The organism is Nocardioides maradonensis, assembly GCF_054777115.1.
Genome location: NZ_BAAHAZ010000001.1, coordinates 114,241 through 171,335, shown reverse-complemented (window position 1 = coordinate 171,335; position 57,095 = coordinate 114,241). Strand labels below are relative to the sequence as shown.

Sequence of the window (57,095 nt, the reverse complement as noted above, 5' to 3'; positions counted from 1 at the left end):
CCGGCCCGTCGAACGCACGCTCGTGCCCGAGCAGGACGTTGTCGCCGAAGGTGCCGGACAGCACGCGCGGGACCTGCGCGACGTGGGCGACCTGGCTGGGACGCAGGAACACCTCGGGGTCGGCGACGTCCTCGCCGTTCCACCGCAGCGCGCCGCGGTGGTCGATCAGGCCGGACAGCGAGGACAGCAGGCTCGACTTCCCGGAGCCGACCTGGCCGACGAGGAGCACCAGCTCGCCCCGCTCGACGGCGAGGTCGAGCGCCCCTGCGCCGAGCGTGCCGTCGTGGTGGACGGCGGAGTAGCCGGCGAGCTCCAGTCGTTGCAGCGGGACGCGCCGGGGCGCGATCGGGTCGGGCGCGGCTCCGGTGACGAGGTCGACGCCGGCGGGCAGCGCCATCAGGTCGACGCCGCCCGCGAAGCCGGAGGTCGCCTGCTGCCACGCACGCACGCCCGGCGCCTCGGTCACGACCGCGCCGGCGACGCGCCCGAACCAGTCGAATCCGTTCACGGCGGTCGCGACGAGCAGGGCGGTCGCGAGCCCCCAGACGCCGCGCAGGTACAGCGCCCAGGCGGCGACGACACCGACCTGCACCATCACGATGGGGACGCCGTCCAGCACCGCCTGCACGCGGTGCTCGAACACGGCGGCGTCGACGCGGCCGCTGTCGACGCGGCGGAGGTGAGCGTGCACCTGCGGGGTGCGGCCCGCGAGCTTGACGGTCCGGGCGGACTCGACCGCCGACACCACCGCGCGGCCGAAGCGGGCGCGGGCGGCCGAGGAGCGCGCCGCCGACCGGCCCGCGATCGGCCGGCCGATGGAGGACGCCACGGCGCTGCTCGTCATCACCACCAGGAGCACCGCCCCGGCCAGCCAGGTGCCGCCCGCGACCATGGTGATCGCGGCGATCAGGAGGCCGTTGACGAAGTCGACCCAGCGGTCGGCGTACCGCGCGTAGCGGTCGGCGTCCATCGACCGTGCGACCACCTCACCCGGTGGCGTGCGCGGCAGCCGGTGGCCACGGACCTGCCCCAGCAGCACGTTCATGCGCACCCGGAGCATGACCTCGATCCACCAGCGCGGGTAGCGTCGGAAGGCGTCGGCCAGCAGCACCGGGGCGAACAGTAGCGACGCGACCAGGAGCGCGACCAGGGCGGCGGTCGACTGGCCCGCCTCGAGCCGCTCGACGACCTTGCCCCAGACGAAGCCGGTGAGGGCGCCCAAGGGCGCGAAGATCGTGCCGCCCAGGAACAGCACGACCGACCAGGCGCCCCACCAGGGCCGGACCCAGAGCGCGTGCCAGGTGCCGCGGGCGAGCGAGGGACCGGTGCCGACCTCGGGTCGCTCGGGAGGCGCGCCGGTACGCCGCCGGCCACCCACGCCGCCGTCGAGGAGGGCGACCGGGTCGGCGCCGTCGATCCCGTCCACGTCGGCGAAGCCGGCCGTGTCGCTCGCGGCCAGCAGCCGGCGGAACGGGCCGTCGGCGAGCGCGAGCTCGTCACGGGGACCGTGCTGGACGACGCGGCCGTGGTCGAGCACGGCGACGGCCTCCGCGCGCTCGATGGTGCTCAGCCGGTGGGCCACCAGGATGCCGGTGCGGCCGCTGAGCAACCGGTCGGCGGCCGCGACCACGCGCGCCTCGGTGACCGGGTCCATCCGCGCGGTCGCCTCGTCCAGCACGACCAGCTGGACGTGCCGGACCAGCAGCCGGGCGAACGCCACCAGCTGCTCCTCCCCCGCCGACAGCGTGGTGCCACCCGGCCCGAGCAGGGTGTCGAGGCCCGCCGGCAGGCCGGCGACCCAGTCGGTGAGGCCGAGCTCGTCGACGGCGGCCTCGACCTCGTCGCGCGGGACCGGCGCGAAGAGCGTGATGTTGTCGGCCAGCGTGCCGGCGAGGATCTCGGTGCGCTGCGTGACGACGCCGACCCGGCGCCGCAGCTCGTGCAGGTCCAGGGTGGTGACGTCGGCGCCACCCAGGAAGACCGTGCCCGGGCTCGGCTCGGAGGCACGGGACAGCAGGGAGGCGAGCGTCGACTTGCCGGAGCCGGTCCGGCCGACGAGGGCGAGCGTGTGCCCGGCCTCGACGTACAGGTTGACGTCGCGGAGCGCCAGCCTGCCCTCCTCGTAGCCGAAGTCGAGGTGGCGGATCCGCAGGTCGAGCGCGCCGGCCGGCACCGCCTCACCCCCGACCGGCTCGGCCTCGACCGCGAGCAGCTGGCGCAGCCGCAGGACGGCGCCCAGCCCCGCCTGGATGTCGGGCAGCTGGTGGGCGAGGTTGTTGATCTGGCCGACGAAGATCGAGGTGACCAGGAAGAGGGTCACCAGCCGCGCGACGCCGAGGTGGTCGCCGCTGACGAGCAGCACGCCGGAGATCGCGATGATCGCCAGCAGCCCGTTGAGCAGCATCCCGACCACGATCGCCAGGCGCGCCTCGAGCCGGAGCACCCGCAGGAACTTCGCGTGCACGTCGGCGGACAGCTCCGCGAGGCGTCGTACGACGAAGGGCTGGCCCAGGCTCGTGCGCAGGTCGTCGCGCCCGGCGACGCCCTCCTCGAGGGCGGCGGCGTGGTCGGTCCAGGCCGCCTCCTCCACGACCTTGCGACGCGCGATCTCGGCCAGCGCCGGGCGCATCACCGTGGCCGTGACCACGCCGACGACCGGGAACAGCAGGAACGCCGGCCACCAGGTGAACCCGGCGACCAGCCACATCGGGACGACCGCGAAGCCGGTGCGCATCGCCATCCAGAACTGCTGGCGCAGCAGCGTGCCGACCTCGTGGGTGTCGTCGTCGACCCGGTCGAGCACCTCCCCCACGGCCTGCTCGGTCAGGTGCGCGAGCGGCTGCTGCAGGGCGGCGCTGAGCAGGTCGCCGCGCAGCCTCCCCTCGGCGCGGTCGACCACGCCCGCCCACACCACGCGGCCGGTCGTGTCGATCGTCGCGGCGCCCACGACGCACCCGGCGAGGAGGGCGAGGAGGGCGCCGGTGGGATGCGACGCGATCCGGCCGGCCACCACCGTCCCGAGCGCCTGGCCCACGGCGGCGAGCGCGACGGCCACGACGGCGAACCCCGCGGCCGGGCGGCGCAGCCGGCGCCAGTCGACCCGCCGGCTCGGGTCGGGGACGACGGCATCGGCGGCCGGGGCTGCCCGGGTCAACGTCGTCGTCACTCCGACGAGAGTAGTTGCCGTCGCCGACAACTTCCTCCGGATTATCTGCGGCCGGATGTCACAGGTGCTTGAGGGCCTCGCGCCTGCTCAACGGGCTGAGCTCATGGCCCGCCACGAACGCGCGGACCCAGTCGGGATGGTGGCGGGCGGCGTCGCGCAGCGCCCAGCCGATCGCCTTGCGGAGGAAGAACTCCCGATCGGTGAGGTTCGGCTCGATGGTCGCGGCGAGCACCTCGCGGTCGAGCCGGTCGCGACGGCCGAGCTGGCCGATGATGGCCAGGCGGCGCACCCAGAAGTCGTCGTCGACCGCCCATCGGCGTACCAGCACGGCGGTGGCGACGGGGTGCGCGTCGTGCAGGGCGGCGACGCGGTGCGCGAGCCCGTCGACGTGGTCCCACCAGGCGCCGGTGCGGGCCATGTGCTCGAGCTGGGGCACCAGGGTCCAGTCGCCGCGGAGCGCGCGCTGGGCGAGCAGCTCGCTCGCGGCGTACCTCTCCTCGCGGTGGGTGGCCTCGTCCCACAGCTCCAGGCTCGCGGCCGCGAGAGCGGGCCCGTCCCTCGCCGTGCCCGCGTCACGAACCTGGGCGTTCACGATCCGCCGCACCCCCGGCACCCGTACGCCGAGGAAGGGCATCTCCGACTTCATGTACGCCTGCTGGGCCGGGGCCAGCGATGGGTCCGCCGCGGCCCGGAGCGCCGCCCGGACGAGCTCGACGAGTTCGGTCACCCGCGGAACCTATCCGCCCGAGGCTCCGGTCGTGGAGCCCCGCACGGTCCAGCACGTGATCGTTCGCATGACCGCGATCGACGGGCGAGCTCGAGGCGAGCGACGGCGCATCGGTCTTCAACGCGATCTACCTCCGCGTCACGGGCGACGCCGCGTGGGCCACCGTGTGGCTGCTCCGGGAGATCCGCGGCAGCTCGTTCCTCACCGGCTTGCAGCACGACGCGCTGGCCCGCGCGGTCGGGCTGGGGTCGCGGCTCCTGCTCACACCGGCCTGGTGACGCCGACGGCCCCCGCTCGGTGAGCGGGGGCCGTCGTAGGTGCGAGGCGGCCTCGGTCTCGATACGACCCGCTGCAGCCTCGCAAGCTCGGCAGCAGGGTCACTCGACCTGCCCTCGCCACGCGGTGCGTTCGTCCCTCACGCACCGCTGCTCGGTCAGAACGCGGCGAGGGCCTCGTTCAGGGTGGCGCTCGGCCGCATCACGGCCGAGGTCTTCTCCGCGTCCGGGTAGTAGTAGCCGCCGATGTCGGCGGGCTTGCCCTGGACCGCGATCAGCTCCTCGGCGATCTTCGCCTCGTTGGCGCGCAGCGTCTCGGCCAGCGGCTTGAAGGTGGCCGCGAGGTCGGAGTCGTCGGTCTGGTTCGCCAGCTCCTCCGCCCAGTAGAGCGCGAGGTAGAAGTGCGAGCCGCGGTTGTCGGTCGTGCCGAGCTTGCGACCCGGCGACCGGTCCTCGTTGAGGAAGGTGCCGGTGGCGCGGTCCAGCGCGGCGGCGAGCACGGTCGCGGCCGGGGCACCGGCCTGCTCGGCGTACTTCTCCAGCGAGGGGACGAGGGCGAAGAACTCACCGAGGGAGTCCCAGCGCAGGTAGTTCTCCTCGACCAGCTGCTGCACGTGCTTGGGTGCCGAGCCGCCCGCACCGGTCTCGAACAGACCGCCGCCGGCGATCAGCGGGACGACGGAGAGCATCTTGGCCGACGTACCGAGCTCGAGGATCGGGAAGAGGTCGGTGTTGTAGTCGCGCAGCACGTTGCCGGTGACCGAGATGGTGTCCTCGCCCTTGCGCATCCGCTCCAGCGAGTACGCGCAGGCGAGCGCCGGCGCCAGGACCTGGATGTCCAGGCCCTCGGTGTCGTGCTCGGGCAGGTAGGCGTTGACCTTCTTGATGATCTCGGCATCGTGCGCGCGGGTCTCGTCGAGCCAGAAGATCGCCGGGGTCTCCGAGGCGCGGGCGCGGGTCACGGCCAGCTTCACCCAGTCGCGGACCGGGATGTCCTTGGTCTGGCACGCGCGCCAGATGTCGCCGGCCTCGACGTCGTGCTCGAGGAGCACGTCGCCGTTGGAGGCCAGGACCCGGACCGTGCCGGCCTCGGCGATCTCGAAGGTCTTGTTGTGCGAGCCGTACTCCTCCGCGGCCTGCGCCATGAGACCGACGTTCGGGACGGTGCCGATGGTGGCCGGGTCGAGCGGACCGTTCTTCTTCACGTCGTCGATGACGGCCTGGTAGACGCCGGCGTACGACGAGTCCGGGATGACCGCGAGGGTGTCGTCCTCGCCGCCGTCGGCGCCCCACAGCCGACCACCGTTGCGGACCAGCGCCGGCATCGAGGCGTCGACGATGACGTCGGACGGCACGTGCAGGTTCGTGATGCCCTTGTCGGAGTTCGTGTAGGACAGCCGCGGGCCGGCGGCGAGGGCGGCGTCGAAGGCCGCCTTGATCTCGTCGCCGTTGGGCAGCGCGGAGAGGCCGGCGAGGATCGAGCCCAGGCCGTCGTTGGCGGAGAGGCCGGCGGCGGCCAGGTCGGCGCCGTACCGGGCGAAGACGTCCTTGAAGTAGGCACGCACCACGTGGCCGAAGATGATCGGGTCGGAGACCTTCATCATCGTCGCCTTGAGGTGGACCGAGAACAGCACGTCCTCGGCCTTCGCCTTCGCGAGCGCGTTGGCGAGGAAGGCGTCCAGGTTGGCCGCCGACATCTTGGTCGCGTCGACGATCTCGCCGGCCAGCACCGGCAGGCTCTCGAGCAGGGTGACGGTCCCGCCGTTCTCGGTCTCGAGGACGATCGAGAGGGTGTCGTCGGCGGCCAGGGTCACGGACTTCTCGTTGGACTTGAAGTCGTGCTCGCCCATGGTGGCGACGTTGGTCTTCGAGCCGTCGGAGAACGGCTTGTTGGTGTGCGGGTGCGTCTTGGCGTAGTTCTTGACGCTGAGCGGCGCACGGCGGTCGGAGTTGCCCTCGCGCAGCACCGGGTTGACCGCGGAGCCCTTCACCTTGTCGTACTTCGCCGCGATCGCCTTCTCCTCCTCGGTGGCCGGGGCCTCCGGGTAGTCGGGGACGGCGTAGCCCTTCTCCTGCAGCTCCTTGATCGCGGCCTTGAGCTGCGGGATGGACGCGGAGATGTTGGGCAGCTTCACGATGTTGGCGTCCGGCGTCTTGGCCAGCTCGCCGAGCTCGGTCAGCGCGTCGTCGGCCAGCCCGAACTGCGCCAGGATGCGCGCCGCGACCGAGATGTCACGCGTCTCGAAGGCGACACCGGCCTTGGCGGCGTACGCCTCGACGATCGGGAGGAAGGAGTACGTCGCCAGCAGCGGCGCCTCGTCGGTGTGGGTGTAGATGATGCTCGGCATCTTCGGGCGTCTCCTAGGGATCGGTCGGCCTGCGGCGTACAGATAACTCTTGACGTCAAGATATCTCATCACCTGTGGGCGCGGGTGCGGAGTCAGCCTGTCACCCGCACAGGGGGCAGGCAACAGTCCCTGGATCTCCTAGGGTTGTCGCGTCCGGTTGGTTTCACGTGCCCTCTCGAGGAGAGAACCTTCACCATGACCGAAGTAGTGATCGACGCACCCGAACCGGGAACGTCCACCCTTGTCCAGAAGCTGCTCGCCGAGGCCATCGGCACCGCGATCCTCGTCTTCGTCGGCTGCGGCACCGCCGTCGCGACCGGCGGCGACGTCGCCCCGACCGGACTCGCGTTCGGCATCACCATCCTGATGCTGGCCTACAGCTTCGGGCGCATCTCCGGTGGCCACTTCAACCCGGCCGTCTCGGTCGGCGCCGCACTCGCCGGCCGGATCGCCTGGAAGGACACCGGCCTGTACGCCGCCGTCCAGGTCGTCGGCGGCCTCCTCGGCGGCCTCGTCCTGGCCCTCGTCGCGCTCAGCATCCACGCGGGCGGTGAGCACTGGAAGTTCGGCGACCCGCTCGGCAACAACGGGTACGGCGACCACTACGGCTCGCAGCTGCACATCGGTCTCGGTGGCGCGCTGCTGCTCGAGATCGTCCTCACCGGCATCTTCGTCCTCGTCATCCTGTCCGTCACCGACCGTCGCAACCCGACGATCGCGGCGCTCGCGCCGCTGGCCATCGGCCTGTCGCTCGCCGCGCTCCACTTCGTCGCCATCAACCTCGACGGCACCTCGGTCAACCCGGCCCGCTCGCTCGGCGTCGCCTTCTTCTCCGGCTCCGACGCGATCAAGGACGTCTGGCTGTTCATCGTGGCGCCGCTGATCGGCGCCGCCCTCGTGGGCGGCCTGTACCCGGTCCTCTTCGGCCGCGACGGCGACCCGGTGCCCGGTTCCGGTCTCAAGCTGGGTGGCGGGGGCGGCGCCGCCGACCAGGCCTTCGCCCAGCAGTGGGGTCAGCAGGCCGCCGCGCAGCAGCCGATCATCCAGGACGGCTGGCAGTGGGACCCCGCGTCCCAGCAGTGGATCCCGGCGCCGCAGCAGCCGCCGGCGCCTCCCGCTCCTCAGGCGTCCCAGGCGCCGCTCGGCGGCGAGGTCCAGGGTGGTTGGCAGCCCCCGCAGGACGGTGGCGAGCACACGCAGGTGCGACCGCCGCAGTGAGTCAGGCTCAGTGAGTCAGGGCCGGGCGGGGCTGGTGTACGACACCAGCCCCGCCTGGCCTTTTCTGACCATCCCGATGCCGGGCGAGAACGTCTCCACGTCCGCGGTGCTCCCGCGCACGACCTCGATCACCACCGCGTCGCGCGTGCTGCCGATGCGCGCCTGCCAGGCACGGTCCGTGTCGACCACGATGCCGTGCACGCGGACGGCACCGGTGTCCGCCATCCAGTAGCCGTCCCCACGCCGCGGTGCGGCCGGCATCGCGAGACCGGCCCCGACGTCGCCCCCGGCACGCCACTCCCCGGCCCGGCCGAACCACCACACGTTCCCGGCCCGGTCCTGCGCGTAGTAGTCGCGGACCGGCGCCGAGCCGGTCTCCGTGGTGGTGAGCATCGCGGTCGGCACCCCGGCCACGACCGGCCCCGCGGACGCGACCACCGTGGTCCGGAACGGGCTGCCGGCGACCCGGTAGACCCAGCGGGTGCCCGGCATCACGGGGAACCAGGGGTTGTCGACGGTCGTCACGAAGTCCTGCGGCGCGGGCGAGGCGGTCGGGACCTGCAGGCCGTCCACCCCCGTCGGTGGGTACGCCGGCGCACCGGTGCCGCAGCCGGTCAGGCCGAGCAGGAGGACGCCGGCAGCGGCGTGAGCGCGCATCGTCGTACTCCACCGCCTGGCCACGCGCCGATTGTCGCAGCGCCGCTGGGTGAGCAGGCACCTCCCGCTGCGGGTCGTCACGCTGCTACGTTCGCAGGGTTCCCTCAGATCACCCTCAGATGACCAGGAGTCAACACGTGAGCACCACCCCGCTCAAGGTCGCCGTGACCGGTGCCGCCGGCCAGATCGGCTACAGCCTGCTCTTCCGCATCGCCAGCGGCGCGCTCGGCGGCGACCGCCCGATCGAGCTGCGGCTGCTCGAGATCGAGCCGGCGCTCAAGGCCCTCGAGGGCGTGGTGATGGAGCTCGACGACTGCGCGTTCCCCGACCTGGCCGGCGTCGAGATCGGCTCGGACCCCACGAAGATCTTCGACGGCGTGAACCTGGCGCTGCTCGTCGGCGCCCGTCCGCGCGGCCCGGGCATGGAGCGCAGCGACCTGCTGTCCGCCAACGGCGCGATCTTCACCGCCCAGGGCAAGGCGCTCAACGAGGTCGCCGCCTCCGACGTCCGCGTCGGCGTCACCGGCAACCCCGCGAACACGAACGCGCTCATCGCGATGACCAACGCCCCCGACATCCCGCAGAACCGCTTCTCCGCGCTGACCCGCCTCGACCACAACCGGGCGATCTCGCAGCTCGCGGCGAAGACCGGCGTCTCGGTCAACGACATCAAGAAGATGACGATCTGGGGCAACCACTCGGCGACGCAGTACCCCGACATCTTCCACGCCGAGGTCGGCGGCAAGAACGCCGCCGAGGTCGTCGGTGACCAGGCCTGGATCGAGGACTACTTCATCCCCACCGTCGCCAAGCGCGGCGCCGCGATCATCGACGCGCGGGGCGCCTCCTCGGCCGCCTCCGCCGCGTCCGCCACCTGCAACGCCGCGCGCGACTGGCTGAACGGCACCCCCGAGGGCGACTGGGTGTCGATGGCCGTCGTCTCCGATGGCTCGTACGGCGTCCAGGAGGGCCTGATCTCCTCCTTCCCGGTCACCACCGCGGGCGGCGACTGGACCATCGTCCAGGGCCTCGAGATCGACGACTTCTCCCGCGGCCGGATCGACGCCAGCGTCGCCGAGCTCGCCGACGAGAAGGCGGCGGTCACCGAGCTCGGGCTCATCTGAGAGGCGGCAAGCAGATCCGTCGCGAAGGCCGGTCCCACCGCGGGGCCGGCCTTCGGCGTACCGGGAGGGCCGACTGATCCGTCCCGGAGGGACGACTCGACTCAGACGGGCTGGTCGGGGATGGTGATCGACAGGATGGTGAGGGCGACCGCCGCGCCGATCACCAGGGCCGCGTCGAGCCAGCGGTTGCGCACCGCGAGCATCCCGGCGTCGCGGTCACGCAGGACCAGGCGGAGCACACCGGCGGCGACGAGGGCACCCGAGAGCACGCGCAGACCGACCCGCCACGAGCCGCCGAAGCCGATGATGGCCAGGCCCGCGGCCGCGGTGAGGACGACGCCGATGTAGAAGGCGCCACCGATCGTGGACGGGTAGCGACGCGGCCCCTCCTCGGGGGCCTCCTCGGGCGCCTCGTCCTCGGTCATCTCCACCTGCTGCTGGTCGGTCACGCGGTGGCGGCAGCCTTCTCCGCCATCGACACCACGTTCGCCAGCAGCATCGCTCGGGTCATGGGGCCGACGCCACCCGGGTTCGGCGAGACCCAACCCGCGACCTCCCAGACGTCCGCCGCGACGTCGCCGGCGATCTTGCCGTCGACACGCGAGACACCCACGTCGAGCACGGCAGCGCCGGGCTTGACCATGTCGGCGGTGATGATGTCGGGGACGCCCGCGGCCGCGATGACGATGTCGGCGTTGCGCACGTGCGCGGCGAGGTCACGGGTACCGGTGTGGCACAGCGTCACCGTCGCGTTCTCGGAGCGCCGGGTGAGCAGCAGCCCCATCGGGCGGCCGACGGTCACGCCGCGGCCCACGACGCAGACCTCCGCGCCGTTGATCTCGACGCCGTGCCGCCGCAGCAGCTCGACGATGCCGTACGGCGTGCACGGCAGCGGCGCCTCGTTGCCCAGCACCAGCCAGCCCAGGTTCGTGGGGTGCAGGCCATCGGCGTCCTTCGCCGGGTCGATCAGGCCGAGGACCCGGTTCTCGTCGCGGCCCTTCGGCAGCGGCAGCTGGACGATGTAGCCGGTGCAGGCCGGGTCGGCGTTGAGCCGCGCGACAGCCGCCTCGATCTCCTCCTGGGTGGCCGTCTCCGGCAGGTCCTCGCGGATCGACGCGATGCCGACCTCGGCGCAGTCCTTGTGCTTGCCGTTGACGTACCAGGTCGAGCCCGGGTCGCTGCCGACGAGCACCGTGCCCAGCCCCGGCGTGATCCCCCGCTCCCCCAGCGCGGCGATGCGCGCCTTCAGCTCGTCCTTGATCGCGGCCGCGGTCGCGTTGCCGTCCAGCTTCTGCGCAGTCACATCAACATCCTTTCAGAAGGAGCGGCCAACTCGAGGCCACCCAAGTCTTGCCGCCAGACCAACGCGACCACCTACGGAGCTCGACCGCGCAGGCCGGAGGGCCGGCAGCGTGTCGCCGCCGAGGTCGAGGCCGGGCGCGCGGGCGAGGCGACGGAGGGAGCGAGGAACGAGCGACCGGAGGAACCGAGGGTGCAAGGCCGGCGAGACCGCGGAAGCGGCGACACGCTCGGCCCGGAGGCCAACTAGTGGAAGAAGTGGCGGGTGCCGGTGAAGTACATCGTCACGCCGGCAGCCTTGCACGCCTCGATGGTGAGCTCGTCACGGACCGAGCCGCCAGGCTGGACGATGGCCTTCACCTGGGCGTCGATGAGGATCTGCGGGCCGTCCTCGAACGGGAAGAAGGCGTCGGAGGCGGCGACGGAGCCCGCAGCCCGCTGCTCGCCCTCGGCCAGCGAGTTGGCGCGCTCGACGGCGAGCCTGCAGGAGTCGACGCGGTTGACCTGGCCCATGCCGATGCCGACCGAGCCACCGTCCTTGGCGAGCAGGATCGCGTTCGACTTGGCGGCCCGGCAGGCCTTCCACGCGAACGCGAGGTCGGCCAGGGTCGCCTCGTCGGCGGCCTCGCCCGTGGCGAGGGTCCAGGTCGACGGGTCGTCGCCCTCGGCGTCCACGTGGTCGACGGTCTGCATGAGCAGGCCGCCGGAGATCGGCCGGGTCTCGACCGGCGAGCCGCCGTCGGCGGGCGCCACGAGGATCCGGATGTTCTTCTTCTGGGCGAGGATCTCCACCGCGCCGTCCTCGTACGCCGGAGCGACGATCACCTCGGTGAAGACCTCGGCCACCTGCTTCGCCATCTCCACCGAGACGGGCCGGTTCGCGGCGATCACGCCACCGAACGCCGAGACGGGATCGCAGGCGTGCGCCTTGGCGTGCGCCTCGGCGATGTCGTCACCGACCGCGAGGCCGCACGGGTTGGCGTGCTTGATGATCGCGACGGCCGGCTCGGCGAAGTCGTTGGCGGCGCGGCGCGCGGCGTCGGTGTCGACGTAGTTGTTGTACGACATCTCCTTGCCGTGCAGCTGCTCGGCCTGCGCGAGGCCGGCCGGGCCGAAGCCGTTGAGGTAGAGCGCGGCCTTCTGGTGCGGGTTCTCGCCGTACCGCAGCACGGCGGCCTTGTCGTAGGTGCCGCCGATCCAGGCCGGGAAGCCCGTGCCCTCGGACGAGTCGGTGAGGACCGAGCCCATCCAGGAGGCCACCTGCACGTCGTACGTCGCCGTGTGCACGAACGCCTTCGCGGCCAGCGCCTTCCGCTCCTCGTAGCTGAAGCCGTCACCCTGCGCGGCCGACAGCGCGCGGGCGTAGTCGGCGCCGTCGGTGACGATCGCCACCGACGGGTGGTTCTTGGCGGCGGCGCGGACCATGGACGGACCGCCGATGTCGATCTTCTCGATGCAGTCGTCGACGCCCGCACCGGAGGCGACCGTGGCCGCGAACGGGTAGAGGTTGACGACCACGAGGTCGAACGGGGCCACGCCGAGCTCGTCGAGCTGCGCCACGTGGGACTCGAGACGACGGTCGGCCAGGATGCCGGCGTGCACGCGGGGGTGCAGCGTCTTGACGCGCCCGTCGAGGCACTCCGGGAAGCCGGTGAGGTCCTCGACCTTGGTCACAGGCAGGCCGAGCGACTCGATCAGCGCGGCGGAGCCGCCGGTCGAGACCAGCTCGACGCCGGCCTCCGCGAGACCCGTGACCAGGTCCTCCAGGCCCGTCTTGTCGAAGACGGACACGAGTGCGCGCTTGATCTTGATCCGGTCGGGCGTGGCGGACATCGAGGGGCTCCTCATCGGTCGGTGGTCACGATGAGGGCACCCAGGCGGTCGATGCCGATCTCTGCTCCCCGGTGGTCGCCCACCTTCGCCAGTCGCGTGCCCGATCCTACCGAGCGATCACCTGCCGAAGCGAACCCGACGACCCTCCACGACGAACCCCTCGCGCACCATCCGGCCCACGTTCTCCACCAGCATCGCGCGCTCCGCGACCTTGATCCGGTCGTGCAGCGAGTCGACGGTGTCGTCGTCCTCGACGGCCACGACGGTCTGGGCCACGATCTGCCCGGTGTCGACGCCGGGGTCGACGACGAACAGGGTCGCGCCGGTGACCTTGACGCCGTACTCCAGCGCGTCCGCCGGACCGTGCATCCCGGGGAAGCTCGGCGAGAGGGCCGGGTGGGTGTTGACCGTCCGGCCGCCGAAGGCGGCCAGGAACTTGGGGCCGACCAGCTTCATGAAGCCCGCGAGCACGACAAGGTCGGGCTCGAACGCGGCCACCTTGTCGGTCAGCGCGCGGTCCCAGTGCGCACGCGAGGTGTAGTCGCCCAGCTTCGCCGTGAACGTGGGTACGCCGGCACGATCGGCCCGCTCGAGGCCCTCGATCGCGTCCCGGTCGGCGCCGACGGCCACGACGCGCGCGCCGTACGCCGGGTCCTCGGCCGCGTCGAGCAGGGCCTGGAGGTTCGTGCCCCCACCGGACACCAGGACGACGATGCGCGCGCTCACAGGGGGGCAGCCTAGTGGGCGCCGGCGGAGCTGTAACACGCTGCCAGCCGCTGTAGTACGCCGAGATTCCGCCGTGCCAGGCAGCAACTCGATGCACCTACAGCGTCGGACAACGTGTTACAGCAGCGAAGGGGCGAGGCAGCGTCAGCGGTGGAACGGCCGCCGCGCCCAGAGCCCGGCCGCCTGCTCGGCGCCCCGGTCCTGCCACCACCACATGGCGACGGCCCCCAGCAGGGACGCGATGCCGAAGGCGGCCATCGCGCTGAGCAGCACGCCGAAGGTGTCCGGCCCCACGTCCCGCATCCGGCCGGGGCCGACGGCACCGCCCGCGAGCACGGTCGCCGGGCCGAGGGCCAGGCCGGCCAGCAGCCCGCCCGCGCAGCCGCGGATGGCGGCCTGGTCCCAGCTCGCGGCCCGGTGCTGACGGTGGACCCGCGCCGAGGCGACGAACGCGACGACGACCGGGGCCGCCATCAACCAGCGGACCCAGAGCGGGGTCGGCCCGGTGTCCGGGAGCGCGGCGAGCAGCGGGAAGAGCGGCAGCGGGCCGAGCGTGACCGAGGTCAGCGAGACGGCCGTGCCGCCACCGACCGAGAAACCGGGGCCGAGCAGGTAGCTGCTGGAGAAGAGCACGGCGTTGGGCAGCACCGCCACCGTGACAGCGAGCAGCACGACGAAGTCGCCGGCCCCGACGTGCAGCTGCGAGGTGATGTTGGCGGCCGTCGAGAAGTCGACGACGAACGCGATCGCGAGCAGCAGCGTGGCGAGCGCGAGCCACCAGGTCAGCAGGGTCCGGACCAACCGCCCCACCACCCGTACGCCGAGCGGCACCGCGCCGACCCACACGGCGGCCCGGCCGGAGCCGCGCGCGATGGCGGGCACACCGGCCACGCCGCACAGCACGATCGAGAAGCCGACCACCCGCGGCGTGGAGAGGGCGCTGCTGGGGGTGCTGCTGATCGCGCACACCAGCACCGCGGTGACGACGTACCCCACGGTGAAGAGGAGACCGACGAGCGGGACGGTGAGGTCGCGCGCGCCGTCGGCGATGCGTTGGGCGTCGGGGCCGTGCCCGGAGATCGACTCGCCGACGCGGTGCCCGACCCGCCAGATCGCCCATGCGACGAGCAGCGTGACGCCGAGCGGGATCGCAGTGATCCGGGCGCCCTCCGCGTCCACGCCGGAGCCGTGGGCCATCAGCCAGCCGAAGGCGCCGACGCGCAGCGCTCCCTTGGGCGTGCCGTCCCCGCCGGCGTCGGTCAGGAACCAGCCGACGACGCCGACCGCGAGCGCCACCAGCAAGGGCGCGAGCGCCGCGAGCGCTCCCCCCAGGACCGCCGTGGGCACCAGCGGGCGACGGGTCGCGAGGTCGGCCTGCAGGTCCGACTCGGAGCGGTCCTTGCGGGCCAGTGCGCGGGTGAGCGGCGAGGGCAGCGACGTCATGGCTCCTCCATGATGAATGCGCCCGTACGCCGATCCGTGCCGCCACGCCGACCCGGCGACGAGGCATCCGATGCCGTACCGTGGACCGGCCATGACCGACGCAGCGACGCCTCCCCCCAGCGGCACCGACAGCGGCACGCCCAGCGACCCGGACAGCACCCCCGACGCCCCGAGGAAGGGCCGGGTGCGCGCAGCACGGACGGCGTACGGCGAGCGGGTGCTGGCCTTCGACACCTTCTACCGCGACTCCCGCGACCGGCTCCTGGTCCAGACGCTGGCCCTGACCGGCGACCTGACCGCGGCCCGCAGCGCTGTCCGCGACGCGTACGTCGTGGCCTGGCACCACTGGCGCAAGATCGCCCGCCAGGAGCGTCCCGAGGACGTCGTGCGCAGCTACGCCTATCGGTTCGGGCTGCGTCGGCGCTCGGCCCGGCCGTGGGCGCGCCGCAAGGACGGCGACGACGACGTGCGTGCCACGCTCGAGGCACTCGCCGAGATCTCGCTGCCCCAGCGCAAGGCGGTGATCCTGACCCAGCTGGCGGGCGTGGACATGGAGCAGGCGGCGCGCGAGATCGGCGTACCGATCGAGACCGCGGAGCGCGAGCTCGCGGCGGGCGCGGCGCTGTTCGCGCACGACCGGCAGATCCCGACGACCGGTATCCACCAGGTCCTGGTCGACCTGGAGAGGCTCACCCGCACCGTCACGTGGCCGCGGATCACCATCATCCGCCGCGCCGGCGGCGCCCGTCGTCGCGCCCACACCCTGATCGGCGCGACCGCCGCGGTGGCCGTCTTCGCCGCGGCCGGCGCTGTCGTCACCGACGGCAGCGGCCTGCGACCGACGCTCGACCGCGAGGCCCGCAGGCTCGCCGCGTCGGGGAGCACCCACGGCACCGAGGTCGACCTCCCGGCGAGCAGCCTGCTGACCGCGGCGTCGGTGAGCAGGTCCCTCGGCAAGGGCTGGACCCTGGACAGCACCACCGACAACTCCACGGGGAACGGGCTCGTCCAGCCCTGCCAGAGCACCCGGTACGCCGATCCGCACGGCACCGCCGCCCTGGTCCGCCGCTTCCACACCGGCACCGGCGCCCGCACGGCGACGTACCTGCAGTCCGCGGAGGCCTCGACCTCGACCACCGCGTCCCAGCGCGCCTACTCCCGCGCGCTCGCCTGGTTCACCGCCTGCGAGCCGGCCAAGAACCAGGACATCGCGAAGCTGCCGCAGACCCACCTGGTCAGCACCGGTGTCGTGAAGGGTCTCGGCGACCAGTCGGCGGTCGTGGTGCTGAGCACGACCGCCCCCAGCGCGACGTACGTGGTGGGCGTCGCGCGCACCGGCCAGTTCACGACCATGACCTCGCTGCGCAGCACGGTGCCGCCCGCCCGCGCCGATCGCACCGGGCTGGCCACGCTGCTCGGCACCGCCGTCGACCAGCTCTGCACGCTGCCCGGCGGCGGCAGCTGCGCGCCCGCCCGGGCCAAGGTCACCGACGCGCCGGCCTTCCCGATCGGCAGCAGCTCGGCGTTCCTCTCCGAGATCGACCTGCCCGCGGTCGGCACCCACCACGGCCGCCTCGTCGGCACCACCCCGAAGAGGGTCACCGCCGGCCGCGAGGACACCAACGTCCTCGGCTGCGACGTGGTCCACCTCGTGAAGTCGTACGCCGGCACCCCGATCCACGCGAACCTCACCCGCAGCTTCGTGTTCGTCGCCAGCGACCTGCCCAAGCAGACCGGCCTCACCCAGGTCGTCGGCGCGCTTCCCGTCCCCCGGGCACGCGCCTTCACCACCCAGATGGCCCAGCAGCTCACGAAGTGCCCCGGCCGCAACAAGTCCATGGGCACCCACGTCGTCGAGCTCCAGCACCACCACGGTGCACGCACCGACCTGCACGCGTGGCGGATGAGCACCGAGCTGCCCGGGAACCGCAGCGTGGAGTACGACGTCGCCATCGTCCGCTCCGGCGGCGCGCTGTCGCAGGTCATCTACGTGTCGGCCAAGGGGGCCCGGATGCAGGACGCCGACTTCGTCGCCCTCGCCCAGCGGGCCCTCGAGCGGATCACCGAGCTTCCGGCGTACTGAGGTGCAACCCGACACCGCCCGCAGGCGTATCCCCCTCTGACACCAGGATCGGGGAGCCCGGAAGCCGCGCGGCAGCGTGGCGTCGCCGGGCGGAGGCCGAGCGCGGGCCGACCGCGAGCGAAGGGAGCGCCAGCGACCGGAGCGAGTGGGCGGACCAAGTGAGGCGAAGCCCGGACAGCGACGACACGCTCGCGCAGGAAGGGGGCGGAGTGGACGAGCAGGAATTCGACGAGCTCTACGCGACATCGTTCCGACGGCTGACCGCGCAGGTCTACGCGATGATCGGCGACGCCGACGAGGCCACCGAGTGCGTCCAGGAGGCGTTCGCCCGGGCCTGGGCCCATCGCCGCAAGCTGGCGCGGGCCGACCACCCCGAGGCGTGGGTGCGGACCACGGCGTACCGGCTCGCGGTGAGCCGCTGGCGACGACGCCGTACGGCGCAACGACCACCGGACCGGGCCCTCGGCTCCTCGGGCACCATCCCGGAGATCGACCCTTCGCACGTCGCCCTGGTCGCCGCGCTGCGGCAGCTGCCCGCGGAGCAGCGACAGGCCCTGGTGCTGCACCACATCGCCGACCTCCCCGTGCGGCAGGTCGCTGCCGAGGTCGGTGCCCCCGAAGGAACCATCAAGGCCCGGCTGAGCCGCGGCCGCACCGCCCTCGCCGCCCTGCTCAGCGATGAGGCCGGCGGCATCACGGGAGGAGTGACCCATGTCTGACCCGCTCGAGCAGCTCGACCGGTTCCGCTCCGAGGTCGAAGGAGCACCGATGCTGACCGCGGCCGAGATCCGGCGCCGCGGCGACCGGATCCGTCGTCGCGGCACCGCGCTGAAGGCCGGGGTGGCCGCGCTCGCGGTGGCCGCGCTCGTCGTACCCCTCGCGGCGCGTGCCGACCACGACGACAAGGGGTCGGGTGTCGCCAACGACCCCACCAAGCCCGTCCCGTCCGCCCTCAGCCAGGCGAACCTCGTCAAGGCCGACGACGTCGGCTACATGGCGGGGATGTCGTGGACCCAGACCTACTCGGGCGCGCCGGACGTCCAGGCCCCGTTCATGGTCTGCGCCGCGAAGCCGCTGCCCGACCTCGGCACCACCACCGCGGTGCAGCGCGACTTCACCGCCCACTCCGACGAGACCGGCGAGGGCTCGGACACCTACCTGAACGAGAGCATCGGCAGGTTCGCCTCCCCCGACGCGGCGGCGAGCGCGGCCGCGACGATCCGGGACTGGTACACGCACTGCTCGCCGACCGGCTCGACGTCGTACCGCACCGTGAAGGCGTGGCACGACGTCCCGACCGGGACCTCGGCGACCGCGAGCCAGATGATCGCGACGTACGGTCCGGCCGACGCGGTCCCGGGCAGCCAGTACGACGTCAGCAACCGCCCCGACCTGCACTGGTTCATCGATGCCAGCGTGATCGTCGACGGCGACCGGGTTGCCGTGCTGACCCAGACCACGCTGGTGCCGGACTACGACACCACGGCGATCACCCCGACGTCCGACGACGTGGCGATCGCGGCCCAGCGGCTGGTCGAGGGCAGCGCGCCGACGAGCCCGCCGACGACCACGGCCGGCAGCCCCGGATCCGCGCCCGGCTCCGGCAGCCCCGCCGCGGGCCACCCGACGACCACGATCCCGGCGGGCTTCCCGCTCGACAGCGGCTGGCAGGACGACCAGCCCGAAGGCCCCGACAGCCGGCTGGCCCCCAGCCGGACGCGTGCGGTCCCGGAGCTGAACGCGTGCGGGACGACGCTGCCCTGGCCGGCGTACGAGGACCGGCTGAGCGCCGCCTTCCACAACCCCGAGGACAGCCGGGACCACGTCCTGATGACGTACGCCGACGCGGACACCGCGGTGGCAGCGACGAAGGCGATGGTGGACCTGTTCCGCGCCTGCCCGACCGAGCCGGGCCAGCCCGACGGGTACGTCCTCCACACCCAGGTGAGCCGGACCGACACCAGCGGCGACTCGTGGCTGATCTCGAGCTACTACACCTTCCACGGAGCACCTGCCCTCGGGTTGATCGACATCGAGGTGGTCCGGGTCGGGCTGGGCGTGCTGGTCATCACCCACGGCAACGAGGGCGGCAAGGAGTCGATCCCGATGGACAGCAAGGGGATGGAGACGGAGGCGGCCGACTCCATCGCGGCGATGTGCGCCTTCACGGAGGCCGGCTGCTGACCCGGCGTACCCGCAGGAAGCCCGGCCTGTCCCGCAACCAGCGGGTCGGGCCGGGCGTCTGTTCGGGTATGAACAACCTGCCCGCCGTGCTCGCGGCCACCGCCCTCGCGACCGCCGCCCTCGCCGGCTGCGGCGAGCGTACGGCCGTCACCCCGGCCGCCGCCCACCCCTCCACCGCACCGCTGCTGTCCATCTTGGGGCCGACCGGCTACGGCGACGTCTCGATCGGGATGAGCTACGTCGACGCGCTCGCCACCGGTCAGGTGACCTCCCAGGCCGTCGACGGTGGTCACGTCCTGCACCTCACCGGCCATCCGGACGCCGGCCTGTGCCTGACCCCGGCCGACGGCGTGATGGCGATCTTCGCGGGCAAGGGCATGCACACCCCCGAGGGCCTGCGGGTCGGCAGCACGGCCGCCGACCTCGTGAAGGACTACCCGGAGGTCCGCTCGATCGGCCCGGACGGAGCCGTGGGCGATGCCGGCATCTTCCGCGCCGACGCGCACGGTGGAGCCTGGTACGAGATCGACGTGAACAGGCAGCGCGTGGTGACCACGATCATCCTGCGCCAGGACCACCAGACCTGCTTCGAGTGAGGAATACCCCCTAGGGGTATCGTGTTGCGGACCGGCGAACACCTCACCGAGGAGGGCCCGATGTCCGCGCACGAGCACCACCACGAGCACGACCACCACGAGCACGACCACCACGGCGGCGGGCTCAGCGCGATGGCGGCCGCCGCCACCCTGCACTGCCTGACCGGCTGCGCGATCGGCGAGGTCCTCGGCCTGGTCATCGGTACCGCCGCCGGCATCTCGAACAGCGGCACGGTCGCGCTCTCGATCGCCCTCGCCTTCGTCTTCGGCTACACGCTCTCGACGCTCCCCCTGCTGCGCAGCGGCCTGGCAGTGACCGCCGCCCTCGCCCTGGTGCTCGCCGCCGACACCCTCTCCATCACCACGATGGAGGTCGTCGACAACATCGTGATGACGCTCATCCCCGGCGCGATGAACGCCGGCCTGACCAACCCGACGTTCTGGATCGGCATGCCGGTCTCGCTGGTCGTGGCGTTCGTCGCGGCCTTCCCGGTCAACCGGTTCCTGCTGCAGCGGGGCAAGGGCCACGCGCTCACCCACGAGCACCACGGAGCGGCGGCGCCGGTCACCGGCGTACGACGCCTCCTGCCGGCGATCCCGCCGGTCGCGCTCGCGGTCACCATCGCCGCCTTCATCGCGGGCGGGCTCACGGTCTCGATCGCCGACAAGCTGTCCTGAGACGCGACGAAGGCCCGCCCCCGAACGGGGGCGGGCCTTCGTGATGCTGTGGTCAGAGACCCTTCATGATCTCGCGCATCAGCTCGGCGGTCTCGGAGGGCGTCTTGCCCACCTTCACGCCGACGGCCTCGAGGGCCTCCTTCTTCGCCTGGGCGGTGCCGGACGAGCCCGACACGATCGCGCCGGCGTGACCCATGGTCTTGCCCTCCGGCGCGGTGAAGCCGGCCACGTAGCCGACGACCGGCTTCGTGATGTGCTCCTTGATGTACGCCGCCGCGCGCTCCTCGGCGTCGCCACCGATCTCGCCGATCATCACGATCGCCTTGGTCTCCGGGTCGTCCTCGAAGGCCTGCAGGGCGTCGATGTGGGTGGTGCCGATGATCGGGTCGCCACCGATGCCGATGGCGGTGGTGAAGCCGAAGTCCCGCAGCTCGTACATCATCTGGTAGGTCAGCGTGCCCGACTTGGAGACGAGACCGATCGGGCCCTTGCCCGCGATGGTGTGCGGCGTGATGCCGGCCAGGGACTCCTCCGGCGAGATGATGCCGGGGCAGTTCGGGCCGATCATGCGGGTGCTCTTGCCCTGCAGGTACGACCACACCTCGGCCGTGTCCTGGACCGGCACGCCCTCGGTGATGACGACCATCAGCGGGATCTCGGCGTCGATGGCCTCGATGCAGGCGTCCTTCGTGAACGCCGGCGGCACGAAGAGGACGGACACGTTCGCGCCGGTCTCCTTCATCGCCTCCGCGACGGAGCCGAAGACGGGCAGCTCCTGGCCGCCGATCTCGGCGGTCGTGCCGGCCTTGCGGGCGTTGACGCCACCGACGATCTGGGCGCCGGCGTCGAGCATGAGGGCGGTGTGCTTGGAGCCCATGCCACCGGTCATGCCCTGGACGATGATCTTGCTGTCCTTGTTGAGGTAGATGCTCATGTTTCTCTGCTCTCTATCTCAGGCGTTCGCCAGCTCGGCGGCCTTGTCGGCCGCTCCGTCCATGGTGTCGACCTGAGTCACCAGCGGGTGGTTCAGCTCGTTGAGGATCGCGCGACCCTCCTCGACGTTGTTGCCGTCGAGACGGACGACGATCGGCTTGGTGGCGCCGTCGCCCAGGATCTCGAGCGCACCCTTGATGCCGTTGGCGACCTCGTCGCACGCGGTGATGCCACCGAAGACGTTGACGAAGACGCTCTTGACCTGCGGGTCGTTGAGGATCACGTCGAGGGAGTTGGCCATCACCTGGGCGTTGGCGCCACCGCCGATGTCCAGGAAGTTGGCCGGCTTCACGCCGCCGTGGTTCTCGCCGGCGTACGCGACGACGTCGAGGGTCGACATGACCAGACCCGCACCGTTGCCGCAGATGCCGACGGAGCCGTCGAGCTTGACGTAGTTGAGGCCGAAGTCCTTGGCCTTGGCCTCGAGCGGGTTCGCCTCCTCGCGGATCTCGAACTGCTCGTGGTCGGGGTGACGCACCTCGGAGGCGTTGTCGTCGAGCGACACCTTGCCGTCGAGGGCCTCCAGCTTGTCGCCCTCCAGGCGCGCCAGCGGGTTGACCTCGACCAGGGTCGCGTCCTCCTCGACGAAGACCTTGTAGAGGGCCTCGATCATCTCGACGGCCTGCTCGAAGACGGCCTCCGGGAAGGCGGCCTCGGTCGCGATCTCGCGCGCCTTGGCGGCGTCGACACCCTTGCCCGGGTCGATGGCGATCTTCTTGACGGCGTCGGGGTTGGTCTTCGCGACCTCCTCGATCTCGACACCACCCTCGACCGACGCGATGCACAGGTACTGCCGGTTGGCGCGGTCGAGCAGGAACGAGAAGTAGTACTCCTCCTGCGGCGGCGTCGCCGGCGTCACCAGGACGCGGTTGACCGTGAGGCCCTTGATCTCCATGCCCAGGATCGCGCTGGCCGCCTCGAAGGCGTCCTCCGGGGTCTTGGCGAGCTTGACGCCGCCGGCCTTGCCGCGACCGCCGGCCTTGACCTGCGCCTTGACGACGCAGAAGCCCATCTCTTCGGCGGCTGCCTTCGCGTCCTCGGCGGTCTCGACGACCTTGCCGAGCGTGGTGGCCACGCCGTGCTTGGCGAAGAGCTGCTTCGCCTGGTACTCCATCAGGTCCACTGATCAGTCCTCATCTTTGTGTGCGGGCGCGGCGAGGTTCGTGGCTCGCCGGGGTTCGACCCGCCGTGCAGGAGTCGGGTGCACCACCTCGAGGTAGGTCGATGTAGCACACGTCCTCGGGCACCCTAGACCTGCGCGGCGCGTACGACGAGGCCTACCCCTGGGTACGTGACCCGGGTTACACGAATTCCGAGGGTTCTCGTCCGCGCCCACCGCAGCGGCCTCTAGGATTCGGCTGGCGGCGGAGCCCCGGGTATCGTCGCTGCGGATCTTGAGAAGGAATGTTCACCTCGTGGCCACCTGGCCGAGGCTGAGCCAACCAGACGAAGCCGACCAGGAGCAAGCGACAAGATGGGCAACCACCGCGCCGAACCCGGCAAGCGCCGGGCCTCCGTCTCGGTCGACTCCACCGCTCCCTCCCAGCCGTACGTCGGCCGCCGCGTGGCGAACCGCCCGGTGGACGCCGACCCGACGACCGGCGAGATCCCCGTCGTCACCACCGGGCTGCTCGCCGACCCGGCGTTCGTGGAGCCGGTCGTCCGGCGTACCACCTCGACCGTGTCGCCGACGCCGACCGTCGAGATCCCCCTCCTGAGCAAGCACGAGCTGATGGCCGCCACCGGCGAGATCCCGACGGTGGGCAAGCGCCGCGCCGTCGCTCACGCCGGCAGCCGCAAGTCCCTGTTCAAGGGGCTCCCGTCCGCGCCGGTGCTGGTCGGCGCCGCGACCCTCGTCGTCGCGATCGGCGGTGCCGTCGGCACGGCCAACACCGGGCTGGCCAGCCAGCAGACCGCCGCGTTCGCCGCGCCCAACGCGCTGAGCGGCTCCTTCGGCTCCGGCACGCTCGGCGGCGACCGGATGCAGACCGTCAGCCGCGACTCCGACCGGCAGACCCTGCAGAGCGCCACGGGGACCGATCTGGTCAACGAGGCCGAACGGGCCTCCGCGCAGCGCAACTCGGCCCTCGGCGTGCTCGCGAAGGACGCCGAGAAGAAGGCCGCGCAGATCGCCGCCAACCGCTGGATCCTCCCGATCGACGCCGGCGTCTACCACCTGACCGCGCGGTTCGGGCAGTGCTCGGGCCTGTGGTCGTCGTGCCACACCGGCCTCGACTTCGCCTGCCCGACCGGCACCCCGATCCACGCGATCGCCGACGGCGTCATCAGCTCCGCCGCCTGGGACGGCTCCTACGGCAACAAGACCGTCGAGACCCTCGATGACGGCACCGAGATCTGGTACGCGCACCAGGTCGCCTTCAACGTCAAGCCCGGCGAGCACGTCACCCAGGGCCAGGTCATCGGGTACGTCGGCTCCACCGGCAACACCACCGGCCCGCACGTCCACATCGAGGTCCGCCCCGGTGGCGGCGACCCGGTCGACCCGGACCCGGCCTTCGTCGAGCACGGGATCAGCCCGGACGCGAACCAGTAGTCCTTCGGGGGCGTCCAGTCGCCCCTGCAGATTTCCCAAGGTATGTAGGGAAATCTGCAGTTCCCACGCCGTACAGAGCCAGGGAAGCGCAGAGATCGCTACATACCTTGGGAAATCTGCACCACCGGCGCCCGGCGTTACAGCTTCTCCACTGGCGCATACCTCAGCAGCAGGCGCTTGACGCCCTCGCTGCCGAAGTCGATCGAGGCGACGGACTTCTCTGCGGCGCCCTCCACGGCGACGACCGTGCCGAGGCCGAAGGAGTCGTGGGTGACCCGGTCCCCCGGCTCCAGGTTCGGGATGGGCCGGGACGGCTTGGCCTTCGCGGCCGCGTCGGCGCGGACCGCGGCGCTGGAGAAGTTGCGGCGGCCGGCGGCGGTGGGCGAGCCGAGTCGCTGACCGGCGTACTCCCGGTTCTCGTAGGCGTTGGTGGGGCGGGCCCAGCGCGCCTGGTCCGCCTCGGTACGCCGCCAGTCGACCAGGTCGACCGGTAGCTCGCCGAGGAACCGCGACGCGGGGTTGTGCGCGGGCGCGCCCCAGGCCGAGCGGACCACCGCGCGGGAGACGTAGAGGCGCTGACGGGCGCGGGTGATGCCGACGTACGCGAGCCGGCGCTCCTCCTCGAGCTCGGGGCGATCGCCGAGCGCGCGGGAGTGCGGGAAGACGCCGTCCTCCATGCCGGTGAGGAAGACGACGGGGAACTCCAGGCCCTTCGCGGTGTGCAGGGTCATCAGCGTGACCATGCCGGAGTCCGGTGGGGCGTCCTCGTCCCCGTCCTCGGGAGCGTCCGGGATCTGGTCGCTGTCGGCGACCAGGGCGACGCGCTCCAGGAAGTCGCTGAGGCCGGGCTCGACGAGCCCGGCGTCGACGTCGGCGGGGTCGGCCGAGGGTGCGGCGATCGGGTCCTCGGCGAACTCCCGCGCGACCGCGACGAGCTCGGCGAGGTTCTCGATCCGGCTCTCGTCCTGCGGGTCGTCGGACTCCTCGAGGCTGACCAGGTAGCCGGACTTGTCGAGCACCGACTCCAGGATCACGTCGGGTCGCTCCCCCGCCTCGACCAGCTGCATCAGCTCGGTCATCACGCGCACGAACTGCTCGATGTTCTTCTGGCTGCGGGTCGCGAGGCCCGGCGCCTGGTCGGCCCGCTGCAGTGCCTCCCAGAACGTGATCCGGTCGCGGTCGGCGAGCTGGGTGATGGCGAGGACAGCCCGGTCGCCGATGCCCCGCTTGGGGGTGTTGAGGATCCGGCGCATGCTGACCTGGTCGTCGGGGTTGACCAGCGCCCGCAGGTAGGCGAGGGCGTCGCGCACCTCGCGCCGCTCGTAGAAGCGCACGCCACCGACGACCTTGTACGGCATGCCGGTGCGCATGAAGATCTCCTCGAAGACCCGCGACTGCGCGTTGGTGCGGTAGAAGACGGCGACGTCGCCGGCCCGTAGGCCGTCGTCGCCGTCGGTCAGCTTGTCGATCTCGTTGGACACGAAGCGCGCCTCGTCGTGCTCGGTGTCGCCGACGTACCCGACGATCTTGGCGCCGTCGCCGGCGTCGGACCACAGCCGCTTCGCGCGCCGGCCCTCGTTGCGGTCGATGACCGCGTTGGCCGCGCTCAGGATCGTCTGGGTGGAGCGGTAGTTCTGCTCGAGCTTGATGGTCCGGGCGTCCGGGAAGTCCTTCTCGAAGTCGAGGATGTTGCGGATGTCGGCGCCGCGGAAGGCGTAGATGGACTGGTCGGCGTCACCGACGACCATCAGCTCCGCGGGCGGTACGGCGTCGGGGCCGTCGTGCTCCTCGAGGTCCTGGCCGCAGAGCTGGTGGATCAGGGAGTACTGCGCGTGGTTGGTGTCCTGGTACTCGTCGACGAGCAGGTGCCGGAACCGGCGCCGGTAGGTCTCGCGGATGCCGGGCTTGGTCTGGAACAGCCGGACAGTCTCCATGATGAGGTCGTCGAAGTCGAGGGCGTTGGCCTCGCGCAGCCGCCGCTGGTAGAGCTCGTAGGCCCTGGCGTAGGACTCCTCGAAGCCGTTGCGGGCGTCCTTGCGCACCTCGTCGACGTCACGCAGCTCGTTCTTGTAGCTGCTGATCTGGTGCAGCACGGGACCGGGCTGGAACTTGCGCGGGTCGAGCTCGAGGTCGCTGCAGACCAGGGCGATCAGCCGCTTCTGGTCCTGGGTGTCGTAGATCGAGAAGTTCGACCTCAGCCGCTCGTAGCCGAGGTGCTCGGCCTCCTTGCGCAGGATCCGGACGCAGGCGGAGTGGAAGGTCGAGACCCACATGATCTTGGCCCGGTTGCCCACCAGCTCGGCGACCCGCTCCTTCATCTCGGCCGCGGCCTTGTTGGTGAAGGTGATGGCCAGGATGCTGCCCGGGTGCGCCTTGCGCTCCTGGATCAGCCACGCGATCCGGCGGGTGAGGACGCGGGTCTTGCCGGAGCCTGCCCCGGCCACCACGAGCAGGGGGACGCCGGCGTGGGTGACCGCCTCGCGCTGCGGCTCGTTGAGGCCCGCGAGCAGCTCGTCGGCGGTCGGGCCGCGCCTCGTCGTACGCGCCTCCTCCGCGGCCGGCGCGGCGGTGAGGAGGTGCTCGAACCCGGGCAGCTGCGGCGATTCACTCATGCTGGGACCAGCCTACGGCGGACCACCCCCACCCCTCAGCGCCCGGTGGCCGTGAAGTGCTCGTAGTCCTTGAGCGAGTGCCAGTCCCCGCCCCACGACCAGCCGATCGCGGCGAAGGCGCGGACGGCCACGGAGCCGGGCTCGACCATGCCGGGGCGGACCCAGCCGCGGTCGAGGTACGCCGACGCCAGCTCGGGCAGCACGACGTCGCCGCGCTGGTACGGGTTGTCGAACGGGTCCAGGTCGATCGCCAGGCCGTAGGCGTGGGCGGACCAGACCGACAGCCCGCGGGACGCGCGGCAGACCATCGAGGCGGTGTTGTTGCCGTCGCCGGTCGGGTGGGCGGTGAGGTCGGCCGTCGTCGGCAGCCGCATCTCCTCGATGGGGAAGCCGGCGGCGTACAGGGCACGGAAGACGCCTACCACGCCACGAGCGACCCGCGCGTTGACGACCATCTCGCCGGTGTGGGCCCGTCCGTCGAAGCCGCGGAACGTCATCGTCAGGTAGCGCAGACCGGACAGCGGCACCGGGCACGCGGGCGTCCAGGTCTCCCCCATCCGTTGCCGGATCGCGGGCGTGATCGCGCCGATCGTGGCGTGGTAGCGACCGTCGGTGGGCGCCGGCAGCACGTCCACCGTCGGGTAGCGCCGGTCGCGCAGCGAGCGCGGGGTCGGCCGGACCACGCCGTACCCGTCGGGGCGCAGGGGCAGCGGGTGGGCGCCCCGCACCCAGGTCGAGTACGCCGGCCCGGCGGTCGCGGCCTTCGGGCGGGCCGCCACCTTCGGGCGGGCCGGGCGATGGTGCGGTCGCGAGACCGGAGCCGGCGTCGGCGTACCCCACACCCGGCGAGCACCAGCACCAGGCCCCCCAGCAGGAGCCGCCTCACAGCAGCTTGCGGTCCGACGCCCAGCGCGCGAGCTCGTGCCGCGACGACAGCTGCAGCTTGCGCAGCACCGAGGACATGTGGGTCTCGACGGTCTTGATGGAGATGAACAGCTCGCCGGCGACCTCGCGGTAGGAGTAGCCGCGGGCGATGAGCCGCATGACCTCCCGCTCGCGCTCGGTGAGCCGGTCGAGGTCCTCGTCGACCGCGGCCAGGTCGGGCGCGACGCCCGAGCCCGCGAACGCGTCGAGGACGAAGCCGGCCAGCCGCGGCGAGAAGACGGCGTCGCCGTCGGCGACCCGCGCGATCGCGTCGATCAGCTCGGGGCCGGTGATGGTCTTGGTGACGTAGCCGCGCGCACCGCCGCGGATCGTGCCGATCACGTCCTCGGCCGCGTCGGACACCGAGAGCGCGAGGAAGCGCGGCCCGTCCAGCCCGACCTTCCGCATCACCTCGACGCCACCGCCGCCGGGCAGGTGCACGTCCAGCAGCACGACGGCGGGAGACGAGGAGCCGATCACGGACACCGCCTCGTCGACGTCGGCGGCCTCCCCGACCACCTCGACGCGCCCCGCGCCTCCGGCCAGCTCGGCCGCCACGCCGCGCCGGAACATCGCGTGGTCGTCGACCACGACGACCCGGATCCCAGTCATCGCTCCCCCTCGTCACCCGAGAGCCGCAGCCGGACCTCGGTCCCTTCACCTGGCGTCGACCGCACCTCGCCGGTGCCGCCGTGCCGTTCCATCCGGTCCACGATGCTGCCACGCACGCCGCGCCGGTCGTCGGCGACCGCCCCGAGGTCGAAGCCGACCCCGCGGTCGCGCACGAACACCTCGGCCGATCCCGCGGCCAGCTCGGCGAAGACGTCGACCCGGCCGACGCCGGCGTGCTTCGCGGCGTTGGTCACCGCCTCGCGGGCCGCCTGCACGATCGCGCGCACCCACTCCTCCATCGGTACGTCGCCGACGGCGACCACGTCGACGTGCACGCCGTACGCGTCCTCGATCTCACCGGCCATCGCGCGCAGCGCTCCGGCGACCGTCGTGTCCGACACGTTCTCGGCCTCGAACAGCCAGGACCGCAGGTCGCGCTCCTGGGCGCGGGCCAGCCGGGCTGCGTCGCCCGGGTTCTTCTGGATCAGCGCCAGCGTCTGCAGGACCGAGTCGTGCAGGTGGGCCGCGACGTCGGCGCGCTCCTGGGTGCGGACCCGCTCGGACCGCTCGTCGGCGAGCTCGATCGCGAGCCGGCGGGCCCACGGTCCGACCACCAGAGCGAGCCCGCCGAGCCCGAGCAGCAGCGCGATGCTCACGTCGCGGATCACCGCCACCGAGCCGCCCCGCAGCACGAGCATCACCACGCCCGACGACAGCAGCAGGGCGAGGCCGGCGCCGAGCCGGGCCCACGACGCCCAGCCGCCGTCGCCCACCACGATCCGGACCAGGTCGACCCGGCCGGAGGCGTCGAGCCAACGCTCGCGCTGCGCCTCGTCGGCCTGCCGCCACAGCAGCGCGACGCCGACGAGGCCGATCGCAAGCGGCCACAGGAACCACCCCGAGCCGAAGAACGCCTGCGCCACGAAGATGGCGCCGATCGCCAGCGCACCGAGCACCACGACAGGCCCCACGTCGCCGAGCCGCTCGAGCCGTCCCGGACGGCGGCCGCCCCGACGGGCGCTCGCCAGGCCGGGAGCCTCGTCGTCGGGGCGGCGCCCGGGGAGCAGGAGCCAGCAGGCGGCGTACAGGGCGAGACCGGCACCGCCGAAGACGGTCGCGACGACGAAGAAGACCCGCACCCAGAGGACGGGTACGGCGAGGTGCGCGGCGATCCCGGACGCGACACCACCGGCGACCTGACCGTCCAGGTCGCGATAGGCGCGGCGTACGCCCTCGGGCGGGTGGGTCGTCGTCATGATGGATCCATCGTCACACAGCGCGAACCCCGCGGGCAGCGGGAAGGACCCTGACCCGACCCTGAGTCGGCACCCCGAGCACCGGGCCAGGATCAGGGCTCTCCCCGATAGCCTCCGAGCCCCACCAGACCCGAGGGTTGAGGCATGACCACTCCACCGAACGGCAGCACCACCGAGGAACCGCAGACCGCGGGCCCTCGGGTGACCGGCGAGCAGATGCGCGACCTCACCCGGTTGCGCCGCAGCTCCTCCGACCGCAAGATCGCGGGCGTCGCAGGCGGCATCGCCCGGCACTTCGACGTCGACCCGCTCCTCGTCCGCATCCTGCTCGTGGTGATGGTCTTCTTCGGCGGCGGCGGGCTGCTGTTCTACGTCGCGTGCTGGCTGCTCGTCCCCGAGGACACCTCCGACCGGGCCACCATCCCGCTCGACGACCGCAGCCGCGGCATCGCGCTGTGGATCGTCGCGGGCTGCTCCGCGCTCGCCGCGATCGGCAACTCGGTCGGTCAGTGGCACTTCCCGTGGCCGCTGGCGGTGATCGCCCTGGTCGTCCTCGGCATCGTGTCCCACTCGGGCAACCGCCGGTGGTCGTCGCCGCCTCCGCCGCAGACGTACGCCGCTCCGCCGGCCGAGCCCTCCGAGAGCGGTACGACGCCGCCACCCCCGCCCCCGTCGTACGCCGGCTACGGCGGCGCGCCCGGCTACGGCGGCGCCACCGGCTACGGCGGCGCGCCCGGCTACGGCGGCCCCGCGGCCTACGCCGACTACGTCACCCCGGTCCGACGTGACCCCCGCCGCCGCGGCCCGATCCTGTTCGGCTTCACGCTCGCGCTGGCCGCGCTCGGCATCGGCACGCTGATCACCCTGCAGCTCGCGGGAGCGGACGTCCCGCACTCGGCGTACCCCGCGGTGGTGGCCGGTGCGTGCGGCCTGATGCTGGTCGTCAGCGCATGGTTCGGCCGGGGTGGCGGCCTGATCCCGATCGGGCTGATCGCCCTGCTCGCGATGCTCGCGAGCTCGGTGGTCGGCGACTGGCACGGCGGGCGGATCGTCGACCGGCCGACGACCGCGGCGGCGGTCGACAGCAGCTACCGGCTCGGCGTCGGCGAGCTGCGGCTCGACCTCACCGACGTCCGCGACCTGCAGGGCCTGGACGGACGGACCATCGACCTCCAGGGCCGGGTCGGCCACCTCGTCGTGGTCGTCCCCTCCACCGGTCTGGACGTCACCACGAACGCCACCATCGACGGTGGGGGCGAGACCGTCCTGTTCGGCGCGCAGCACGACGGCACCAGCAGCGCCACGCACGACGGCGGCAACGGCGTACCCCGGGTCACGATCGATGCGGACCTGGTCTTCGGACAGATCGAGGTCAGGACGGAGGAGGCACGATGAGCGAGAACAGCGAGAACAGCGAGAACAGGGTCGACCCCACGGGCGAGCCGACCAAGGTCATCGAGACCACCGAGCCGGCCGAGCCGACCCCGCCGAGCCCGCCGACGCAGGCGGCCGCCCACGACACCCCCTGGCACCCGGTCCACATCCCGCACCTGGTGATGGGGCTGGCGTTCCTCGGGCTGGTGACGGTGTGGGCGCTCGTCGTACCGCTCAACGCGGTCGAGCTGCCCCACGCCCGCTGGCTGCTCCCCCTGCCGTGGCTGGTGGCGGGCGCAGCGGGCCTGGTGGCGACGGTCCTCAGCGGCCGGCGGCGCCGGATCAGTGGGACAGGCCGGTGACCCGGATGCCCGCGTGCACCTTGTACTTGCGGTTGATCGAGATGAGCACGGCGGTGAACGGCTCGAGCTGACGAGCCAGCCGCAGCTTGCCGCCGTCGATACCGGCCCGACCGGTCACGGCGGCGGCGAGCTCCATCGCCACCTCCTTGGCCTCGACGACGTCACCGACCACGATGACGTCCTCGTCGAGGAACTCCTCGTCGCCCCACAGGCCGACGGCGGAGACGTTGTGGAAGGCGCCCACCACGGTCGCCTCGGGGGCCAGCTCCTGGGCCGACTCGGCGGCCGATCCCTCGCCGCCGTTGATGACCTTGCCGTGGGCGCCGCGCTTGTCGAAGGCGAGCGGGTTCACGCACGAGATCACGGTCTTGCCGGCCAGGTCGAGGGACGCGACGAGCTCGTCGTGACCGTCGTAGGGGACGGCGAGGAGGACGACGTCGGCCGCCGCGACGGCCCCCGCGTTGTCGGCTCCCGTCACGGTGCCGGCGCCGGCGACGCCGGCGAGCTTCTCGGTGACCTCGGCCGCGACGGCCTCGCCCTTCTCGGCGGCGCGCGAGCCGAGGACCACGTCGTGACCGCCCCTCGCGAATCGGTAGCCCAAGCCCTTGCCCTGCGGCCCGGTGCCGCCGATGACCGCTACGCGGTAACCCATGTGTGCCTCCTCAGCATCGCTCTTGCTCAGATCGTACGGGTCCAAACGGTCTGCTGTCCCGTTGCGATCGTGACAGTAATACTGTCACGATGGGCCCATGAAGCTCTCCATGCCCCTGGTGTACGCCGGAAACCCCCGCGAGTCGGCCGACCAGGTCGTCGCCCTGGAGAAGGCCGGACTCGACACGATCTGGGTCGCCGAGCCGTACGGCTTCGATGCTCCCACCCTGATGGGGTACCTCGCCGCCAAGACCGAGACCGTCGAGATCGGCGCCGGCATCCTCAACATCTACTCCCGTACGCCGGGTGCGCTCCTGCAGACCGCCGCGGGCCTCGACAACGTCTCCGGCGGCCGTGCCATCCTCGGCCTCGGCGCCTCGGGCCCGCAGGTGATCGAGGGCTTCCACGGCCTGCCCTACGACCGGCCGCTGACGCGCACCCGCGAGCTGATCGAGGTGCTGCGCGCCGGCCTGCGCGGCGAGCGCCTCGACTTCCAGGGAAAGACCATCCAGGTCCCCCTCCCCGCCGGCGAGGGCCTCGGCCTCGGCAAGCCGCTGAAGCTGCTCAACCGGCCCGAGCGCGCCGACCTGCCGATCTGGGTCGCGGCGCTGGGCGACAAGAACGTCGCGATGACCGCCGAGGTCGCCGACGGCTGGCTGCCGTTCCTCTACTACCCGGAGAAGGCCGACGGCGTGTGGGGCGAGGCGCTCGCCCGCGGCGCCGCGAAGCGTTCGGCCGACCTCAGGCCGCTGGAGATCTGCGCGGGCGGGATGGTCGCCATCGGCGAGGGCCCGGAGACCAAGGCGCTGCTCGACTTCATGCGTCCGATCTACGCCCTGTACGTCGGCGGCATGGGTGCGCGCGACAAGAACTTCTACAACCAGCTCGCCTGCGAGTACGGCTTCGAGAAGGAGGCCAAGGAGATCCAGGACCTCTACCTGTCGGGGAAGAAGCAGGAGGCCGAGGCCGCCGTACCGCTGGAGTGGCTGGAGGCCGGCAACCTGGTCGGCCCGGCGTCGTACGTCAAGGAGCGGATCGCCGCCTTCGAGGAGTCCGGCGTCACGAACCTGTCGGTCTCCCCCGCCTCCGACGACCCGGCCGCGACGATCGCCCAGGTCAAGGAGTGGGTCTCGTGAGCTGAATTTCTCGGCTGATGTCGCAAACACCCCGGTTCGGACGTCGTAGGAGTACCGACCCGGGGTGTTGCGCATCTCAGGGTCGGCCTCGGGGTCAATCCCGAGGCCAATGTCCCCGCCGAGTGGAAGAGTCACCACCATGCATCGTCAGATCGCCGGAAAGCTCACCGGCCCCGTCACGAAGTGGGTCGTCCTGTTGGTCGGCCTCGTGGTCGCGTTCGGACTGTCGTCGTTCGCCGCGAAGCTGGCGGACGTCCAGGACAACCAGGCGTCGTCCTGGCTCCCCGCCAGCGCCGAGTCCACGAAGGCCCTGGACAAGCTGGACAAGTTCCAGGATCCCTATGCGGCCGGCACCACGCTGGCCTACTACCGCGCGAGCGGCCTGACGAAGGCCGACTTCGCCACCATCGAGAAGCAGGCCAAGGAGATCGCCGGCATCGCCGGCGTCAGCGACGTCATCAGCCCGGCGACCGCGAGGTCGGCGCACCTGCCACCGGCCGTGTCGACCGACGGACAGGTCGCCGTCACCAACTTCACCGTCAACTACGGCGACCAGCTGTGGAAGAAGCTGCCGGACCTGAAGAAGCAGGTCGACGCGCTCGCGGTCCTGCCGGGCGGCAGCACGTACCTCACCGGCATGGGCGGGTCCAGCGCGGACGCCTCGACCGTCTTCAGCTCGCTCGACGGCGTGCTGATCCTCGGCACGCTGGGCGTCGTCGTGCTGATCCTGCTGTTCACCTACCGCAGCCCGGTGCTGTGGCTGCTCCCGATCGTCACCGCCGCGCTGGGGCTCGGCGCCTCGATGGGCCTGCTCTACCTGCTCGCCAAGTACGCCGGTCTGACCGTCAACGGGCAGACCCAGTTCATCGTGACCGTGCTCGCGATCGGGGCCGGCACGGACTACGCGTTGCTGCTGATCGCCCGCTACCGCGAGGAGCTCAGACGACACGAGGACCGGCACGAGGCGATGGCCTTCGCGCTGCACCGTGCGGCGCCGGCGATCCTCGCCTCCGCCGCGACGGTGGCGGCCGGCATGCTCTGCCTGCTCTTCGCCCAGCTCAACTCCACGGCGGGCATGGGCCCGGCCAACGCGGTGGCCATCGGCGTCACGTTCGTGGTGATGGTGACTTTGCTCCCCGCCCTGCTGGTGATCTTCGGGCGCTGGGTGTTCTGGCCGTTCATCCCCCGCTTCGGCTCGGAGGAGACGACGGCCAACGGCGTGTGGGCCAAGGTGGGACGCGGCATCGCGCCGCGACCCCGCATCGTCTGGATCGGCACCGCGGTGGCGCTCGGCGTGCTGGCGCTGGGCTTCCTGCGCCTCGACACCTCCGGGGTGCCGACCGACCAGCAGTACACCAAGACGATGGACTCGGTCACTGGTCAGGCGCTGCTCATCGACCACAAGATGGTCGACTCCAGCAACCCGCTGCAGGTGGTCGCGCCGGCCGCGGGCGCCTCGGCCGTGGTGACGGCCCTGGCCGGCGTGCACGGACTCGGCCCCGCCACGATCGCCGGGCCGCCGAAGGACGGCACCGCCCTGGTCGTCGCCCCGATCGACGCCGACCCGTACTCCGAGGCGGCCTTCCAGACCGTGCGGGACGCCCGAGCGGCGGCGCACGCCGCCGATCCGGGGTCGCTGGTGACCGGCACGTCGGCGGTCACGCTGGACATGAAGACCGCCTCGGCGCGCGACGACAAGGTGATCATCCCGATCGTGCTGCTCGCGGTACTGCTGATCCTGATCGGCCTGCTCCGCGCGCTCGTCGCTCCGGTGCTGCTGATCGCGACCGTCGTGCTGTCGTTCGGCTCGGCGCTGGGTCTGTCCAGCCTGGTCTTCGAGGCCTTCTTCAACCGCGACCACGCCGACCCCGGCTACCCGCTGTTCGCGTTCGTGTTCCTGGTCGCACTGGGTGTGGACTACAACATCTTCCTGATGACCCGGGTCCGCGAGGAGACGATCAACCACGGCACCCGGAGGGGCTCGCTCATCGCGTTGTCCTCCACCGGTGGCGTGATCACGGCAGCGGGGCTCGTCCTGGCCGCGACCTTCGCGATCCTGGCGACGATGCCGATGACGTTCACGCTCGAGCTCGGCACCACGATCGCCCTGGGCGTCCTGCTCGACACCTGGATCGTCCGCTCGGTCCTGGTCACCGCGATCAACCTCGATGCGGGCGACCGGATCTGGTGGCCGAGCACGCTGGCGGACCGGTCGTCGGCGGCCGTTCCGGCAGGCGCAGCGGCAGCGGCTGATCCGGCCTGATCTGATCTAGCATCAGGGCCGTGTCCGGGTCACAGCCGCCTCAGCCTCCCCTCCCGCCCGACGGGCCGATCTGGCCCGGGGCGGGAGGGCGACCGCTGCCGCCACCGACGCCGCCGACCCCGCCGACCGCGGCGCGGCCCGAGTGGCGGCCGATGGGCCCGCCGCCGGCCGGCCCCCCGACCGGGCCGCCTCCGATGGGGCCGCCTCCCGGGATGGGCTACCCACCCGTCCCGCCCCCGCGACGGGGGCCGTGGGGCTTGATCATCGGCGGCACCACCGCCCTGCTGCTGGTGATCGCCCTCGGCATCGGCGGCTGGGCCTTCGGCACCGGCCGCCTCGGCTTCGGTCCGCTGAGCGCGAAGGACAAGGCGGCAGCGCGGGCGATCGCCGACGGCGTCCAGGGCCCGTCCTGGGCCGACGCCGACCAGCGCGCCTGCGCCGCCACGAAGCTGCTTCACCAGCGTCGGTCGAAGGCACTGGCCGCCAGCGGGCTGATCACGCGCGGCGGAGCCGGCTGGAGGTTCACCGGTTCCTGGCAGGCCGCCGACGCGCAGACGTACGCCGACGGCCTCCTCTCCTGCTCCGCGGACTGGGAGAAGCAGGTCGGCGACCAGTGGAAGCTCAGCGACACCGGCTGCCTGGACGAGGTCGGCCGCTCCCAGGTCGCCGCGGTCCTCGTGACAGCCGAGCTGAAGGTCGACGCCGCCGATGCCCGCGCGGCCCACGACAGCGCATCGGCCGCCCTCGACCAGTGCTACGGCACCGGGGTGGCGAAGCCGACCGGCACCGCGGCTCCGGCGTACCGGGCGGTGCGGTTCAGCTTCGACCTACCGACGGCCGCGAACGCGCGGACCTCGCTGACCGTCGAGGGGCCTGATGGCGAGGACACCGTCAACGGCACGACCTACCTCGCCGACGCCCAGGAGGGCGGCGCGCGGGTCTGCATCAAGGCCACGCTGACGGCGACGTACGGTTGGGGCTCGACGGTGACGAGCACGACGCGGACCTGCGGACACGCGAAGCCGAAGCGTCTGTGGTGGTCGAGGCTGCCGCACTGCTCGGAGTACGCCGGGTGCGTGAACTGGGCCCTCTACGTCGCCGGGTACCGCACCGGCTTCCAACGGCTCGAGCTCAACGGCAACGGCGGACCCGGCGACTGCCCGCTGGTGAGCGGCAACTGCGACCACGACGTGCTCATCGGCAGCGACGGGCGCGCGCTGGGCGACCCCTACCTGCTGAAGGTGACCACCGGGCCCGGCAAGCGCAGCGACCTGGTCGCCCACCTCGGAGGCCTGACCGCCCGGCTGCCCGGGTGACCGCCCTACGGTAGAACGTGTTCTCGTTTCAGGGAGCGGGCGATACCCTCGGGGGCGATGAGTGAGCCGACCCCCCAGCAGATCCGCCGCGCGCTCGCCCGGGCCGAGCGCGGTGCCGCGCTCGACGTCGCGGAGGCGACCGCGCTGCTCGCGGCGACCGGTGAGGACCTCGACCGGCTGACCGCGGCCGCGGCGCTGGTCCGCGACGCAGGCCTCGCGGCCGCGGGCCGGCCGGGCGTCGTGACCTACTCCCCCAAGGTGTTCATCCCGGTCACCAGGCTGTGCCGGGACCGCTGTCACTACTGCACCTTCGTCGAGACGCCGGGCCAAGCCGCGCGTGAGGGGCGGGCGCCGTACCTGTCGCCCGACGAGATCCTCGCCATCGCCGCCGAGGGCGCGAAGCTCGGGTGCCTCGAGGCGCTGTTCACGCTCGGCGACCGGCCCGAGGACCGCTGGCCCGAGGCGCAGGCCTGGCTCGACGAGCAGGGCTACGACTCCACGCTGGCGTACGTGCGGGCCATGGCGATCCGGGTGCTGGAGGAGACCGGGCTGCTGCCCCACCTCAACCCCGGCGTGATGTCGTGGGAGGAGCTGAACCGGCTCAAGCCGGTCGCCCCGTCGATGGGGATGATGCTCGAGACGACATCGCGGCGGCTGTACGAGACCAAGGGCCTGGCCCACTTCGGCTCGCCCGACAAGGACCCCGAGGTCCGGCTCCGGGTGCTCGAGGACGCCGGCCGGCACTCGATCCCGTTCACGACCGGGCTGCTGGTCGGCATCGGCGAGACCCTCGAGGAGCGGGCCGAGACGATCTTCGCGCTGCGCGCGAACCTCAAGGCGTACGGCGCCGTGCAGGAGGTCATCGTCCAGAACTTCCGCGCCAAGCCCGACACCGCGATGCGGCACGTGGACGACCTCGACCTGGCCGACTACCGGGCGGCCATCGCGGTCACCCGACTGGTGCTCGGCCCGAAGGCGCGGATCCAGGCACCCCCGAACCTCGTGGACTCCTCCATCGGCTCTGCCGAGTGCCGCCAGCTGTTGGAGGCGGGCGTGGACGACTGGGGCGGTGTCTCACCGCTGACCCCGGACCACGTCAACCCCGAGCGCCCCTGGCCCTCCCTGGACCGGCTCCGCGCGATCACCGCCGAGTGCGGCTTCGAGCTCAAGGCGCGGCTGACCGTCCACCCGGAGTACGTCCTCGGCGCGCTCGAGCGCGGCGAGGCCTGGCTGGACCCCCGCATCACCGGCCACGTGGCCGCGCTCGCCGGGCCGGACGGGCTGGCGATCCCCGGCGTACGCCCGACCGGGCTGCCGTGGCAGGAGCCCGACGGCGGCTTCGAGTCGGCCGGACGCACCGACCTGCACACCTCGGTCGACACCGAGGGACGGTCGGCCGACCGGCGTACCGACTTCGGCTCGGTCTACGGCGACTGGGCCAGCGTCGGCGAAGCCGCGGCCCGGACCGGCGCCCCGGCCGTCCTCCACGCCGAGGGAGGCGACGCCCTGCGCGCGGCGGAGGCCGACCCCGGCAACCTCTCCGACGAGCACGCCCTGACCCTGATGACCGCTTCAGGCGCGCTGCTGCGCGAGGTGACCCGGCTGGCCGACGGCCTCCGCAGGGAGACGGTCGGCGACGACGTGACGTACGTGGTCAACCGGAACATCAACTTCACCAACGTCTGCTATGTGGGCTGCCGGTTCTGCGCGTTCGCGCAGCGGCGCACCGACGCCGACGCCTACTCGCTGTCGTACGACGAGGTCGCCGACCGGGCCCAGGAGGCATGGGACCTCGGCGCGACCGAGGTCTGCATGCAGGGCGGCATCGACCCCCAGCTCCCCGCGTCGGCGTACTTCGACATCGCCGCCGCCGTGAAGCAGCGCGTGCCCGACATGCACGTGCACGCCTTCTCCCCGATGGAAGTCGTCAACGGCACCGCCCGCACCGGCCTGTCGATCGAGGACTTCCTGATCAAGGCCCGCGAGGCCGGCCTCGGCTCGCTGCCCGGCACCGCCGCCGAGATCCTCGACGACGAGGTCCGCTGGGTGCTCACCAAGGGCAAGCTCCCCGCCTCCACCTGGATCGAGATCGTCTCCACCGCGCACCGGATCGGCCTGCCGACCACGTCCACGATGATGTACGGCCACGTCGACAACCCGCGGCACTGGGTCGGCCACCTGGGCGTCCTCAAGCGGGTCCAGGACACCGCCCGCGAGAACGGCTCGAGCGGGTTCACCGAGTTCGTCCCGCTGCCGTTCGTGCACACCTCCGCGCCGATCTACCTGGCCGGTGTCGCCCGCCCCGGCCCGACGCTGCGCGACAACCTCGCGGTGCACGCGATGGCCCGGATCATGCTCCACGGCCGCATCGACAACATCCAGACCAGCTGGGTCAAGCTCGGCGTCGACGGCACCCGCGCCATGCTCAACGCCGGCGCCAACGACCTCGGCGGCACGCTGATGGAGGAGACCATCTCCCGGATGGCCGGCTCCGAGCACGGCTCGGCCAAGACCGTCGCCGAGCTCGCCGAGATCGGCGCGGGGATCAACCGGCCCGTGCGGGAGCGGACGACCCTGTACGGCGTTCCCACCAGGCCTTGAACCTGCGCCACCCGCGGCGGACCAGGCGCATCAGCAGGTAGAGCACAGCCAGCCCGGTCACGAGCAGCACCGCGGCGATGACCGCGGCGACCACCGGGTGGGCGAGCGCGAAGGACATCACGGCGAGGACGAGCCCGTCCTCGCCCACCGACAGGCCGATGTTCGTGAACGGCTCGGGCAGGGTGTTCACGGCGAGCCGGGTGCCCGCCTTGGTGACATGGGCCCCGAGGGCGCCGCCACCGCCGACCAGTCCCCCGACGACCTCGTCGAGCGACTGGTGGGAGTCCCCCGCGAGCATCACCCCGAGCACGGCACCGACCACCGGTCGGATCACCGTCGAGACCGCGTCCCAGGCGGAGTCGACGTACGGGATCTTGTCGGCGACGAACTCGAAGACGTACATGAACGCAGCGATCCCCAGGACGGGCCAGCTGCCGAGCACGTCGGGGATCCGGTCGAGGTGCTCGACCCGGTCCGCGATGCCCAGCACCAGCACCACCAGGTAGCTGTTGATGCCGCTGGCCCATCCCGAGGTGAAGCTGAGCGCGAGTGTCTCCACCCGCGCAGGCTAGCCCGTCGCCGGCCCGTCAGGCCTTCCGCGCGCGCCGCCTCGAGATCGCGTCGACGCCGGCCGCCAGCAGGAGCACGACACCGGTGATGACCTGCTGCCACTGGGTGTTCGGGTTCTGCTGGAGCAGGATCCCGTTCGGGATGATCGTGATGACCAGCGCGCCGATCACGGCGTCGCGGGGGCGACCCCGGCCGCCGAACAGCGACGTACCACCGATGACCGCGGCCGCCACGGAGAACAGCAGCACGTTGCTGCCGCCGAGGTCCTGGGAGGCAGAGGACTGGGTCGAGGCCAGCAGGATGCCACCGAAGGCGCCGAACGCGGAGCAGATCGCGAAGGCGGTCACGCGCATGTGCACCACGTCGATGCCGGCGCGACGAGCCGCCTCGGCGTTGCCGCCCGTGGCGTAGAGGTGGCGGCCCCAGGTCGTCTTGGTGAGCACGATCGTGCACAGGATCATCAGCACGACCACGATCGCCGCCGGCGTCGGGATGCCCTCGATGACGAACCCGCGCGGGTTGCGGTTGGTGCTGAAGAACCAGGTGACGAGCAGGCCGAGCACGGCGAGCGCACCGCAGCGCACCAGCACCAGGTCCATCCCGTCGCGGGTCAGCCCGGCCGCCTTCGCCCGCAGCGAGGCGAACACCGAGTACGCGGTGTAGGCCGCGGCGATGACGATCGTGAACACCCAGCTCCACAGCACCGGCAGGTTGCCGTAGGTGAGGTTGTGCCAGAACTGGTAGTTGGAGGTGTTCACCGGCTGGTTCTTCAGCGCGAACTGGATGATGCCCTGCCAGGCGAGGAACAGCGCCAGGGTCACGATGAAGCTGGGGATGCCGACCTTGGCCACCAGGAAGCCGTTGAAGACACCGATCGCGCAGCCGATGCAGACCGCGGCCACCAGGGCGAGCCCGAGGTGCTGGGTCAGGTTGGTGATGACCAGGACGAAGCCGACCGCCGAGACCACGGCCGCGGTCCAGGCCTTGAGCCACGCCGCGAGGGCCACCGCGATCACGAGCCCGACGACGAGCGCCCAGTAGAGCGCGGTCGGCAGCGAGTGGTGCAGGTTGCCGTTGAAGACCCCGACCGCGGCGAAGGTAGCGCAGGCGCCGCCCGCCGTACCGGCCGACAGGTCGATCTCGCCGAGCAGCAGCACGAAGACGAGGCCCAGCGCGATGACGGCGATGTACGCGCCCTGGCCGGGGATGTTGCCGATGTTGGCGCGCGAGAGGAAGCGGTCGCTGAGCTGGGCGAAGATGACACCGAGGACCAGGATGCCGAGCAGCGACGGCAGCGCGCCGGGCTCGCCGGAGCGGAGCTTGACCGTCCAGTCCCGCACGGCTGCGCCGATCGAGCGCTCCTCGACGTCGAGGGAGAACTCGCTGGCTCGCTCGGCGCCGCTCTCGGGCGCGGTCACGGAGGTGTTCGCGGACATCGAGGCTCCTCAGATGCTCTGGTTGGCGGTCGCGGGCGCGAGACCGATGTCCCCGCTGCGTCCGGCGGTGATCAGCTCCACGATCTGGGTGGTGCTGGTGTCGGCCTTCTTGACCTCGGCGGCGACCCGGCCCAGGTAGAGGGCGACGACGCGGTCGGCGACCTCCATGACGTCGTTCATGTTGTGCGAGATCAGCACGACGCCGAGTCCCTGGTCGGCGAGACGGCGTACCAGGTCGAGCACCTGGCGGGTCTGGGCCACGCCGAGTGCCGCGGTCGGCTCGTCGAGGAAGACGACCTTGCTGTTCCACAGCACGGCCTTCGCGATGGCGACGGTCTGCCGCTGGCCACCGGACAGGTTCGCGACGAGCTGCCGGACCGAGGAGACGGTGCGGACCGAGAGGCTGGCGAGCGTCTCCCGCGCCTTCTTCTCCATCTCTCCGTCGGAGAGGAACGCCCGGCGGCTGGTGATCTCCCGGCCGAGGAACATGTTCTGGGTGATGTCGAGGTTGTCGGCGAGAGCCAGGTCCTGGTAGACGAACTCCACGCCGAGGTTCGTGGCCGCCTTCGGATCGGCGATCGTGACCGGCTGCCCCTCGAAGCGGAGCTCTCCGCTGTCGATCTGGTTGATGCCCGCGAAGCACTTCACCAGGGTGGACTTGCCGGCACCGTTGTCACCGACGAGCGCCGTGACCTCACCGGGGTAGACGGCGAAGTCGACGTCGTGGAGGACGTGGACGGCGCCGAAGCTCATGTTGAGCCCCCGCGCCTCCAGGATCGGTTCGGTCACGGTCATCCCCGTTTCGTTGTGGACCACTGCTGATGTCTCTGCTGACGGTGCGGGCCGGCGGCCGGATCACGTCCGACCGCCGGCCCGGGTTCCGCGTCAGCTCACTTGATCCCGAGCTTGTCGCAGGCGGGCTGGATGCCCTGGCAGATCTCCGACGCCTTGAGGGCGCCGGCCTTGACCACGTCGTCGACGTTGGCCTGGGTGATGACCTGCGCGGGCAGCAGCAGCGCCTGCACGTCGTGCGAGGCCGCCTGCGGGTCGTCGAACTTCGACAGCGTCAGTCCGGCCGAGCTCGGGTCCTTGCCCTGGATGAGGGCGATCGCGAGCTGGGCGGCCGCCTGGGCCTCGAGCTTGACGTTCTTGAAGATCGTCATGGACTGCAGGCCGTTGACGATGTTCTGCAGACCCTCGACACCCGAGTCCTGACCGGTGACGACGACCTTGCCGGCGAGACCCTGGTTCTTCAGGACACCGATGACGGCGTTGGCGATGTCGTCGTTGGCCGCGAGCACGCCGTCGACGTTGTTGCCGGCAGCGGTCATCGCCTGCTGGAACGCGGGCGCGGCGTTGGAGACGGTCCACCCCTTGACGGTCTGCTCGTTGACGATCTTGGCGCCGCTGTTGTCGAGCACCTCGTGAGCGCCCTTCGCGAACAGCACGGCGTTGTTGTCGACGTCAGTGCCGCCGTCCATCATGATGATGTTCGGGTTGTCGACGCCTTGGGCCTTGAGGCAGTCGAGCATGGTCTGCGCCTGCAGCTTGCCGACATCCTCGTTGTCGAAGGACACGTAGTACGGCGCGGTGCCGCCGAGGTTGATCCGGTCGTAGTCGATGACCTTCACGCCGGCCTTGTCGGCCGCGGCCTCGACACCGGCACCCGACGCGGCGTCGATCGAGTCGATGATGAGCACCTTGGCCCCGTCGCCGATCATGTTCTGCGCGATCGCGGCGAAGCGGGCCTTGTCGCCCTGCGCGTTCTGGACGTCCGCAGTGATGCCCGCCGCCGTCAGCGCCTGGGTCAGCAGCGGCTTGTCGTAGAGCTCGTAGCGCGTCGAGGACGTGGTGTCGGGCAGGATCACGCCGACCTTCCCGAACGCCTTGCCCAGGTCGAGGCCGGCCGCGGGCGCCTTCGCACCGCTCGTGGGCGGGGTCGCGAGCGAGCACGCGGCGGTGATGTTGGCGGACCCCGAGTCCGAGCCGTTGTTGCTGCTGCCGCAGGCGGCGAGCCCGGCGGTGCCCGCCAGGAGTGCGGCCGCAGCGAAGGTCGTGCGGCGGAAGTGGATGGACATGTTCCTCCTCGGCGAGGCGTGGGGGCTCGGAGGGACCGAGCGTCGTTGCGAGTCCGAGTGTCGTGCGTCACAGCATTAATGGTCAAGAGGTGAACACAAACTGTGATCGTTTTTCTTTTTCAGGCCGTTAATGAACAACCCTTGACCATTTGTCAGTACGGCGGGCAAGGTGCTCCCCATGAGCGACGCGGCCGAGCAACCGACGGGATCCGCCGCCGCGCTGCGCATCGCCAACGAGCAGCGGGTGCTGGACGTGCTGCGCCAGACGCTGCCCGAGAACGGCGGGCGGACGGTGCACACCCAGGCCCAGCTCGCCCGAGCGACGGGGCTGGCCCGTGCCACGATCTCCAACATCGTCCGCGACCTGGCCGCCCAGGGGCTGGTCGAGGCCGAGGCGGGCGCCGGGCGCCGCGGCTCGGCGGTGCGGCTGTCCAGCAGCGTGGGCGTGGTGGTCGGCGTGGACTTCGGCCACAGCCACCTGTCGGTGGCGGTCGGCGACCTCACCGGCGCCGTCCTCGCCGAGGAGCGGCACACCCTCGAGGTCCAGCTGCCGCCCGCCGAGGCGCTGGCCCGAGCGCGGGAGGTCGCCGACCGGCTGATCCCGGCCGGCGCGACGCTGCGCACCGTGGGGCTCGGCCTGCCCGCCCCCGTCATCCACGACACGATCGGCACCCCCGCGATCTTCCCGGGGTGGGACGGGACCGATGCACGCGCGCTGGCGGCCGAGGTGTTCGGCGTACCCGTCAAGGTGGACAACGACGCGAACCTCGGTGTGCTGGCCGAGCACCGGGTCGGGGTGGCCCACGGCAGCCACAACGTGGTGTTCGTGAAGATCTCCTCCGGCGTGGGCGCCGGGCTGATCTTCGACGACCGGGTCTTCCGCGGCGCCCAGGGCACCGCCGGCGAGATCGGCCACCTCACCCTCGACGAGCACGGGCCGCTGTGCCGGTGCGGCAGCCGGGGGTGCGTCGAGGCCTACACCTCGACCTCGGTGATCGTGCAGATGCTCGCCGACCAGCTCCCGGACGCCGACTTCGACGCGGTCGTGGCGGCCGCGCAGGGCGGGAACGTGTCGGCTCGGCGCGCCTTCGAGGACGCCGGGCTGCACCTCGGCTGGGCCGTCGCGACCATCGTGAACCTGATCAACCCCGAGGTCGTCGTGATCGGCGGCGAGCTGGTCAAGGCCGGCGAGGTGCTCCTCGAGCCGGCCCGGGTGGGGCTGCGTCGGCACGCCCTCGACTCGGCCACCGCCACACCAGTGCGGGCCAGCGAGCTGGGCGAGCGGGCAAGCCTGGTCGGCGCGGTGCTGCTGGCCGCCGAGAGCACCGACCTGCGGGTGCCCGCCTGAGGCCTGGTCCCTTCCGCGACCGTCTCCTGGCCCGTACGTTGGGGAGATCCCAGCCTCAGGAGGTGTCGGAATGACCGAGAACGACTCGTACGGCGACTACAGCGTGGACGAGGAGAACCAGCTCGAGCCCGAGGACACCCTGGACGACAACGACGTCGCTGACGAGCTCGATCGCGGCTACTCCCCGCCGGAGCGCTACTCCGCGGGCCAACGCTGGGGCAACACGCCGTGGGAGGCGGAGCACGACGAGCCGCTGTCGATGAGGTTGGCCGAGGAGGAGCCCGATCCCGATCCGTACGCCGAGGACGAGGACCCTGACGAGCAGGAGCGACCCGGCGACCACGAGGTCGGCTCACGACGGGCCGGGCGGCTGGTGGCGCACGACAACGGCGACCACGTCGAGCAGGACGTGTGGGGCGACGACGTCGGGATCGACGGCGCCGCGGCCAGCGCCGAGGAGGCCGCCATGCACATCATCGACGGCGACGAGGAGGTCGAGGACGAGGAGTAGGCGGGTCAGCGCGGCGCGGGCAGCGGACGCCCGCCGTCGGCGCGCAGCAGCGCCCGCATCGCGCCGATGTCCTCGACCTGCTGCACGATCATCGATGCCGCCGCGTCCCGCACGACGCCGAGCGCCGCGTGCTGCCGGGCGTCGGCGGCCATCAGGATCCCGCCCTGGTGGTGGCGGATCATCAGCTGCAGGAACAGCACGTCGAAGCGCCTGCCCTGCAGCTGCGCCAGCCGGGTGAGCTGACCGCCCGTCGCCATGCCGGGCATCGGCATGACCATCCCCGGCATCCCCGGCATCACCCGCTCGCCGCCCATCCAGGCCATCGGCTGCGGGTCCACGGCCGGCTCGCCCCACAGCCGCAGCCACCCACGCAGCGCCCCGAGCTCCTGCGACTGCCCCGCCAGGATGCCGTTCGCGATGGTGCGGACCGTGCGGGTGCCGCGGGTCTGCGCGAGGGTCGACAGCAGGATCGCCTGCTCGTGGTGGACGGCCATGTCCTGGCTGAACCCCACGTCCACCGCGCTCGGCCGCGACGTCGCCGGGGCCGGCGCGCTCCCCCGGCCCAGCGCGAACCCGGCGACGACGGCCGCCACGATGGCGACGACGGCGACGACGGCCAGCGCGAGGAGCGGGACGGTGCGTCGGCGTACCGCTGCCGTCACCGGGGCCAGGCCCGGCTGTTCAGCCTCAACGCGTACAGGCCCGCCCCGGCGTCGGAGTAGTAGACGACGCGGTGCGCGGGGTCGAACGCCGGCTGCGACGTGGCGAAGTCGCCGGGCAGCAGCCCGAGCAGGTGCCCCGCCCGCGGCGGCGCGATGAAGTAGCCGACCTCCTTCGGGTGGGCCGGGTCGCGGATGTCAAAGATGCGCAGACCGGAGGTGAGCGCCGAGCAGACCAGGATCGTGGGGTTGTTCCGCGTCGGGACGGCGCAGTAGTGCATGGCTCCGCCGAAGACCGTGTACGGCGGCAGCGGCGAGGGGTCGGACGCGGCCGCCGCGTGGTTCGCCCGCATGTTGATGGCGAGCCGGACGTTCGCCACGACGCGCGGCCGGGCCGGGTGGTCGATGTCGATGATGCGGGTCGCCCCGACCCGGTCGGCGACGGTGGCCGGGTTGAAGCGGAAGGCGAACTCGTCGAACTCGGCCAGGTACTGGTGCCCGTTGCGGGTGAACGGCACCGAGTTCTGCGGGATCGAGACCGTCGGCCAGGTGATCCGGCTGATGTCGTGCACCTGTGGGTCGGGCACGCGGTCCTGGACCTGGCTGACGTCGATGAGCCCGAGGTTCCCGTTGATGGGATCGGTCTGGTAGATCGTGCGGCCGTCAGCGGACACGCTGATGCCGTGCGCGTAGTACGCGCCCTTCCAGATCTGCTGGGGCTGGCGCGGGTTCGTGAGGTCGAACGCGGTGATGTAGCCCGCGCCACCGGCCACCCAGAAGGTGCGGCCGTCCGGGCTGAACCCGCTCTCGTGACCGGTGGGGATGGCCCGCTGCGCGAGAAGCTGCGGGTGCCGACAGTCGGAGTGGACGTCGTACACGTCGAAGGTGCCGGGGAGGGTCAGACCGTTGCCGACCTCGGCGGCGAGCAGGCCGCGCTTGGCGTTGAGGTTGAGCGACTCGTGCGGCGAGAGCATCGCCAGCGACATGAGCGTGGCGGTGTGGTGCAGCGCTCCCGGCCGCGCCGCGTCGAGGACCTGTACGCCGAGCGAGGGACCGCCCGCCACGCTGATGATGTTCGCGGGCGCGGTGAACGAGGTGTCGTAGTAGACGCAGGTGTGCCCGTGCGGGTCGCGGTAGCGCCACACGCGCCAACCGCCCGGCGTGGCGAAGCGGCTCACCTGGGTGACGTTGCAGGTCCAGCCGCGGCTCGCAGCCGGGGAGTCGACGTCGGCCTGGGTGACCCGACCCTGCATGCCGGCGAGCGGCCGCGAGCCGGGGCCGCACCGGGCTCGCGGCACCGCGCTCAGCGGCGGCGACGGCACGACCACGGGCGTCTTCATCGTCGCGAGCCCGCCCGCCGCCAGCCCGATCATCGCCTCCAGGTCGTTGGCCGGCAGGGTCGGTCCGGTGAACCCGGAGTCCGCCGATGCCGTCACGTTCACCCCGAGCGCGCACAGCACGAAGCCGGCCACCATCCCCCACGTCGTACGCCGGACCCGCATGCCGCTCCTTCCCGGCCGCCCGGGCGACGACTCCGCGGCACTATCGTGCCGGCACCGGGGCCCGTCAAGGCATGTCCGGCGTTTGGCGGTGGTCGCCGCGGGTACCTCACGTCACCGGCCGAGAGGCCCCGACGAAGGAGACGACGATGCTGTTCATCCTGTGGTTGATCGCGGTGATCCTGGTGATCGCGGGGATCGTGAGCCTGGTCCGCGGCGAGGTCCTGTGGGGCGTCGTCCTGATCGTCGTCGGCCTGCTCGTCGGTCCGGGAGGCGTCAGCATCTTCCACTGAGCCCGGCCGCGACCCGGAGGTCAGCCACGAGCCCGTCGTACGCCGCGTCGCGGTCCTCGGACCGCAGCACGGCTGACGGGTGGAGGGTGACGAGGTTCCACTCCGGGGTGCTCGCCAGCGGGTAGCGCTCCGGCCAGTCCAGGCGCCGTCCCCGGCTCTCGGTGAGGCGGAAGGACGGGCCGTGGACGGCCTTCGCGGCCGTCGCGCCGAGGAGGACGACCCCGGTCGGGCCGACGAGGTCGAGCTCGATCCGCAGCCAGGGCGCGCACGCCGTGACCTGGCCCGCCTTCGGGGTGTCGTGGATCCGGCGGCGACCGACCAGGTGGTGGGCGAAGTGCTTCACCGCGTTGGTGAGGTACGTCGAGCCGCGATCGATCCCCGCGTGCTCCAGCGCCCGGTCGAGCAGCCGGCCGGCGGGGCCGGCGAACGGCTCGCCCTCCTTGTCCTCGACGTCGCCGGGCTGCTCACCGACCAGCACCAGGTCGGCACTCGCCGGGCCGACGCCGACGACGGCCTGGGTGGTGTCGCGGTAGAGCTCGCAGCCGTGGCAGGCCTGCGCGGCGGCGTACAGGTCCTCGAGGCGGGGGCGTCCGGCACCCACTGCTGGGCGCCGGGTCGGTCGGGTCGCACGCCTGCGGGTACCCGATCGCGGGCGGGTCAGTCGCGCACGCCGCGGTAGATGCCGCGGCGGACGATCCAGCGCTGCAGGAGGGTGTCGACGGTCCACGCGGGGAACCGGAACGGGCGGCCGTTGGGGGCGAAGACGCGGAGGCCGTCCGGCTCGACGCCGAGCACCGACCCCCAGCGGTGCCGGGGCGGCCGGTAGTGGCGCAGGGGCCGTCCGGCGAGGTGGGCCCGGACGTTGCGGGCCACGAGCGTGTCGGCACGGCTGCGCGCCGAGGCCCGCAGCGGGTCGGTTGCCGCGACGTCGCCGAGCGCGAAGACCTCGGGGTGAGCGGGGAGCTGGAGCGCCGGGGTCACGCGGACGAAGCCGTGCGCGTCGAGGAGGTCCTGCGGCAGCCAGGAGGTGTTGGGCCGGGCGCGGCCGATCGTCCAGAGGACCGCGTCGGCCGGTGTCGGTGCGTGGCCGGTCTGCCAGGCGACGGGGCCGGCAGTGATCGCCTCCGCGTCGTCCGGTACGACGGCGCGCCGACCGGGCAGCAGCTCGACCCGGCGGCCTCGAGCCTCCGGGCCGCGTTGGCCCAGGTCCGCGGGTGGTGCTGCGGCAGGCCGCGCTCGCCGGGGAACGCCAGGCTGACCCGCGTGCCCGGCCAGCGCAGCGCGAGCTGGAGGGCGCTGCTGACCGAGGCCGCTCCCCCGCCGACGACCAGGATCGTGCTGCTGCCGGCCAGGCGGGCGTGCGCGGTCGCGAGGGCGGCGGTCACCTCGTCGACGGTGCGGAGGTCCGGCGTACGCCAGAATCCGTTGCGGACACCGGTGGCGATGACCAAGACGTCGTACGGCTCCTCGATGTCGCGCCCTCCGACGTCGCGGGCCTGGAGCGTCCGGGTGGCGAGGTCGAGCCCGGTCACCTCGGCGTGCCGGAGCCGCACCCGGTCGAGGGCCCGGTAGCGCTCGAACGCGATCCGGTAGTCGCGCTGCCAGTCCTCGGGGCGCGCGAGCCGGGTGCCGAGCTCCTGGCCGCTGACCAGCCCGGGCTGGCTGGAGATGCCGACGACCTCGAGGTCGCAGTGGCGGGCCAGGTGGATCGCGGTCAGCAGGCCGGTGTCCCCCAGCCCCGCGACGACGATCCGCGTCACGACGGACGGCGCGGCGGTCGCGGGACCAGGCGCGGCACCCGGTCGATGACGTCGTGGTACGCCGGGCGGCGCTCCAGGCTGCGCTCCTCCATCATCGGGATGCTGGCGCCCTCGAACATCGCGATCATCGCCACCGCGCCGACGACCAGCCACCACCAGTCGTGCGGTGCGCCGGCGACGCCGAACAGGGCGAGCGCGCACCAGAACGCGATCTCGCCGAAGTAGTTGGGGTGCCGCGACCAGGCCCACAGGCCGCGGTCCATCGCCTGCCCCGGCTGTCGTCGTCGGATGAACGCGCGCATCTGGGCGTCGGCGACGAGCTGGAGCATCGGAGCGGCCAGGCCGACGACCGCGGCGACGACGTCGAGGGCGTTCAGCCCGCGGCCGGGGCGGGTGAGCACGGCGTACGCCGGCAGCAGACCGAGGAACACGATCACCGTGGGGAAGACGTGGATGGCCATCAGGTCGACGACGGCCTCGGCGGGGCCAGCCCGGCCGCGCAGCATCGGGTAGCGCCAGTCCTCGTGGTGCATCCCGGGCCAGTCCAGCACCCAGTTCGCGGTCAGCCGGATCGCCCAGACCACGACGACGATCGTGAGCAGCGTGGCCCGCGCGTGGTCGACACCCGGGCGGTCCTGGACCAGCCAGAAGCCCACGAGGTACGGCGGCAGCACGCTCCAGTACGGGTCGTAGCAGCTGGAGTTGCGGTGGATCCGGCTCGCCACGAACACCACGGCCGTGGCGATCAGGTCGGCGACCAGCGCGTCCAGCCAGAGGCGGCCGGTGTCCGGGCCGAGGGCCAACCAGCCGGTGGCGGCGGCCAGCGCGACGACGTACACGATCCCGACCCGGGCCAGGGAGGCAGCCTTGCTCACCCCCGGCATCGTAGTGGAACACGTTCTAGCATGTCGCGACCTGCGATGATGCGCACATGCTGCACGCATCGCGCACCGTCACCATCGCCGCACCGATCGAGAAGGTCTTCGCCTTCTTCACCGACCCGGCCAACGAGCCGTCCTGGCGCACCGGCGTCAAGGACATCCACGCGCACGGCGAGCCCGCCGTCGGCGCGGTCGTCCACCAGACCATCAAGGGCCCGCTCGGGCGCGGCATCCCGGCCGACATCGAGATCACCGACTACACCCCGACCTCGTCGTACGGCTTCAAGGGGGTCGCCGGACCGGTGCAGCCGGTCGGTCGCTACGAGTTCCGGGAGGCCGACGGCGGCACCGCCGTCACGTTCACACTCGACGCCGACCTGGGCGGCGGCGCGAAGGAGAGGTTCATGGGCAAGCCGGTGCAGAAGTCGATGGACGGCGAGATGGCCGCCCTCGACCGCGCCAAGGCGCTGCTGGAGGGCTGAGCCTCACTCCCACTCAATAGTGCCCGGGGGCTTCGAGGTCACGTCGAGGGTGACCCGGTTGACCTCGCGGACCTCGTTGGTGATCCGGGTCGAGATCCGCTCGAGCACCTCGTAGGGCAGCCGCGCCCAGTCGGCCGTCATGGCGTCCTCGGAGGTGACCGGACGCAGGACGACCGGGTGGCCGTAGGTGCGACCGTCGCCCTGCACACCGACGCTGCGTACGTCGGCCAGCAGCACCACCGGGCACTGCCAGATGTCGCGGTCGAGCCCGGCCCTGGTCAGCTCCTCGCGGGCGATGGCGTCGGCCTCGCGGAGGATGTCGAGGCGCTCGCGGGTGACCTCGCCGATGATCCGGATGCCCAGGCCGGGGCCCGGGAACGGCTGGCGGTGGACGATGACCTCCGGCAGGCCGAGCTGGGCGCCGACGGCGCGCACCTCGTCCTTGAACAGCTCCCGGAGAGGTTCGACGAGCTCGAACTCGAGGTCCTCCGGCAGGCCGCCGACGTTGTGGTGGGACTTGATGGTGGCGGCGCCGGCGCCGTGGCCCGACTCGACGATGTCCGGGTAGAGCGTGCCCTGAACCAGGAAGCCGACCTTGCTTCCCTCGGGCGCGTCCTTGATGATCTCGAGCTCGGCGCCCTCGAAGGTGCGGATGAACTCGCGGCCGATGATCTTGCGCTTGGTCTCGGGGTCGCTGACACCGGCGAGCGCGTCGAGGAACTGCTTCTCCGCGTCGACGACGACGAGCTTCGCACCGGTCGCGGCGACGAAGTCGCGCTCGATCTGCTCGGTCTCGTCCTTGCGCATCAGGCCGTGGTCGACGTACACGCAGGTGAGGCGGTCGCCGATGGCCTTCTGCACGATGGCCGCCGCGACGGCGGAGTCGACGCCGCCGGACAGGCCGCAGATCGCGCGGCCCTCGGGGCCGATCTGCGCGCGGACCCGCTCGACCTGCTCCTCGGCGATGTTGCCGATGGTCCAGGTCTGGCGGCACTTCGCGATGTCCCAGAGGAAGTGCTCGAGCACCCGCTGGCCGTGCTCGGAGTGGAGGACCTCGGGGTGCCACTGGACGCCGGCGAGGCCGCGTGCGGTGTCCTCGAAGGCGGCGACCGGGGTGTCCGCGGTGCTCGCCAGCACGGTGAAGCCGTCGGGCGCGCGGCGCACGGAGTCGCCGTGCGACATCCACACGTTGTGCTGGGCGGGGATGTCCTTGAGCAGGGTGCCGGCGGCGCCGATCGTCACCGGGGTGCGGCCGTACTCACGCGCGCCGTCGTTGTCGACCTCGCCGCCCAGGCCGCGGGCCATGAGCTGGAATCCGTAGCACATGCCGAACACCGGCGTACCGGTCGTGAAGATGCCGTCGTCGATGCCCGGGGCGCCGTCGGCGTACACCGAGGAGGGGCCGCCGGACAGGATGATCGCCGCCGGCTTCTTGGCCAGCATCTCGGCGACGGGCATCGAGTGCGGCACGATCTCGGAGTAGACCTTCGCCTCGCGGACGCGCCGGGCGATCAGCTGGGCGTACTGCGCCCCGAAGTCGACCACCAGGACCAGATCGTGCTCTTCGGTCATGGGCGGATCCTATCGGCGGGGCGGGGGTGGGCCCGATTCGCCGTCGTACCTGATCGTTTGGCCCCTACTTCGCCGAATTCAGGGCCAGACGATCAGGTACGACGCGATAGCGCAGCCATCGATCGCGCTGCTCCGGCGACAAGGCACGACGAGCCGCCACCGTCGAGGTGTCTACCCACCAATCCGGCTGCGTCAACGTCCACCGACCCCGTGCGTCTGCTCGCCGCTCCGCCCGTCGGTAGGCCCCGTTCAACCGTCGCAGGAAGGGGCCTGGATCGCGCAGGTCGCCGCGCATCATCGTGACCAGCTCGATGCCGAGCCGCTTCGCCAGCTCTTCGCGATCGAGGTCGCGCCGACGAGGTGCGTCATCGTCGTGCACGCCACCGTTGTACTCCCCTCCGACTGCTGCGACCGGATCGAACAGGTCGGGCGTCAGGAGGTGCGCGCCTTGAGGGTCGAAGATCGGAGCGTTGCACCGCAAGCGGGCGCGACGCTCGTCGCCCAGCCAGCGGACCCGCATGATCGGCTCGATCGGCGACCACACGTTTTCGTCTGCCATGTCGAGCGCCGTGCGGAGCTGACGGACACCCGGTCGGGCGGGCAGGCGTGCCACATAGGCGGCGAGAGACTCCAGGTCGATCAGATCTGCGTACGCCGCCACATCGATGATCTGCACAGCGCGTTCGAGTGAATGCGCTCGTCTGACCTCCCAGCTGACGGAACGCTCCGGAACCGTGACTCGGACTCCGTCGACCACCACCACGTCATCGGCGAACAGCCAGTCCTCGCTCACCAGGGCGCCCGCGCGTGGCGCAAGACAGCGGCTGTCGCCGATTGCCAGCGGTACCGGCAAGAGACCACCGCGGCCGGTCGTCCCCTCGAACCAAGGCGCCCCGAGCCAGTGCAGCGCGGCCCAACCCGTGATAGCCGCTGTCGGCGCTGCTGTCGCTGCCTCGACGATGCGTTGGTCAGCGACCGTCGAGTCGACGTCCGAGGGCACGAACAGGTTCGGTCCCGTTCGTCGGTAACGGCGACCGCGTGCTTGCTTCCGGGTCGGCAGGCCCGGTTTTCCCGTTCCCGCCGGCACAGGAACCACGACGCCCGGACGAGTGATGCTGTCTCGATTCATCGGACCAGCGTCGGCCTAACGCGGCATCGGTGCGTTCTCTATCCACAGGTCTCACCCGGCCTCCCTCGTACCTGATCATCTGGCCCCTTTTCACGTCGAAAAGGGGCCAGATGATCAGGTGCGACGCAAACCCCTCCCACCCGCAAAAAGCACGCCAGGGCCCGACCGGGGAGGGAGGGTGGTCGGGCCCTGGTTGTCCACGCAACTGATGGACAGTGCCTGGACCGAGCCCGGGCGTCGGGAGGGAGCGTGAATCCCGGGCTCGTGCATTCAACGAGAGGTGGTTCGGCGGGTTACGCCGCTCCCGAGGAACTTTCCAGACCTCTCCATGACATCAGTTGACCCCCACGATGGGCAAGCGCAACGCAGCAGGAGCCTCGTCTGGTACGACGGGCGCCTTCGGCGCGACCGGCTGGATCGAGCGGTAGGCCTCACCGGCCGCGGGACGGGTGTCGGTCTCGCCCTTGTTCGGCCAGTAGGCCATCGCCCGCTCCGCCTGGGCGGTGATCGTCAGCGACGGGTTCACGCCGAGGTTCGCCGAGATGGTCGAGCCGTCGACGATGTGGAGGCCGTCGTACCCGTGCACCCGGTGGAAGGGGTCCACGACGCCGGTCTCGGCCGTCTCGCCGATGGTGCAGCCACCGATGAAGTGGGCCGTGAGCGGCATGTTGAACGGCTCGCCGATGGTGCCGCCGGCGGTGCCGCCGAGGTGCTCGGCCATCTTCCGGACGGCCTCGTTGGCGACCGGGATCCAGGACGGGTTCGGCTCGCCGTGGCCCTGTCGCGAGGTGAGCCGCCAGCCGAGGCCGGGGATCTTCTTCGGCGAGGTGATGATCGAGTTGTCCACCGTCTGCATGACCAGCGCGATCACGACCCGCTCCGACCAGTGCTTGACGTCGTAGAGGTTCTTGATGTTGGCCTTCTCGCGCCACATCTCCTTCAGCCACGTCTTCCAGCGCGGGCCCGGGCCGTCACCGTCGGTGAGCACGGTCTGCATCAGCGACATGGCGTTGGAGCCCTTGCCGTAGCGCACCGGCTCGATGTGGGTGACCTCGTCCGGGTGCCACGACGAGGTGATCGCGACACCGCGGCTGTAGTCGGTCGGGTCGTCGGCCTTCGCGATGGCGCCGAGGATCGACTCGGAGTTGGTGCGGGTGCGGTAGCCCAGCTGGTCGGACAGCAGCGGCAGGTCACCCTCCGCCTTGAGCTGGTGCAGCAGCTTCTGGGTGCCGAGCGCGGCAGCGGAGAAGATGACGTGCTGGGCGCGGTACGTCCTGGTCGCCGTACGCCGGGACAGCTTCGCCTTCGTCCAGCGGGCGTCGACCCGGTAGCCCCCACCGTCCAGCGCGCGGACCCGGGTGACGGTGGTGAGCGGGTGGACCACGGCGCCGTTCTGCTCGGCCAGGTAGAGGTAGTTCTTGACCAGCGTGTTCTTGGCGTTGTGCCGGCAGCCGGTCATGCACTCACCACAGTTGGTGCACGTGTTGCGCTCGGGGCCGGCGCCGCCGAAGTACGGGTCGGTGGTCCGCTCGCCCGGCGTCTGGTCGGGGCCACCGAAGAACACACCGACCGGGGTCGGGTGGAAGGTGTCGCCCGCGCCCATCTCCTCCGCGACGGCCTTCATGACCTCGTCGGCGGGCGTCATGTCGGCGTACTCGACGACGCCGAGCATCCGCTTGGCCTGGTCGTAGTACGGCGCCAGCTCGGCCTTCCAGTCGGTGATGTGCGCCCACGACTTGTCGCGGTAGAACGCGTCGAGCGGCTCGTAGAGCGTGTTCGCGTAGACCAGCGAGCCGCCGCCGACGCCCGCACCCGCCAGGATCAGGCAGTCGCGGACGGCGTCGATGCGCTGGATGCCGTAGCAGCCGGCCGCCGGAGCGAACAGGTAGCGCTTGAGGTCCCAGGAGTTGTCGGCGAAGTCCTTGTCCTCGAAGCGTGCACCCGCCTCGAGGACGGCGACCTTGTAGCCCTTCTCGGTCAGCCGCAGCGCGGAGACCGAGCCGCCGAAGCCCGAGCCGATGATGACGACGTCGTAGTCGAACCCAGAGTCGTGCTCGGTCATGTCAGGCCTTCCCCAGCTTCTTGAGCACGCGCAGGCTGAGCGTCATCAGCTTGGCGTGCGTCTCGGCGGACATGCCGAAGTTCGGCGCCACCTTGATCACCCGCTGCGTGGCGACGGTCTGCGACTCGGTGTAGCGGTGGATGCCCTCGGCCCCCTGGCGCCGGCCCATGCCCGACTCGCGCATGCCGCCCATCGGGGAGTCGATGCTGCCGAAGGCCGACGCGAAGCCCTCGTTGATGTTGACGGTGCCGCATTTGACCTGCTGGGCGAGCTCACGGCCGCGCTTGCCGTCCTGGGTGTAGATCGAGGCGTTGAGCCCGTACTCACCGTCGTTCGCACGGGCGACCGCCTCGGCCTCGTCGTGGAAGCGGTAGACGCTGACGACCGGGCCGAAGGTCTCGTGACCGAAGCAGGTCATGTCGGGCGTGACGCCCTCGAGGATCGTCGGCTCGAAGAAGTACGGCGCCAGGTCGGGCCGCGCGCGACCACCGGCCAGCACCGTGGCGCCCTTGGCGCGGGCGTCCTCGACGTGGGCGACCGCGGTGTCGAGCTGGTCCTGCGAGATGAGCGCACCCATGTCGATCTCCCAGTCGTGACCGGCGCCCAGGGTCAGCGCCTGGGTCCGCGCGACGAACCGCTCGACGAACTTGTCGTAGACCTGGTCGGCGACGAACATCCGCTCGGTCGACACGCACAGCTGACCGGCGTTGGAGAAGGACGCGCGGACCGCGCCCTCGGCGGCCTTCTCGATGTCCGCGTCGCGCAGCACCAGGATCGGGTTCTTGCCGCCGAGCTCGAGCGAGCAGCCGATCAGCCGGTCGGCGCACTGCTTCGCGATGATCTTGCCGGTGGCGGTCGAGCCGGTGAAACAGATGTAGTCGGAGCGCTCGATGATCGGCGTACCGAGCTCACGGCCGGGGCCGGCCACGACGACCCACAGGTCGCGCGGGATGCCGGCCTGCTCGAGCATCTCGGCGCCCAGCAGCGCGGTCAGCATCGTCTGCGCGTCCGGCTTGGTGACCACCGCGTTGCCGGCCATCAGCGCCGGGATGCCGTCCGAGATCGCCATGGTGAGCGGGTAGTTCCACGGCGAGATGATGCCGACGACGCCCTTGGGGATCCGGTTGTGGTCGACGCGGGTCAGGACCGGGATCACGCCGGAGCGGCGCTGGCTGTCGAGGTGCCGGTGACCGGTCCGCGCGTAGTAGCGGGCGGTCAGCGCGACGTGCAGCGCCTCGTCGTACGCGTGCTTGCGGGCCTTGCCCGACTCCAGCGTGATCAGGTCGAGGACCTCGGGAAGCCGGTCGAGCACGATGTCGTGCAGCCGCAGCAGGGCCTCGCTGCGGTGCTCGAGGGAGGTCCTCGCCCACTCGACCTGCGCGGCGCGGGCGCGCGCGAACGCGTCGGCGACGTCGTCGGCGCTGGACTGCGGGATCTGGGCGATCGGCGCCCCGTCGAGCGGAGACATCAGCGGGAGGGTGCGGCCGGTGGTGGAGAGGATCCGGTCGGTCAGCCGGGCGACGTACGACGGCTCCAGGACGTACGTCGCTCGCGGGTCGTGCTCGGGGTCGTGCGGCCCGTCGATCATCGGCTCGGGCCTCGGGTCTGGCACAGGGTTGGACGCGCTCATGGGGCCGAGGGTACTCGCGGTTACCGCTCAGTAGAACCGGTATCGAAGGACAGATGCGACACAGTGTCGCGGTAGGTGCGGGGATAGATCTATCCCGGCAGCCGGTCCGCCGAGCCGAGGCGCCACACGGCGTTCGGCACGCGCCTCCCGAGGAGACCCGCTACACCGGCGGGG

The 57,095-nt window shown here is 71.8% G+C and carries 49 protein-coding genes and 1 riboswitch (2 of these 50 only partly in view); of the genes, 18 read left to right on the top strand and 31 right to left on the bottom strand.

All coding sequences use genetic code 11. The annotated features are described in order from the left end of the window. The 3 genes from ACYVAQ_RS00695 to ACYVAQ_RS00685 all read right to left on the bottom strand — a co-directional run. Positions 1-3,166 carry the 5' portion of an ATP-binding cassette domain-containing protein gene (locus ACYVAQ_RS00695; protein WP_460786490.1) on the bottom strand. Its footprint begins 356 nt before the window's first position, so 3,166 of the gene's 3,522 nt are visible here — the first part of the coding sequence; its start codon is at positions 3,164-3,166; its stop codon lies off the left edge, out of view. 58 nt (positions 3,167-3,224) lie between these two features. After that, positions 3,225-3,893 carry a DNA alkylation repair protein gene (locus ACYVAQ_RS00690; RefSeq protein ID WP_460786489.1) on the bottom strand — a complete coding sequence of 223 codons (669 nt, stop codon included), beginning with the start codon at positions 3,891-3,893 and terminating at the stop codon, positions 3,225-3,227. Positions 3,894-4,326: 433 nt separating this feature from the next. Next, positions 4,327-6,516: an NADP-dependent isocitrate dehydrogenase gene (locus tag ACYVAQ_RS00685; RefSeq protein WP_460786488.1), complete on the bottom strand. Its 2,190-nt coding sequence runs from the start codon at positions 6,514-6,516 to the stop codon at positions 4,327-4,329. 195 nt (positions 6,517-6,711) lie between these two features. Between ACYVAQ_RS00685 and ACYVAQ_RS00680 the strand changes: the two genes are divergently transcribed. Then, positions 6,712-7,734, top strand: coding sequence for an MIP/aquaporin family protein (locus tag ACYVAQ_RS00680; RefSeq protein ID WP_460786487.1), 1,023 nt, complete (start codon positions 6,712-6,714; stop codon positions 7,732-7,734). A 15-nt stretch (positions 7,735-7,749) separates the two neighbouring features. On the opposite strand, the gene ACYVAQ_RS00675 is transcribed toward ACYVAQ_RS00680, so the two are convergent. Then, entirely contained in the window at positions 7,750-8,391 is a 642-nt protein-coding gene (locus ACYVAQ_RS00675; RefSeq protein ID WP_460786486.1) for a hypothetical protein, read from the bottom strand. A 137-nt stretch (positions 8,392-8,528) separates the two neighbouring features. Between ACYVAQ_RS00675 and ACYVAQ_RS00670 the strand changes: the two genes are divergently transcribed. Continuing rightward, positions 8,529-9,515, top strand: a complete 987-nt coding sequence (locus tag ACYVAQ_RS00670) for a malate dehydrogenase (protein ID WP_460786485.1) — start codon at positions 8,529-8,531, stop codon at positions 9,513-9,515. 101 nt (positions 9,516-9,616) lie between these two features. Here the strand turns inward: ACYVAQ_RS00670 and ACYVAQ_RS00665 are convergent, their stop codons facing one another. From ACYVAQ_RS00665 to ACYVAQ_RS00645, 5 genes are all read right to left on the bottom strand, one after another. Then, positions 9,617-9,964 carry a DUF3017 domain-containing protein gene (locus ACYVAQ_RS00665; RefSeq protein WP_460786484.1) on the bottom strand — a complete coding sequence of 116 codons (348 nt, stop codon included), beginning with the start codon at positions 9,962-9,964 and terminating at the stop codon, positions 9,617-9,619. Next, complete coding sequence (locus ACYVAQ_RS00660; protein WP_460786483.1) at positions 9,961-10,818, bottom strand: bifunctional methylenetetrahydrofolate dehydrogenase/methenyltetrahydrofolate cyclohydrolase; 858 nt, start codon at positions 10,816-10,818, stop codon at positions 9,961-9,963. Before ACYVAQ_RS00660 ends, ACYVAQ_RS00665 begins: the two co-directional genes overlap by 4 nt. Before the next feature lie 242 nt (positions 10,819-11,060). Then, entirely contained in the window at positions 11,061-12,647 is a 1,587-nt protein-coding gene (gene purH / locus ACYVAQ_RS00655; protein ID WP_460786482.1) for a bifunctional phosphoribosylaminoimidazolecarboxamide formyltransferase/IMP cyclohydrolase, read from the bottom strand. 31 nt (positions 12,648-12,678) lie between these two features. Continuing rightward, positions 12,679-12,753, bottom strand: a riboswitch (ZMP/ZTP riboswitch). A gap of 11 nt (positions 12,754-12,764) precedes the next feature. After that, positions 12,765-13,373 (bottom strand): phosphoribosylglycinamide formyltransferase, encoded by a 609-nt coding sequence (purN, locus tag ACYVAQ_RS00650; RefSeq protein WP_460786481.1) that lies wholly within the window; start codon positions 13,371-13,373, stop codon positions 12,765-12,767. 144 nt (positions 13,374-13,517) lie between these two features. Continuing rightward, positions 13,518-14,816 (bottom strand): cell division protein PerM, encoded by a 1,299-nt coding sequence (locus tag ACYVAQ_RS00645; protein WP_460786480.1) that lies wholly within the window; start codon positions 14,814-14,816, stop codon positions 13,518-13,520. 91 nt (positions 14,817-14,907) lie between these two features. On the opposite strand from ACYVAQ_RS00645, the gene ACYVAQ_RS00640 reads away from it, so the two are divergent. From ACYVAQ_RS00640 to ACYVAQ_RS00620, 5 genes are all read left to right on the top strand, one after another. Beyond that, positions 14,908-16,899: an RNA polymerase sigma factor gene (locus tag ACYVAQ_RS00640; RefSeq protein WP_460786479.1), complete on the top strand. Its 1,992-nt coding sequence runs from the start codon at positions 14,908-14,910 to the stop codon at positions 16,897-16,899. A gap of 209 nt (positions 16,900-17,108) precedes the next feature. Next, positions 17,109-17,618 carry an RNA polymerase sigma factor gene (locus ACYVAQ_RS00635; protein WP_460786478.1) on the top strand — a complete coding sequence of 170 codons (510 nt, stop codon included), beginning with the start codon at positions 17,109-17,111 and terminating at the stop codon, positions 17,616-17,618. Further along, complete coding sequence (locus ACYVAQ_RS00630) at positions 17,611-19,083, top strand: hypothetical protein (protein ID WP_460786477.1); 1,473 nt, start codon at positions 17,611-17,613, stop codon at positions 19,081-19,083. Before ACYVAQ_RS00635 ends, ACYVAQ_RS00630 begins: the two co-directional genes overlap by 8 nt. Then, positions 19,056-19,679, top strand: coding sequence for a hypothetical protein (locus ACYVAQ_RS00625; protein WP_460786476.1), 624 nt, complete (start codon positions 19,056-19,058; stop codon positions 19,677-19,679). Before ACYVAQ_RS00630 ends, ACYVAQ_RS00625 begins: the two co-directional genes overlap by 28 nt. A 60-nt stretch (positions 19,680-19,739) precedes the next feature. Next, positions 19,740-20,357: a DUF4396 domain-containing protein gene (locus ACYVAQ_RS00620; protein WP_460786475.1), complete on the top strand. Its 618-nt coding sequence runs from the start codon at positions 19,740-19,742 to the stop codon at positions 20,355-20,357. A gap of 52 nt (positions 20,358-20,409) precedes the next feature. Here the strand turns inward: ACYVAQ_RS00620 and sucD are convergent, their stop codons facing one another. Beyond that, positions 20,410-21,291: a succinate--CoA ligase subunit alpha gene (gene sucD / locus ACYVAQ_RS00615; RefSeq protein ID WP_460786474.1), complete on the bottom strand. Its 882-nt coding sequence runs from the start codon at positions 21,289-21,291 to the stop codon at positions 20,410-20,412. Between the two features lie 18 nt (positions 21,292-21,309). After that, positions 21,310-22,473: an ADP-forming succinate--CoA ligase subunit beta gene (gene sucC / locus ACYVAQ_RS00610; RefSeq protein ID WP_460786473.1), complete on the bottom strand. Its 1,164-nt coding sequence runs from the start codon at positions 22,471-22,473 to the stop codon at positions 21,310-21,312. 351 nt (positions 22,474-22,824) lie between these two features. On the opposite strand from sucC, the gene ACYVAQ_RS00605 reads away from it, so the two are divergent. After that, entirely contained in the window at positions 22,825-23,904 is a 1,080-nt protein-coding gene (locus ACYVAQ_RS00605) for a M23 family metallopeptidase (RefSeq protein WP_460786471.1), read from the top strand. A 137-nt stretch (positions 23,905-24,041) separates the two neighbouring features. Here ACYVAQ_RS00605 and pcrA read toward each other — a convergent pair whose 3' ends face one another. The 4 genes from pcrA to ACYVAQ_RS00585 are packed head-to-tail and all read right to left on the bottom strand — an operon-like array spanning position 24,042 to position 29,308. After that, positions 24,042-26,516 carry a DNA helicase PcrA gene (pcrA, locus tag ACYVAQ_RS00600; protein ID WP_460786470.1) on the bottom strand — a complete coding sequence of 825 codons (2,475 nt, stop codon included), beginning with the start codon at positions 26,514-26,516 and terminating at the stop codon, positions 24,042-24,044. A gap of 35 nt (positions 26,517-26,551) precedes the next feature. After that, on the bottom strand, positions 26,552-27,358 hold the full coding sequence (locus ACYVAQ_RS00595; RefSeq protein WP_460786469.1) for a M15 family metallopeptidase: 807 nt from the start codon (positions 27,356-27,358) through the stop codon (positions 26,552-26,554). Between the two features lie 40 nt (positions 27,359-27,398). Next, positions 27,399-28,052 (bottom strand): LuxR C-terminal-related transcriptional regulator, encoded by a 654-nt coding sequence (locus ACYVAQ_RS00590; protein WP_460786468.1) that lies wholly within the window; start codon positions 28,050-28,052, stop codon positions 27,399-27,401. Further along, positions 28,049-29,308, bottom strand: coding sequence for an ATP-binding protein (locus tag ACYVAQ_RS00585; protein ID WP_460786467.1), 1,260 nt, complete (start codon positions 29,306-29,308; stop codon positions 28,049-28,051). The genes ACYVAQ_RS00590 and ACYVAQ_RS00585 overlap by 4 nt, the downstream gene beginning before the upstream one ends. A 144-nt stretch (positions 29,309-29,452) precedes the next feature. Between ACYVAQ_RS00585 and ACYVAQ_RS00580 the strand changes: the two genes are divergently transcribed. After that, positions 29,453-30,703, top strand: coding sequence for a PspC domain-containing protein (locus ACYVAQ_RS00580; protein ID WP_460786466.1), 1,251 nt, complete (start codon positions 29,453-29,455; stop codon positions 30,701-30,703). Beyond that, positions 30,700-31,044 (top strand): hypothetical protein, encoded by a 345-nt coding sequence (locus ACYVAQ_RS00575; protein WP_460786465.1) that lies wholly within the window; start codon positions 30,700-30,702, stop codon positions 31,042-31,044. Before ACYVAQ_RS00580 ends, ACYVAQ_RS00575 begins: the two co-directional genes overlap by 4 nt. Here ACYVAQ_RS00575 and npdG read toward each other — a convergent pair. Then, a complete protein-coding gene (gene npdG / locus ACYVAQ_RS00570) occupies positions 31,025-31,696 on the bottom strand; it encodes an NADPH-dependent F420 reductase (protein WP_460786464.1) in 672 nt (223 codons plus the stop codon). The genes ACYVAQ_RS00575 and npdG overlap by 20 nt on opposite strands. 97 nt (positions 31,697-31,793) lie before the next feature. On the opposite strand from npdG, the gene ACYVAQ_RS00565 reads away from it, so the two are divergent. The 4 genes from ACYVAQ_RS00565 (at position 31,794) to ACYVAQ_RS00550 (ending at position 39,011) form a co-directional block, all read left to right on the top strand. Continuing rightward, a complete protein-coding gene (locus tag ACYVAQ_RS00565; protein ID WP_460786463.1) occupies positions 31,794-32,831 on the top strand; it encodes an LLM class F420-dependent oxidoreductase in 1,038 nt (345 codons plus the stop codon). A 139-nt stretch (positions 32,832-32,970) separates the two neighbouring features. Further along, entirely contained in the window at positions 32,971-35,094 is a 2,124-nt protein-coding gene (locus ACYVAQ_RS00560) for an MMPL family transporter (protein ID WP_460786462.1), read from the top strand. Positions 35,095-35,306: 212 nt separating this feature from the next. Next, positions 35,307-36,410 (top strand): hypothetical protein, encoded by a 1,104-nt coding sequence (locus ACYVAQ_RS00555; protein WP_460786461.1) that lies wholly within the window; start codon positions 35,307-35,309, stop codon positions 36,408-36,410. A gap of 57 nt (positions 36,411-36,467) precedes the next feature. After that, on the top strand, positions 36,468-39,011 hold the full coding sequence (locus tag ACYVAQ_RS00550) for a bifunctional FO biosynthesis protein CofGH (protein WP_460786459.1): 2,544 nt from the start codon (positions 36,468-36,470) through the stop codon (positions 39,009-39,011). Here the strand turns inward: ACYVAQ_RS00550 and ACYVAQ_RS00545 are convergent. The 4 genes from ACYVAQ_RS00545 to ACYVAQ_RS00530 all read right to left on the bottom strand — a co-directional run bounded on the left by ACYVAQ_RS00545 (position 38,956) and on the right by ACYVAQ_RS00530 (position 43,095). Further along, a complete protein-coding gene (locus ACYVAQ_RS00545) occupies positions 38,956-39,570 on the bottom strand; it encodes a DUF4126 domain-containing protein (protein WP_460786458.1) in 615 nt (204 codons plus the stop codon). The genes ACYVAQ_RS00550 and ACYVAQ_RS00545 overlap by 56 nt on opposite strands. Before the next feature lie 28 nt (positions 39,571-39,598). After that, entirely contained in the window at positions 39,599-41,017 is a 1,419-nt protein-coding gene (locus tag ACYVAQ_RS00540; protein WP_460786457.1) for a sugar ABC transporter permease, read from the bottom strand. A 9-nt stretch (positions 41,018-41,026) separates the two neighbouring features. Next, positions 41,027-41,812: an ATP-binding cassette domain-containing protein gene (locus ACYVAQ_RS00535; RefSeq protein WP_460786456.1), complete on the bottom strand. Its 786-nt coding sequence runs from the start codon at positions 41,810-41,812 to the stop codon at positions 41,027-41,029. A gap of 95 nt (positions 41,813-41,907) precedes the next feature. Further along, complete coding sequence (locus ACYVAQ_RS00530) at positions 41,908-43,095, bottom strand: sugar ABC transporter substrate-binding protein (RefSeq protein ID WP_460786455.1); 1,188 nt, start codon at positions 43,093-43,095, stop codon at positions 41,908-41,910. A gap of 178 nt (positions 43,096-43,273) precedes the next feature. On the opposite strand from ACYVAQ_RS00530, the gene ACYVAQ_RS00525 reads away from it, so the two are divergent. Then, positions 43,274-44,443 (top strand): ROK family transcriptional regulator, encoded by a 1,170-nt coding sequence (locus ACYVAQ_RS00525; protein ID WP_460786454.1) that lies wholly within the window; start codon positions 43,274-43,276, stop codon positions 44,441-44,443. A gap of 70 nt (positions 44,444-44,513) precedes the next feature. After that, positions 44,514-44,954, top strand: coding sequence for a DUF5709 domain-containing protein (locus tag ACYVAQ_RS00520; RefSeq protein ID WP_460786453.1), 441 nt, complete (start codon positions 44,514-44,516; stop codon positions 44,952-44,954). Between the two features lie 5 nt (positions 44,955-44,959). Here ACYVAQ_RS00520 and ACYVAQ_RS00515 read toward each other — a convergent pair whose 3' ends face one another. Both ACYVAQ_RS00515 and ACYVAQ_RS00510 read right to left on the bottom strand, forming a co-directional pair. Then, positions 44,960-45,616 (bottom strand): DUF305 domain-containing protein, encoded by a 657-nt coding sequence (locus ACYVAQ_RS00515; RefSeq protein WP_460786452.1) that lies wholly within the window; start codon positions 45,614-45,616, stop codon positions 44,960-44,962. After that, positions 45,613-47,115: a hypothetical protein gene (locus ACYVAQ_RS00510; RefSeq protein ID WP_460786451.1), complete on the bottom strand. Its 1,503-nt coding sequence runs from the start codon at positions 47,113-47,115 to the stop codon at positions 45,613-45,615. Before ACYVAQ_RS00510 ends, ACYVAQ_RS00515 begins: the two co-directional genes overlap by 4 nt. 146 nt (positions 47,116-47,261) lie before the next feature. On the opposite strand from ACYVAQ_RS00510, the gene ACYVAQ_RS00505 reads away from it, so the two are divergent. Continuing rightward, positions 47,262-47,405 (top strand): GPGG-motif small membrane protein, encoded by a 144-nt coding sequence (locus ACYVAQ_RS00505; RefSeq protein WP_460786450.1) that lies wholly within the window; start codon positions 47,262-47,264, stop codon positions 47,403-47,405. On the opposite strand, the gene ACYVAQ_RS00500 is transcribed toward ACYVAQ_RS00505, so the two are convergent. Genes ACYVAQ_RS00500 through ACYVAQ_RS00485 form a run of 4 tightly spaced genes read right to left on the bottom strand, consistent with a single transcriptional unit; the run spans position 47,389 to position 50,049 of the window. Continuing rightward, positions 47,389-48,006, bottom strand: a complete 618-nt coding sequence (locus ACYVAQ_RS00500) for a UdgX family uracil-DNA binding protein (protein WP_460786449.1) — start codon at positions 48,004-48,006, stop codon at positions 47,389-47,391. The two genes, ACYVAQ_RS00505 and ACYVAQ_RS00500, sit on opposite strands and share 17 nt — an antisense overlap. 56 nt (positions 48,007-48,062) lie before the next feature. After that, entirely contained in the window at positions 48,063-48,386 is a 324-nt protein-coding gene (locus ACYVAQ_RS00495) for a hypothetical protein (RefSeq protein ID WP_460786447.1), read from the bottom strand. Next, on the bottom strand, positions 48,383-49,165 hold the full coding sequence (locus ACYVAQ_RS00490) for an FAD-dependent oxidoreductase (RefSeq protein ID WP_460786446.1): 783 nt from the start codon (positions 49,163-49,165) through the stop codon (positions 48,383-48,385). The genes ACYVAQ_RS00495 and ACYVAQ_RS00490 overlap by 4 nt, the downstream gene beginning before the upstream one ends. Further along, positions 49,162-50,049 (bottom strand): DUF1295 domain-containing protein, encoded by an 888-nt coding sequence (locus ACYVAQ_RS00485; protein WP_460786445.1) that lies wholly within the window; start codon positions 50,047-50,049, stop codon positions 49,162-49,164. The genes ACYVAQ_RS00490 and ACYVAQ_RS00485 overlap by 4 nt, the downstream gene beginning before the upstream one ends. A 47-nt stretch (positions 50,050-50,096) precedes the next feature. Here ACYVAQ_RS00485 and ACYVAQ_RS00480 point away from each other — a divergent pair, with 47 nt between their 5' ends. Continuing rightward, positions 50,097-50,528, top strand: a complete 432-nt coding sequence (locus ACYVAQ_RS00480; RefSeq protein WP_460786444.1) for an SRPBCC family protein — start codon at positions 50,097-50,099, stop codon at positions 50,526-50,528. Between the two features lie 3 nt (positions 50,529-50,531). Here ACYVAQ_RS00480 and guaA read toward each other — a convergent pair whose 3' ends face one another. The 5 genes from guaA to ACYVAQ_RS00455 form a co-directional block, all read right to left on the bottom strand. After that, positions 50,532-52,100, bottom strand: coding sequence for a glutamine-hydrolyzing GMP synthase (guaA, locus tag ACYVAQ_RS00475; RefSeq protein ID WP_460786443.1), 1,569 nt, complete (start codon positions 52,098-52,100; stop codon positions 50,532-50,534). Positions 52,101-52,164: 64 nt separating this feature from the next. Continuing rightward, positions 52,165-53,229 (bottom strand): hypothetical protein, encoded by a 1,065-nt coding sequence (locus tag ACYVAQ_RS00470; protein ID WP_460786442.1) that lies wholly within the window; start codon positions 53,227-53,229, stop codon positions 52,165-52,167. Positions 53,230-53,563: 334 nt separating this feature from the next. Then, on the bottom strand, positions 53,564-55,291 hold the full coding sequence (locus tag ACYVAQ_RS00465) for a GMC oxidoreductase (protein WP_460786441.1): 1,728 nt from the start codon (positions 55,289-55,291) through the stop codon (positions 53,564-53,566). Position 55,292: 1 nt separating this feature from the next. After that, complete coding sequence (locus tag ACYVAQ_RS00460) at positions 55,293-56,921, bottom strand: succinic semialdehyde dehydrogenase (RefSeq protein ID WP_460786440.1); 1,629 nt, start codon at positions 56,919-56,921, stop codon at positions 55,293-55,295. A gap of 160 nt (positions 56,922-57,081) precedes the next feature. After that, positions 57,082-57,095 carry the end of an aldehyde dehydrogenase gene (locus tag ACYVAQ_RS00455; RefSeq protein ID WP_460786439.1) on the bottom strand. 1,441 nt of this gene lie beyond the right edge of the window, so the window shows 14 of its 1,455 coding nt (coding positions 1,442-1,455); its start codon lies beyond the right edge, outside the window; it ends in the stop codon at positions 57,082-57,084.

Coding starts and splice junctions, on each gene's coding strand:
- ACYVAQ_RS00460 (WP_460786440.1), bottom strand. CDS start 56,921: ATGAGCGCGTCCAACCCTGTGCCAGACCCGAGGCCCGAGCCGATGATC.
- ACYVAQ_RS00470 (WP_460786442.1), bottom strand. CDS start 53,229: ATGAATCGAGACAGCATCACTCGTCCGGGCGTCGTGGTTCCTGTGCCG.
- ACYVAQ_RS00630 (WP_460786477.1), top strand. CDS start 17,611: ATGTCTGACCCGCTCGAGCAGCTCGACCGGTTCCGCTCCGAGGTCGAA.
- ACYVAQ_RS00520 (WP_460786453.1), top strand. CDS start 44,514: ATGACCGAGAACGACTCGTACGGCGACTACAGCGTGGACGAGGAGAAC.
- ACYVAQ_RS00510 (WP_460786451.1), bottom strand. CDS start 47,115: ATGCGGGTCCGGCGTACGACGTGGGGGATGGTGGCCGGCTTCGTGCTG.
- ACYVAQ_RS00565 (WP_460786463.1), top strand. CDS start 31,794: ATGAAGCTCTCCATGCCCCTGGTGTACGCCGGAAACCCCCGCGAGTCG.
- ACYVAQ_RS00505 (WP_460786450.1), top strand. CDS start 47,262: ATGCTGTTCATCCTGTGGTTGATCGCGGTGATCCTGGTGATCGCGGGG.
- purH (WP_460786482.1), bottom strand. CDS start 12,647: ATGTCCGCCACGCCCGACCGGATCAAGATCAAGCGCGCACTCGTGTCC.
- ACYVAQ_RS00580 (WP_460786466.1), top strand. CDS start 29,453: ATGACCACTCCACCGAACGGCAGCACCACCGAGGAACCGCAGACCGCG.
- guaA (WP_460786443.1), bottom strand. CDS start 52,100: ATGACCGAAGAGCACGATCTGGTCCTGGTGGTCGACTTCGGGGCGCAG.
- ACYVAQ_RS00575 (WP_460786465.1), top strand. CDS start 30,700: ATGAGCGAGAACAGCGAGAACAGCGAGAACAGGGTCGACCCCACGGGC.
- ACYVAQ_RS00620 (WP_460786475.1), top strand. CDS start 19,740: ATGTCCGCGCACGAGCACCACCACGAGCACGACCACCACGAGCACGAC.
- ACYVAQ_RS00585 (WP_460786467.1), bottom strand. CDS start 29,308: ATGACGACGACCCACCCGCCCGAGGGCGTACGCCGCGCCTATCGCGAC.
- ACYVAQ_RS00480 (WP_460786444.1), top strand. CDS start 50,097: ATGCTGCACGCATCGCGCACCGTCACCATCGCCGCACCGATCGAGAAG.
- pcrA (WP_460786470.1), bottom strand. CDS start 26,516: ATGAGTGAATCGCCGCAGCTGCCCGGGTTCGAGCACCTCCTCACCGCC.
- npdG (WP_460786464.1), bottom strand. CDS start 31,696: ATGGGTTACCGCGTAGCGGTCATCGGCGGCACCGGGCCGCAGGGCAAG.
- ACYVAQ_RS00685 (WP_460786488.1), bottom strand. CDS start 6,516: ATGCCGAGCATCATCTACACCCACACCGACGAGGCGCCGCTGCTGGCG.
- ACYVAQ_RS00605 (WP_460786471.1), top strand. CDS start 22,825: ATGGGCAACCACCGCGCCGAACCCGGCAAGCGCCGGGCCTCCGTCTCG.
- ACYVAQ_RS00540 (WP_460786457.1), bottom strand. CDS start 41,017: ATGTCCGCGAACACCTCCGTGACCGCGCCCGAGAGCGGCGCCGAGCGA.
- ACYVAQ_RS00555 (WP_460786461.1), top strand. CDS start 35,307: ATGGGCTACCCACCCGTCCCGCCCCCGCGACGGGGGCCGTGGGGCTTG.
- ACYVAQ_RS00550 (WP_460786459.1), top strand. CDS start 36,468: ATGAGTGAGCCGACCCCCCAGCAGATCCGCCGCGCGCTCGCCCGGGCC.
- ACYVAQ_RS00535 (WP_460786456.1), bottom strand. CDS start 41,812: ATGACCGTGACCGAACCGATCCTGGAGGCGCGGGGGCTCAACATGAGC.
- ACYVAQ_RS00530 (WP_460786455.1), bottom strand. CDS start 43,095: ATGTCCATCCACTTCCGCCGCACGACCTTCGCTGCGGCCGCACTCCTG.
- sucD (WP_460786474.1), bottom strand. CDS start 21,291: ATGAGCATCTACCTCAACAAGGACAGCAAGATCATCGTCCAGGGCATG.
- ACYVAQ_RS00525 (WP_460786454.1), top strand. CDS start 43,274: ATGAGCGACGCGGCCGAGCAACCGACGGGATCCGCCGCCGCGCTGCGC.
- ACYVAQ_RS00590 (WP_460786468.1), bottom strand. CDS start 28,052: ATGACTGGGATCCGGGTCGTCGTGGTCGACGACCACGCGATGTTCCGG.
- ACYVAQ_RS00485 (WP_460786445.1), bottom strand. CDS start 50,049: ATGCCGGGGGTGAGCAAGGCTGCCTCCCTGGCCCGGGTCGGGATCGTG.
- ACYVAQ_RS00465 (WP_460786441.1), bottom strand. CDS start 55,291: ATGACCGAGCACGACTCTGGGTTCGACTACGACGTCGTCATCATCGGC.
- ACYVAQ_RS00645 (WP_460786480.1), bottom strand. CDS start 14,816: ATGACGTCGCTGCCCTCGCCGCTCACCCGCGCACTGGCCCGCAAGGAC.
- ACYVAQ_RS00675 (WP_460786486.1), bottom strand. CDS start 8,391: ATGCGCGCTCACGCCGCTGCCGGCGTCCTCCTGCTCGGCCTGACCGGC.
- ACYVAQ_RS00680 (WP_460786487.1), top strand. CDS start 6,712: ATGACCGAAGTAGTGATCGACGCACCCGAACCGGGAACGTCCACCCTT.
- ACYVAQ_RS00560 (WP_460786462.1), top strand. CDS start 32,971: ATGCATCGTCAGATCGCCGGAAAGCTCACCGGCCCCGTCACGAAGTGG.
- ACYVAQ_RS00640 (WP_460786479.1), top strand. CDS start 14,908: ATGACCGACGCAGCGACGCCTCCCCCCAGCGGCACCGACAGCGGCACG.